Here is a 47767-nt window from a genome sequence, read left to right as displayed (position 1 = left end):
AAGCGCGTCATCCACCCCGGCGAGGAACTCGGCCGTGGGAAAGGCATTCATTATCTCGCCGATTGACGATGAGAGCGCGCCGGAGGCCGGCGCGGTGGATTTCGACTCGCTTGGCGAGTGCGCCGATAGGAAATCCGCAGCGGCTGCCGCATTCATCTACAGCACGGCCGGGGCGCGTGAATCCGCCGAAGCCCTGGTCCAAGTTCTGGTGTCCGTCATTTCTGTGGACACAGCGCCGTACCCCGAGGCCGGGTAGTCAGCGCAAGGTGCGCACGCTCGAAGATGGCCAGCCCGCTGCGCGCCGCCATGATGAGACGGTGAACCCGCAGGAAGGTAAAGCGCCGTTCGTGGACCTCCACGCGTCCTACGTGGAGCTGAAGGCCGAGATCGACGCGGCCTGGGAGCGGGTGATGCGCTCCGGGCGCTATCTGCTCGGTCCCGAAGTCGAGTCCTTTGAGGCGGAGTTCGCGGCGTACTGCGGCGGCGCCCACTGCGTGGCGGTCGGCAGCGGCTGCGATGCGCTGGAGCTCATCCTGCGCGCCCACGGAATCGGCCCCGGTGACGAGGTCATCGTGCCCGCGCACACCTTCATCGCGACCTGGCTGGCCGTCACCGCGGTGGGGGCCCGGCCGGTGCCGGTGGAGCCGGAGTCGGGCACGTACACCCTGGGCCCCGCGCCGATCGAAGCCGCCGTCACGTCCCGCACCAGGGCGGTCCTGCCGGTCCACCTCTACGGGCACCCGGCCGACCTGGCGGCCGTCACGGCCGTCGCGGTCCGGCACAACCTGCTGGTGGTGGAGGACGCCGCGCAGGCGACCGGCGCCCGGTGCCGCGGTCTGCGCGTAGGTGCCGGCAGCGCCCCCGTCGCCTTCAGCTTCCACCCGAGCAAGAACCTTGGGGCGATGGGCGACGGCGGCGCCGTGGTCACCTCGGACGCGGACCTCGCCCGGCGGATCCGGATGCTCCGGAACTACGGCTCGCGGACGCAGTACCACCACGAGGTCCAGGGCACGAACTCCCGCCTCGACGAGCTGCAGGCGGCAATTCTGCGGGTCAAGCTGACGCGACTGGACGAATGGAACGCCCGGCGGGCGGCCGTGGCCGCCCGCTACCACCGGGAGATGGCCCGCCCCGTCGGCCCGTGGGAGCTGGTGCTGCCGCAGACCGCACCCTGGGCGGAGCCCGTGTGGCATCAGTTCGTGATCCGCTCCGTGCACCGGGAGGAACTGCGGTGGCGGCTGGCGGAGAAGGGGATCGACACGATGATCCATTATCCGGTGCCCGTGCACCGCTCCCCGGCGTATTCGGGGACGGTGACCGGGCCGCTTCCCCTCACCGAGCGCCTCGCCGGGGAAGTGCTGAGCCTGCCCATCGGGCCGCACATGCCCGCCGATCAGATAGAAGCCGTTGTTTCGACACTTATTCGCATTCTCGAAGATGCTCCCGAGCCCGCGCATCGCCACCCTGAATGAGGGATTCATTTGCGCGGCACGCAATAAGAGGGAGTAGCAGCCGTGGGACATGATGAGAAGATCTCGGTCTATCTTGTGCAACAAGGCATTTGGGACATGCCCATGGAATCGATGCCGCTGGCGGCCGGCTATTTAAAGGCCACCGCGCTGGCGGACGACCGGCTCCGCGACGCATTCGACATCAAGATCATCAACTACCGCGGTGGCATCACCCTCACGAAGATGGCCAACGAAATATTCGCGGACGGCCCGCCCGACATCCTGGCCTGCTCGGTGACGGGCTGGAATTTCCGCACCTTCGGGTCGCTGGTCGAGACGTTCAAGCAGCTCAACCCGTACGGCTGGGCGGTCTTCGGCGGTACGCACGTCGCCGACCAGGCGACCAGAACGTTCGGGATGTATCCCGAGGTCGACGTGATCGTCAATGGCGAGGGCGAACTGGTCTTCCGTGACCTGCTCGTCCGGTACTTGGACGATTGCTCCCCCCGCGCTCTCGGCGGCGTCCAGGGCATCTCCTACCGCGAGGGCGGCGACACCATCGTCACCACCGATCCGCGCGACCGCATCCAAGACCTGGACATCATCCCCTCGCCGGCCCTGTCCGGCGCGCTGGAGCTGACCCATTCCGACGGCGGTTTCCGCTATGACGTGGCCCTGATGGAGACCAACCGGGGTTGCCCGTACAAGTGCGCCTTCTGCTACTGGGGCGGCGCGATAGGGCAGCGGGTCCGTGCCTTCTCCAGGGAGCGGCTCCGGGAAGAGCTGGAGCTTTACGCAAGCCTGAAGGTGCACACCATCTGTCTGTGCGACGCGAACTTCGGCCTGATGCCGATCGATGAGGAGTTCATCGACGACGTCATCGAGGTCCGCAAGCGCACAGGCTATCCGCGGGCGCTGGAAAGTTCCTGGGCAAAGAACAAGTCCAAGGTCTTCTACAACATCGTCCGGAAGATGAAGGACGCGGGGCTGCGCAGTTCCTTCACGCTGGCGCTCCAGACGCTCAACCCTGAGGCGCTGGCGCTCATGAACCGCAAGAATATGAAGGTCAACCAGTGGGAGGACCTCGTCAACTGGCTGAACGCCGAGGACCTGGAGTGCTACGCCGAACTCATCTGGGGTGCCCCCGGAGAGACCGTCGAATCGTTCCTCGAGGGATACGACCGGCTGGCGCACTACGTTTCCCGGATCGCGGTCTACCCGATCCTCCTGCTGCCCAACACGGACTACTCGGAGAAGAAGGACCAGTACGGGATCGTCTCGGTGCGCGGCGACCACGACGACTTCGAGTACGTACTCGCGCACAACACGATGACCATGGCCGACAACCAGCGCATGCAGCGCTTCCTCTTCTGGAGCCGGGTACTGGCCGACGCGGCCGTCTTCCGGCACACCTTCACGGGCCTGCGGACGCTTGGTGGGATACGGCAGTCCCAGGTGCTGCGGACGATGGACGAATGGATCCAGCGCACCGGCGACGAAGCCGCGATCCCGCTCCGCGAGGCCGTGACGATCGGAACCGAGGCGCCCGGCTCGGCGATCGACTACCTCTATCGTGAGCCGGAGGCGAAGCGGTTGCTGCGACGCTGGTGGAGCGAGGCAATCCGGCCGCAGCTGCCGGCAGAGCACGTGCACGTACTCGACGACATCTTCGAATACGACCTCCTCACCCAGCCGGTGTACCGCCAGGACGGCAGCGAACTGCCGGACGACTGCACCGTGTTCCGGATCGGTGAGGACGACCACGTCGTGCGGTCGGAAGTGACGTTCGCCCACGACGTGTTGAGCATCCTGTCCCGGCTACGGGCGGGGGAGGAGCCGGATCTGCGGCCGCTGGAAGTCAGCTTCGATCTGTACTACCGGCTCGGGGTCGAGCAGTTCACGACGACCACCAACAGCGAGGAGATCGTGCATTTCATGGGCTACACAAAGAGCGAGTTCTTCAGCGGCACCGAACTCGCCGGCGAGCCCACCGAAGATCCGTACGCGACGCTGAAGCGGGAAAGCAACTGCGGCTGAGCGCTGCACCGCATAGCGGATGACCGTCGGGCCGAACTCGATAAGGGGCTCGGCGGTCGTGCTGGTGTGTTTGCGTGCAATTTGAAGGCGAGTGATTCTTCAGGAGTGCATTGCCGATGAACGTCAATCCACCCCTTGTGGGCGGGCGTTCGGCTTGCTAGCCTTTTGGAATGGGCGTCAATTCTACTGGACATTGGAACCCGTTCGAGTCGATTACGGCCAATGAGCCGGAATCCGAGATCAAGGCGGGGCGCGTCGCCTTCATAGAGCAGCCGCGCAATGTCAATACCGAAGTACGCGAGTCGGTGAGCAGTGCCATTCAAAGGACCTTCCCGCGTCCAGCGGCGACGTTGCTCGAGGCCGTGGTCACCTGGATCAGCGGCTGCCCGCACCTCGGCCAGAAGCCGCTGGTGCACCGGAGTCGGCTCGGCTATACGGTCGAGGCGTTCGGCGGCTTCATACTCACCGTCGCAGCCGGCGTTCTGGCGGTCTCCGCGCACTTATGGTGGCTGCTGCCCTTCCAGTGGCTGATTCTGTCCGGGCGCGGCTGGGCACTGTTCAATATCTTCCACCACGCGACGCACGACACGCTGTTCAGATCGCGTCGGGTCAACGAGGTGCTGGCATTCAGCGTGTCGCTGATGTCCTTCTCGTCTTCGCTGGAGTCGTACCGCGAGCAGCACATCCGCAGCCATCACACGCGTGCGATGTGCACCTACCAGGACGTGGAAGCCCCTCTCCTCGACCTGGGGTTCCCGACCGGTATGCCGAAGTCCTTCTACTACCGGCGCCTGGCCTACCTCATCCTTTCGCCCTGGACCTACGTGCTCTATGTGCGTTATCGGCTGTTCGACTGGCAGCGCGGGGAGCCGTGGTACCGCAAGGCCGCGCTGTGGACGTTCGCGGCGTCCCTGGTCGCCGGCGCGTACTGGTTCGGCTTCGTCCCGGAGCTGCTGCTCGCGTATGTCGTGCCGATGTTCGTGGTGTTCAACGTGACCGGGCTGCTAGGGATGTTCAGCGAACACCACTGGGGCACGCTGCTCGACGCGCCGGCGCGGCTGCGCATGGTGCTGCTGGTGCACAGCCGTTTCCTGTTGGACGAGGCGCCTGCGCCGACGCTGCCGACTGGCCGGCGGATCGGGGCTTGGGGCCTGTGGTGGCTGCGGCTGGTGGGTTATCACCTGGTCGTGCGTGTCGCGGTGCTGCCCAGCGACTCGAGCCCGCACGACCATCATCACCGGCATCCGCGCACCGAGGACTGGACGAGGAGTACGTACGAGCGTTTCGAGCACGTCGTGGACGGATGCCCGGGCTTCGCGCAATACCCGCACACGCACGCCTGGTCCCTCGGCGAGGCCATGAACCGCGTCTTCACCAGGATGTCTGCGGCCCCGCTGCCGGATCCCGCGCTGGACGACCAGCAGACGCGGGCGGTGCGGCGCCTCCTCGCGCGGGTACGTTCCGTGCCGACCGGCCCGGATCGTAGCTCGCCCGCCGACCTGCTTTCAGAGTCGCCGCGGCTTGCCGAAGACCAGAAGGCGCCTCTGACCTGATCCCCGGTATCGGGGCGGGATTGGCAGACTGGTGGCACGACGAAGCTCCGTTGAGCGGGGTTGACTTGGGAAGGTCACCCGCCCAACGGAGCTTCGTTGCGTAACGGCTGCCCGCCGTCCGGCGCGCAGGCTGAGCTGCCTAGGCGTCGTCGGTCGTCTCGGCCGGCTGCTGCAGGCCCCGGATGAGATCGGCGCCCTTTTCGGCGATGGCGATGACGGGGGCGTTGGTGTTGCCGCGCACCACCGTCGGCATGACCGAGGCATCGACGACCCGCAGTCCGTCGACGCCCGTCACCCTAAGCTGCTCGTCCACCACGGATCCCATGGCGCAGGTGGACGTCGGGTGGAAGATGGAGTGAGCGTAGCGGAGGGTGTACGCGCGCAGGTCGGCGTCGGACGTGGAGGCCGGCGGGCGGAAGGGGTCGCTCGTGTACGGCTTCAGTGCCACCTGGTTGGCTATATCGAGGCCGATCCGCAGCGAGGTCACCGCCGTCCGCAGGTCGTCGTTCTCCGCGAAGTAGTTGTGGACGATCCTCGGCTTCGCGGTCGGGTCCTCGGAAGCGAGCGAGACGGAGCCGCGGCTGCGCGGGGTCAGCAGGGACGGGCCGAAGGTGAGCGCGTGCCGGTCGGGAACGCCCAGCCCGTTGTCGACGAACATGACCGGAGCGGCGAGGTACTCGAGATCGGGCGCGGGCAGGCCGGGGTCGCTGCGGACGAAGCCGCCGACCTCGGGCCCGTTGGAGGTCAGCGGGCCCCGTCCCTCCGTCTGGAACTGCTCAATGTGCTCGGGCTGTCCGGCAGCCAGCATGCTGATGGGGTGTTCATGCGGGTAGATCAGCGGGATCAGGACGTGGTCCTGGAGGTTCTGGCCCACCTGGGGCTGGTCGAGTACGACGGGCAGCCCGAGAGCCCTCAGCATGCCGGCCGGGCCGATGCCGGAGAGCATCAGCAGCTGCGGCGAGTTGTAGGTGCCGGCTGAGAGTACGACCTCGCGCTCGGCGCGGAAGGTGACCTCCTCGTCCAGCCGGTGACCGGTGATGCCGACGGCCCGGCTTCCTTCAAAGAGAACTCGGTGGACCTGCACGTTCGTTTCGACGGTAAGGTTCGGCCGGCTGAGCGCCGGGTGCAGGAAGGCGGTGGCCGTACTGACCCGCATTCCGTTCTGCTGGGTCAGCTGGAAGGCGCCGAAGCCGTCCTGCTCCGAGCCGTTGAAGTCGTCGTTGGCCGGGTAACCGGCCGCTGTGGCAGCCTCCAGAAACGCCGTCGACATCGGATTGCCGGCCCGTCCTTCGGAGACTGCCATCGGGCCGTCGGCGCCGTGGAAGCGGGACGGGCCGCGTTCGTTCCCTTCGGAGCGCTTGAAGTAGGGGAGCAGTTCGTCGAAACTCCAGCCCGGCTGCTGCCACGCGTCGTAGTCCGCCTGGTTGCCCCGGATGTAGATCTGGGTGTTGATCGAGCTCGTCCCGCCCACCACCTTGCCGCGCGGAAGGTAGACACGACGGCGGTTCATGTACGGCTCGTCGTGGGAGTCGTAGTCCCAGTCGAGCCGGGTGCGGAAGAGCTTGGCGAAGGCGGCCGGAATGTGTATCTGCTCGGCGCTGTCCATGGGACCGGCTTCCACCAGGCAGACCCTGATATCCGGGTCCTCGCTCAGCCGGGCCGCGAGTACACAGCCCGCAGAGCCGCCGCCAACGATGACGTAGTCGTACATGAACTCCTCCTTGGGTGATTACCCCAAGCGTGACGCGTGGCAAGGGAATGCCCTTCTCCTGGGATGCGCAATTCAGAAGACGTAAGCCGGCGCCGCACTTGTGACGATGGGGTACTCAATCAGCCGTACAGCAGACAGAAGGAGAACCAACATGCCCGCTACGGCGACGCGGTGGGGAAATGCGACACGGATACTGAAGGCTGCCGGGGTGGAGGAGGATACGTCGTACTACCGGACCTTCGACTCCGAGAACGAGAAGGCAGTGCTCTCTGTGGCGCTCCGGATACAGGCCGCCTGGGCCGGCAACGACGCCAACGCGTTCGCCGACTGTTTCGCCGCGAATGGCAGCCTGCTGATGAGAAATGACCAGCTGAAGAGCCGTGAAGAGATCCGCGCCTATATGGCCGAGGGGTTCCGGGGCATCTTTCAGGGGGCGCATGTACAGGGAGGGCCGCTGTCCCTCAGGTTCCTCAGCGACGACGTCGCGACCGTGGTCACCGAGGGCGGCATCGTCCTCGCCGGAGCGAGTGGCGTCGCCCCCGACCGGCGCATCCGCGCCACCTGGGTCATCGTCAGAGGAGAAGGAGGGGACGGCGGTGACGGGCCGCAGCTCCTCTCCCACCAGAGCAGTCCGATCAGTTGAGCGGCAGGCGGAGGGCCCGGAGACGCGCATCGCGTCTCCGGGCCCTCCGCCTGGTGTGCTCAGGTACGGGCGGCGCGGTGCCGGCGAGTCAGCTTCTCCAGCAGCGGGATGACCTCGTTGGGACCGGGGGTGCCCAGCCGTTCGTTGCGCACCCGGTCCGCGTTCTGGCTGAACGACGGGTCGTCCAGCACGCGGATGACTTCCTTGCGCAGGAGCTCGGCGGTCACCTGATCGGAGTCCGCCACATAGACGCCGGCGCCGCGGCTCTCCAGCCCGTTGGCGTGGGCGACCGGGCCCCACCACTTCTCGTGCCAGTAGGTGCCGGGCACGATGAGCTGCGGCACGCCGTGCTCGATGGCGGAGACGAAGGTGCCGGGCCCGCCGTGGTGCACGATGGCCGAGCAGTTCGGGAGCAGGGTGTTCAGCGGGACGAAGTCCACCACGCGGACGTTGTCGGGCACGGTGATGTCCGGGGATATCTGGTCCCGGCTGAAGGTCGCTATGACCTCGGCGTCGATATCCGCCACAGCTTCGAGCAGCTCTCCGGCCGGGGCCTCGATGCCGTGCGACTCCCGGTGGGAAAAGCCGAGGGTGAGGCAGACCCGCCGACGAGCCGGCAGCTCGTCCACCCAAGCCGGGGACGTGACCGGGCCGTTGAACGACACCGGGCGCACCGGGACGTAGGACACCTCCTGGGGGTGGTGGATCCATGACGGAGCAGGGTCGATGGTCCACTGGCCCACCACCATCTCCTCGTCAAAGGTGCAGTCGTACCGGCGGAGCACCGGCTCCAGCCAGTCGCGCATCGGGTCGCGCAGGCTCTGTCCGCTCGCCCGCTGCGCCGCGGCCACTCCGTTGCGGAGCTGCACCAGCGCGTCCACCCCGAACATCAGACGGGCATGGGCGGCGCCGCAGGCACGGGCGGCCACCGGCCCGGCGAAGCTGATCGAATTCCACACGACCAGGTCCGGTTGCCAGTGGCGCGCATACGTCACCAGCCCGTCGAAGGTGGCATCGGGGGTGAGCAGCGGAAAGAAGTCCTCTGCCATCGACACGAGTTCGGCGTGCGGGTCGTCCCAGCCGTAGTCGGACTGCACCGGTTTCGCGCCGAGCTGCCGCCGGCCCAGAGCCGTGCCGGCGGCCTCCTCCGGCTCCTTCTCGGGCTCGGCATCGGCCAGTTCCTCCTTCAGATGCGCCGACGACTTCCCGATCGGTACGGGAAGCAGTCCCAGCCCTGCGATGTCCTGCGCCAGCTCAGGATGGCTCGCCAGTCGCACCTGGTGTCCGGCGGTCTGCATCGCCCACGCCAACGGGGCCATGAGGTACAGCTGTGATCGGTTGAGAGAGGTGACGAACAGGACACGCATAGGGCTCCTCGCTATGACGCTTGGGACTCGGAGGCGTACTGCACCAGCCGCTCGGCCAGCTCCTTCGGACGGCTGAGGGCAACGCAGTGGCTGCCGTCGATCTCGTCGGGAGTGATACCGAGCCGCTCCTGGGCCACGCCGCGGCTGAACTCCGGGGGGAAGAAGCGGTCGTCGCGGCCGATCAGAAGCTTCGTGGGAACGGACGGCCACTTCTCCAGGGGCCACGGCACACCCATCGGGGTCTGGGACTGCGCCCGCTCCCGCTTCATCGCCTCGGCAGCCAGCTCCGGCGGAACATCGTGCAAGAACTGGGCCGTGCCGTCGTCGTCCGCGTACTGCGCCTGGTCGAGTGCGGTGAAGCCGCTGTTCTCCCACCAGTCCTGCGGAGCCTCGCCGGGCTTGGGGATCATGCCGGCCACCAGCACCAGCAGGTCGGCCGAGGTACGGTCGGCGACCAGCGGCGCGGTGAAGCCACCGAAGGAATGGCCCACGACCACCACGGAGTCGCGGTCGCCGATGGCCTCGACCACCGTGTCCGCGTACTGCGTGAGCCCGGCCGCGTCGTCGTCGCTGGGCAGGTCGACCGCTACCACTTCATGGCCGCGGTCTAGGAGTTCGGCCTCCACTAGGTGCCAGCTCCAGGCTCCGTCGCCGGCGCCGTGGATCAGGGCAAAGGTCGTCATAGTTGCTGTCCTTCCATGGAAGTGCGGTTCTTCCGTCGCAGCCAAAGGTAGGTAACGCCGAGGGTGAGTATCCAGTTCAACCAGAACCCGGCCAGTTGGGACACGAGCGGCAGCTGGCTCTCGCTGAATCCTGGCAGTTGCGGGGCGCCGTACCAGGCGACGTTGAACAGAACACGCCCGGTCATCACGCTCATGGTCAGCGCGAAGCTGTAGAGCATGTGACGCCGGTGGTCAGCGAATCGGCCCTGGCGCGCGGCGCGGAACCCGGCGATGGTCGTGGCGAGAGAGAGCCCCGCCCATAGGGTGGTGCCCACCGCACCGGCGCCCTGGAGCGTGCCGAACGGCATGATGACCAGCGACAGCAGTGCCGCGGGCAGGATCCCGGCGAAGACGTAGGCACGGCCGCTGACGCGGTGGACGGCCGGGTGCCTGCGCCGCAGCCACGGCCAGACCTGCAGCACCGCGGTGACGATTGCCACGGTCCCGAAGGCTACGTGCAGCCAAAGCACCGTGTAATGGGCGGCGAAGTCGGGGTTGATCGGGATCAGTGACTGTTCCGGAGCGATTCCCAGGTACCGCGGCCAGCTGATGAGGAGGAAGAAGGCGACGAGCAAGGCGAGTGGCAGCATCCACGGACGGGTCAGCCACGAACGCGCCGTCGTCGGCTCCTCGATCCACGGCTGAGGAGCCGCTTGCCGGGGAGGCGTGTCTGCACCGGTGAACTCGCCGATTTCAGCGTTCTGGGCCATAAGTGACTCTCCTGCTGGGGCAGGATCGCCGGGCTGCACGGGCAGCCCGACGACCGTAGCCAGGTGAAATTCCCTGTCTGTCAGCCACCAAGCCCTGCTAGGCGGCAATTTCGATGCGCGTGTGATCGCCGATCACCAGCCGATGGTGGGAGCTGGCCGGTCCGACCACCGCGGCCCGCCCGATGATCGAGTCCTGCAGCAGAGGAACCGAGGAGACCGTCGCATCGTCGAGCACGACCGACCCGCCTATGCGGGTGCCGTTCAGCAGACAGCCACGGCCGATCGAGGTGTACGCATCGATGACGCAGTTCTCGATGCAGGTGCCGGCACCGATGATCGCCGGCCCCGTGATCCGGGAGGCGACCACGTGGGCGCCCGGCTCCACCACCACCCGGCCGCTCAGGCGGCTGCGGACATCGACGTCACCTCGTACGGACCGGCTGAGGGAGCTGAGAAGGTGGCGGTTGCAGTCCAGGACCGCGACCGCGTCCCCGGTGTCCCGCCAGTACCCGTCGTATTCCTCAGCTGTCACGGCGGCGCCGTGGTCCACCAGCCACTGGATCGCGTCGGTGATCTCCAACTCACCGCGGGCGCTGGGCCCGATGGCGTCGACCGCGCGGTGGATGGCAGGGGTGAAGAAGTACACGCCGGTCAGCGCGAGGTCGCTTTGCGGCTGCTGCGGCTTCTCCACCAGCCGCCGCACCGCCCTGCCGGCCAGCTCCACCACGCCGAAGGCTCGCGGATCGGCCACCCGGCGGACGAGGAGATGGGCTTCGGGGCGGGTGGAACGGAACTCGTCGGCCGAGCCGGCAATTCCGCCGGGCATGACGATGTCCCCGAGGAACATCGCGAAATTGCTGTCACCGAGGAACGGCTTGGCCAACCGCACGCAGTGAGCCAGGCCGAGCGGCTGCTCCTGGCGGATATAGGTGATCCGGACACCGAGGCGGGAGCCGTCTCCCAGCGCCTCCTTGATGGCCGAGGCCCAGCCGCCGACGACGACACCGATGTCCCGGATGCCTGCGTTTCGCAGGCTCTCCAGGCCGTACTCCAGGACGGGCCGGCCGGCGACCGGCACGAGCTGTTTCGGCATGGAGTGACTGAGAGGGCGCAGCCGGGTGCCTGAGCCGCCGGCGAGGACCAGTGCTTTCATCGCCGTGGTCAGCCTGTGATGGGACTGCTCTGGTACGCAAGGAGCTGCCACTCGCCGTCCCGTTGCACAATCACCCAGGTGGTGCGGACCTCGCGCTCCGGTGCCGGGATCGTCTCGCCCGGCTGCGTGAAACCACCCCGGGTGATCGCCACGGCGACGCCCTCGGCGATGAAGCGGACACTCGCCGGTTCGTCGACGACGCTGGTCCCGCGGTACGGGCCGGCGAACTGGTCCGTCAGGTACGTGCGGATCTCTTCGCGGCCCTTGAGCTGCTCGTCCCCCAGCAGCAGGCTCCCGTTCTCGGTGAAAATCCCGGCCAGGTCGTCGGCGTCACCACGCTCCCAGCAGCCCCGGAAGCGCAGCGGAACACTGAGGACGGCACCCTCGGTGCCGTTGGCGAACGAGCCGTAGTGGCCTGCCCACTCCTTGGCCTGGTCGACCAGCGACGCTGCGTTGGACATGGGTGTTCTCCTGTTCTCTTACGTTCCGTTGGAATGGGCTGGTGCGGCGTGTCACCAGCGCAGGGTCGCGCCGGCGCCACGGGGGCTGTTCTGGTAGGAGGTGAGCTTCCAGGTGCCGTCCTGCCTGACGACCACCCATGTCGAGCGGACCGCGAGTTCAGGGGCGATCTCGGTCTCTCCCGGGGCGAGAATCCCGCCGTGCGTACGAATCAGCGCCACGTCGTCCGAGGCGAAACGCACATCGACCGGCTGCCCGGTGACGCCACTTCCCTTGAACGGACCCGCGTAGGCCGCGGCCATGAAGGAGCGGATCTCCTCGCGATTCGTCTTGTAGACGTCACCGGGGAGAATCATTTCCCCGTCCTCGGTAAAGGCGTCGGCCACGCCGTCGGCGTCGTTCTCCGCCCAGGCGGCCACCAGTTTCAGCGGCACGCCGAGCACCTCCTTCTCCTTGTCGCTGGTGAACTCTCCGTAATAGGCGTCCAGTGCACTCACATTTCCTCCTGGCCGTCCTGGCGATATTCAGTCGGGGGCAACCTTGCTGCGGGGCGGTGCGGGGCGCATCTTCCGGGTTGCTCAGGACCGGAGCGCCACCGGCAGGGCCTCGAGGCCGCGGGTGATGCTGGGGCCGCCGATCCGCCACCGCAGCTCGTCCTGCGGACAGGCCAGGCGGATGACCGGGAAACGGGCCAGCAGCGAACCGATCGCGACCTGCCCTTCCATCCGGGCCAGCGCCGCGCCCAGACAGAAGTGGATGCCGTGGCCGAATGCCAGATGCTCGCTGCCGGTGCGCTGGATATCGAGCCGGTCGGGATCGGGGAAAAGGCTGGGGTCCCGGTCGGCGGCGCCCAGTACGACGGCGACCGCGGAACCCTTGGGGATGGTGACGCCGGCCAACTCGATGTCCTCGGTCGCAAACCGCGGCGTGGCCCGCTCGACCGGTCCGTCGAACCGCAGCAGCTCCTCGATCGCGGAGGGCAGGAACTCGGGATGCTCGCGCAGTTGTGCCAGCTGGTCGGGGTTGCGGAGGAGGGCGAGCATGCCATTGCCGATGAGGTTGGCCGTGTTGTTGTGGCCTGCGACGATCAGCAGCTTGGCCATGCCGATCAACTCGCGCTCCGAGAGCCGGTCGTGACCGTCACAGGCGGCGATCAGGGCACTCAGCAGGTTGGGCTGGCGGTCGCCTGCGAGGGTGAAGTCGACGGTGGCGCGCATGGAGCCGATCAGCCTGGTGAGATACCGCTCCATCTCCGCGTTGCCCTGCTTCCGCCGCAGCACGGCCTCTTCCGACTGCGGCGGGGACAGCGCCATGTGGGTCCAGGCGCCAAAGTTCTCGCGGTCCGCCACCGGGATACCCAGCAGCTCGCAGATCACCGTGATCGGCAGGGGGAACGCCAGGCCGGCGACGAGGTCGGGCCGGCCGGAACCGGCCAGGCCGTCGAGCAGCTGGTCACAGATCTGCTGGACGCGCGGTCGCAGACTCTCGATCCGCCGCTGGGTGAACGCCTGGCTCACCAGTCGCCGTTGGCGGGTGTGGTCCGGAGGGTCGCTGTTGAGCATGTTCGCACCCAGCAGCCCTTCGTCGCCGGAGCCGGCGCCCATGTTCCGCAGCCACAGCCGGGCCTGGGACGGGTCCTTGGACAGCCGCGGGTCGAGGAGTGCCGCCTGGGCCAGGTCGTAGCGGGTGATCAGCCAGGAGTCCAGCCCCATGGGGCCCGACACCTTCTGGACGGGCGCCGCCTGCCGCAGACGGGCGTATGAGGGGTAAGGGTTCGCTTGGAATTCTTCGCCGCGCAGGTCGGTTTCGCTCATCCCCGGATAGTCGGAAGGCGCGAGCGTGCACGCATCTTCCGAATTGCGGAGCGGGCAACGGGCGTCGTAGCAACCGAAGAGATGCAGCGTCGGCGGACGGAGTGAAACGGTCTGGGCGAAACTGACCCGTTTTACCGGGAGGAACCGATGGCAGACGCTGCACCCCCGTCGCGGCAGGAACTGGTCGCGCGAGCCAAGGACCTGGCGCCCTTGCTGAGCAAGCACGCGCTGTGGGCGGAGGAGAACCGCCGGCTGCACGACGAAGTCGTGGAGGCCATGACGGATGCGGGCATCTTCCGCATGCGGGTCCCGGTCAGGTACGGCGGCTACGAGTCCGACACCCGCACGGTCTCCGAGGTGCTCGCCGAACTCGCCCGCGGAGACGGGTCGGCCGGGTGGACCGCGGCAGTCTGGTCGATCAGCACCTGGATTGCGGGATTCTTCCCGGACCCGGTGCAGGACGAAATATTCGCCGCGCCGGGCACCCGCGTGTGCGGAATTCTCAGCCCGACGGCCCTGGCCGTGCCGGTCGAGGGCGGAGTGCTCGTCAACGGCACATGGTCGTTCAATTCCGGTGCCCTGCACAGCAAGTGGAACATGAATGCGGCTCTGCTCGAGCGCCCGGACGGCGGCAAGGAGCCGGTCATGCTGGCGCTGCCGATGTCCGATCTAGAGATCGTGGACGACTGGCATGTCGCGGGGCTGTGCGGATCCGGAAGCGTATCGACCACGGCACGTGACGTCTTCGTGCCACAGCAGCGGGTGCTGTCGATGGGGCCGGTCCTGCAGGAGCGGTATTCCTCCGAAAGCAACGCCGGCTCGGCCATTTTCCGCGGGCCGCTGCTGCCGACTGCCTGTGCCACGGTGACCGGTATGGCCCTGGGGCTTGCCTGGGCCGGCCGGGACGCGTTCTTCGAACGGCTGCCGGGACGGGGCATCGCCTACACCGATTACAGCAGCAGGCGGGAAGCCCCCCTGACGCACCTGCAGACGGCTGACGCCGCCATGCGCGTGGACGAGGCGGAGTTTCATGCATTCCGTGCGGCCGACCTCATCGACGAGAAGAACACGAGCGGACGCGAGTGGACTGTGGAGGAGCGGGCCAGGGTCCGGGTGGACATGGGCCGGGTCTGCCAGCTGGTCAAGGAGGCCGTGGACATCTACACCACCGCCGGTGGCGCCTCCGCGATGTATTCCGACGTCCCGGTGCAGCGCATCGAGCGGGATGTCCAGGCCGTCAACCTCCACGCCATCATGCATCCGCACACCAACCTCGAGCTCTACGGGCGGATTCTCTGCGATCTGGCGCCCAATACCCACTACCTCTGAACAGACTTCTGGACTGGGAGTGAATTCATGGGCGTTCCTCCGGACAGACCACTGCGGCGGGTGGCCGTCATCGGTTTTGGATATGTCGGATCGTGCCTTGCGGCGCAGTTGGCCGACCGCGGCCTGGATGTGCTCGGCGTGGACGCCGATGCCGAACTCGTCGCCGGACTCAATGACGGTCACTGCCCGATCAGCGAACCGGGTCTGCCGGAGCTCATCCAGCGCGGGATGGCGTCCGGCCGACTGCGGGTGACCGGTGACTACGCCGGCACCGCCGAGGCCGACGTCGTGGTGATCTCCGTCGGCACCCCGGTCCGTGACGACGGCTCCCTGGCCGACGACCAGCTGCGCGATGTGTGCGCCGAGCTGAGCCGGTATCTGCGGCGAGGGCAGCTGGTGGTACTCAAGAGCACGGTGGGGCCGGGTACGACCCGGAACACGGTGCTTCCGCTGCTGGAGAAGAGCGGCCTGACGGGGGGTGAGGACTTCACCCTGGCCTTCACGCCGGAGCGGCTGGCGGAGGGGACCGCGCTGCGGGAACTGCGGTCGCTCCCTATCGTCGTGGGTGGGCTGGACGAGAAGAGCACCCGGGAAGCGGCGGACTTCTGGCGCGGGGCGCTGGGGGTGGACACGATCCCGCAGCCGTCGATGGAGTCCGCCGAGATCGTCAAGCTGGCCGACAACTGGTGGATCGACCACAACATCGCTCTCGCCGGCGAGCTCGCCCTTTTCTGTGATCTGTACGACGTGGATGTGCTGGACGTGATCAAGGCGGCGAACACGATCCCCAAAGGCGACGGCAGGGTGAACATTCTGCAGCCGGGCGTCGGGGTGGGCGGCTCCTGCCTGACCAAGGATCCCTGGATGGTCTGGCACGCGGCCCGGCAGCGCGGCGTGGATCTGCTCACCGCACCCACCGCCCGCAGAGTCAATGACGCCATGCCGGTGCACACCGCCCAGCTGATCCTGGCGGAGCTGCGGAACCTGGGCCGGGACCCGGACACCGCCACCGTCGCCGTGCTGGGGCTGGCCTTCAAGAACAACTCCGGCGATCTGCGGGCCACGCCCGTCCTGCCCGTCGTCCGCGCCCTCCGGGGAGCGGGTGTCACGGTGCGCACGTACGACCCGCTGGTGGACGCCGACGCCGCCGCCCGCCTCTTCGGCGCCCGCCCCGAACGCACAGTGCAGGACGCGGTGCGGGACGCGGACTGCATCGCGGTGCTGGCCCTCCACAGAGAGCTGGAGGACCTCGACTACGCGGCGCTGCCGGTGCGTCGGACGTGCCTGATCGTGGACGGCCGCGCCCACTACTCCAAGGACCAGATCGCCGGACTGCGCGCACTGGGGCACGTCTACCGCGGGTTGGGGAGGTCCTGATGGGACGCGCCCTGGTCACCGGAGGCCACGGATTCATAGGCGGCCACCTGGTCGAGCGGCTGCTGGAGCAGGGCGATGAGGTGACCGTCCTCGACGGCGCCCCGCCGCCGGGCCGCCCGGCCCCCGGCCAGAAGCACGTCCGCTTCGTCGAGGGCGACATCCGTGACCCGGATCGGCTGCGCGCGGCGCTCGCCGGCGTGGACTCGGTCTACCACATGGCCGCGGTCGTCGGGGTGGACCAGTATCTGGCCCGCCCGCTGGACGTCATCGACATCAATTTCTCGGGCACCCGGAACGTGCTGGACCAGGCCTGCCGGGCGGACGTCCGGGTGGTCATGGCGAGCACGAGCGAGATCTTCGGGAAGAATCCCGCCGTCCCCTGGACGGAGGACGCCGACCGCGTGCTCGGCCCCACCTCGGCGAGCCGGTGGACATATTCCTCGAGCAAGGCACTGGCCGAGCACTTGGTGCACGCCTTCGCCGCCCAGCACGGGCTCGCTGCCACGATCGTGCGCTACTTCAACGTCTACGGGCCGCGCCAGCGACCCGCGTACGTCGTCAGCCGGTCCATCCACCGCGCTCTCAACGGCCTTTCTCCCGTGATCTACGACAGGGGCCGGCAGACGCGCTGCTTCACCCATATCGACGATGCGGTGGACGGGACCCTGCTGGCCGCCGGCAAGCCCGGTGCCGTGGGCGAATGCTTCAACCTGGGCAGCGATGCGGAGGCAACGGTCGGCGAAGTGGTGGCGGCGATCGCGGAGCTGACGGGCTCGGCCGTGCCGGAGGGTACGGACACCCGGAGCGCTCTGGGCCGCACCTATGAGGACCTCCCGCGGCGGGTCCCGAGCACCGGCAGAGCGCAGTCGGTGCTCGGCTGGGAATGCCGGACCCCGCTGGCCGAAGGGCTGGCCCGCACGGTCGCCTGGGCCCGCGGCGCCGACTGGTGGCTCGCCCTGCCGGACAGCGGCGCCTGCTGAGCCCCATGCAGGCTGAGCCTCGTTCAGGAGGACAACACCTGCTCCGCTGCCCGGCGCACGGCCTTCAGCGCCGCATCGACATGGGTCCGGTGCGTGCGGTGGTTGAGCACACACAGCCGCAGGGTGTGGTGGCCCTGGACACGGGTGCTGGTCAGCCGGGCCCGTCCGGCGGCATGGACGGCCTCCAGCAGGCGTTGGTTCACCGCGTCGCCGCCGGAGGCACGGAAGGCCAGCACCGTCAGGTCCGGGGGGAGTGTCTCGATGCCGGGCAAGGTGCGCAGCTCACGATGGACCACGTCGGCGAGGTCCAGCTTTTCGTCGAGGGCCGTACGGAACGCGCCGACTCCGTGCAGCTGGAGGGGCAGCCACAGCCGCAGGCCGCGATACCCCCGGCTGAGCTCGGTGCCCAAGTCGGCGTAGTCCGGCAGCAGCCGGCCGGTGCGGTCGAGGTCCTGCAGATAGTCCGCATCGGCCCGGTGGGCGGCCCGCAGCGGGCGTGCATCGCGCACCAGGAGCACGCCCGATCCGTACGGGAGGAACAGCGATTTGTGCGGGTCGAGTACGACGGAGTCCGCCAGCTCGATTCCGGCCAGCCGGTCCCGGCCCCGCTCGGTGAGCTGGAAGCCGCCGCCATAGGCGGCATCGATGTGAAACCAGAGCTGGTGCGCACGGGTCGTGGCCGCCAGCCGCCGCAGTGGATCGACCGCGCCCGTGCTGGTCGTGCCGGCGGTGCCGACCAGCAGGAAGGGGGTGCGCCCGGCCGCGCGATCGGCCACGATCAGGCGTTCGGCGGCCTCGGGGTCCATGCGCTGGCGGCCGTCGACCGGGACGGTGCGCAGCGATTCGAGGGGAAAGCCCGCGATGCGGGCGGCCTTTGCCACGCACAGGTGGGTGTGCTCGGTGACGTAGATGACGCCGGTGTGCGGCGGGCCGCCGAGCAGGCTCTCCCGCGCTGCGAGGAGCGCTGAGAGGGTGCCCGTGGAGGCGCCGGTGGTGATCACGCCGCCTGCCGTGGCTTCCGGCAGCCCGAACTCGCCGCAGAGCCACCTGATCACGCTCTGCTCCATGGCCACCAGGGCAGGAGCCATGGAACTCAGCCCGGTGTAGCGGTTGACGGTGCAGGACAGCAGCTCGGCCACGGCGCCGGTGATCAGACCGCCTCCGGGGAAGTAGGCGAAGGTGTCGGGGCCTGTGGTTTCCGTCGCCCGCGCGGCGGCCGCGCCGAAGGTCTCCAACAGCGGGCCGAACTCGCCGGGCGCTTCCGCGGGGGGCGCGAGCAGCTCCGTCAGCTCTTCTGAGCCGAGCGGGGTGGGTTCGGGGACGGGAGCCTCTTCCATCGAGGTGACAAAGCCGGCGACGAAGGAGGAGGCCGCCTCCAGCAGTGCGGCCAGCTCCTCCGGCCGCGGCTCCAGCCCCGGGCGCAGCGCCGGCCCGGGCGCTATGCCGTCGGAGCACATGCCACGAACCAGCCACGCCCGTGCGGCCCGCCCGTGATGTAGTCGGCCGGGCAGCCGGCGGCGCGGAAGGCCTCCTCGTAGTCGGCCTGCTCGAAGAGCGAGACGGGATATTCCTCGGTGACGTGGTGGAGTCCGGCTTCCGGGTCGGTCACGGCGAAATGCACGGTGACCCGCGAGCTGCCCTTCCCCTCCCGGCGGGAGTGGGACAGCCGGGCCACGGTCCGGCGGTTCCCATTGATCACATCGCCCGTCACATAGCCGTCGAGGAAGGTGTCGGGGAACCACCAGGGCTCGACGACGATGACGCCGCCGGGCTCGAGATGACGGGCGAAGCGGCTCAGCGCGGCCCGCAACTCGGCCGTCGTACGCGTATGTCCGATGGAGCTGAACATGCAGGTCACCACGGAGAAGCGGCGGTCCAGCGAGAAGTCGCGCATGTCTCCCTGGTGCACCGGCACCCCGGGCAGCCCGCTCCGGGCCACGCCCAGCATGCCTGCGGACAGCTCCACGCCTTCGACATGCTTGAAGATATCGGCGAAGGACCGCAGATGCGCTCCGGTGCCGCAGGCCACGTCGAGCAGTGAGGAGGCCTGGGGACAGCGCTCCGTGACCAGCCGGTGCACCTCCTCGGCCTCGGACGCGAAATCCCGGCCACGGCCGCGGTAGACCTCGTCGTAGACCTCGGCGACTTCATGATCGTACATGCGAAGCTCCAGGTTTCTTCTCGACGGGAAGGTGAAGGAAAACAGCTTCCTTCAAGCGGCACGGCCCGCTTGAAGGAAGCGCGGGGAGGCAGGCGGGAGAGATCAGCGCTTGCGCCAGACGGAGACGTCCGCGCTGAAGACCTCGAAGTGCCGCTTGTGGTTGCGCAGCACCCCGGGCTCCTCGGTCTCCTCAACGGCGTCGAAGGCCTGGCTGAGCAGATTCCTGAACTCGGTCTCGCTGGTGGCGGTCTGCTGCCGGCCGCCGAGCCAGTTCTCCGGCTCCGTGTACGCGGTCTGCCAGCTCCACGGGGTGGCCACCAGGAGCAGCCCGCCGGAGGAGAGGAACGCGTCCGATTCGGTGAACTGCTGTAGCAGAGCCCGGGGGTCGGCGACGCGGTCGAGGAGGTTGCCGAGGACCACGGCATCGAAGTGCCCCAGCGAGCACGGCAGGGTGCAGGCGTCGGCGACCAGGAACGCCGCGTTGCAGCCCTCGGCTGGCCTGGGCGCCGAGGCGATGAGCCCGGTGCCGTTCTCGCCCTGGTCGGTCCGCCGGTAGGGCACGGACTCGCCGCGGGCGAGCCGCTGTGCGGTGTCGACGAACTGCGGACTCAGGTCGACGCCCGTCACGTTGCGTACCCCGCCCTCCGCGAGGGCGAAAGAGGTGCCCCCGACGGCACAGCCGAGTTCCAGCACGCGGCCGAGATCCGCCTGCTTGCGCTCGGCCGTGCGGAGCAGCAGGCGTGCGAGGCGCTGCGGGTAGCCGTGCGCCTTCATGAGCAGATGGTCCGTGCCGTCGAAGGTGTCCTCGGCGCCGGCGAAGTGCATCAGGAGATAGCGGTCGAGCACCTCCTGGCTGTCGTACGGACCTTGTGAGCCGGCGTCGGGGGAGGAGGTGACCAGCCGGATGCCGGACTGCTGGAGAAAGTGCGGCCGGAAGTGGAAGCGGGCCCAGATGCTGGCCTCGTCGCCGGTGCTGATGAAGGCGCCGCCGAGGATCATGTGGTGCTTGCCGTCGAAGCAGGGGGTGCTGAAGTCCTCGTAGTAGGGGTGCACGCTGAAGGACTCCAGCGGGTTGAAGGTGTCCTCCGACCATTCCCAGAGGTTGCCCGCGGTGTCGTGCACCCCCTGAGAAGTCGCGGGGGAGTGGTCGACCGGGCCCTCGGACCCCCAGGCGAGGTTGAGGTTGACGCCTCGGCTGCGCAGGTCGGCGCCGTCCGACTGCATCACCGGGTCGTCGGCGGTACCGGGGACCAAGGGCAATTCACGGATGCACTGCTGTTCGGCCTCGGTCGGCAGCCGGTAGCCGCGGGAGTCGATGCTGCCGAGCCAGGAGCAGTAGGCCTTGGCCTCGTGGTAGTTGACGCATACGGGCCAGTCCCACGGCATGTCCAGCTCATCGAAGGTGGTGCGCAGCCGGTAGGCGTGCAGACCGCTGGGGCCGTCCGGCACCCAGAACTGCGGCCACTTGGCGTTGCGGAACGAGCGCCACTCCCATCCCTCCTTCGACCACAGCTCGGGGCGGCGGTAGCCGCCGTCGGCGACGAAGCGGTGGTACTCGCCGTTGCTCACGAGGAAGCGGGAGGTCTCGAAGTCGGCCACGTCGAGGGTCCGGCTGCCGTACTCGTTGTCCCACCCGTAGGAGGGGAAGGAGTCGGACTTGCCCAACTGCACCTCGCCGCCGGCGATGGCGACCATCCGGTTCACCGGAACGGCCTGGGCGTCGGGCCGCCCGCGGGAGGAGGTGCGGCGGATCGGGGCGGGAGCCGGCCAGACGGGGTGGCGGGAGACCAGCTGGAGGGGCAGCTCGCGGATGAGTACGGAGCTGGTCTCCAGGTGGATGCGGTCGTGCTCGAAGGCCATGAACAGAGCCCACGCCTGGTCCTTCATGGTCACGGGCCGGCCCAGCTCAGCGGCGAAGTCGGTCTTCTCGATGATGCCGCGTACCAGGCCGTGGACCAACGCCCGGTACGCGTGCACCTCGGACACCGAAGGCCAGAGCATCTCGTTCTTCGACAGGTCGTCCCAGGACATCTCATCGACGCCCGTCTCCAGGACTTGCTCCAGATACGGGTTCACGGGCTCGTCGACCAAGCCGGAGACCCGCAGTTTGTTGACATACAGAGCGGCAGGGTGCCCGTAGTAGAAAATCATCGGGTGCCGCAGATTGTGTATCGGTGGCCGGTAAAACGCCTCCGCCGTCTGCAGCCCTGCGAAAAGGACCTCCTGGAGGGCCCACGTATTGTCGAAGTAATCCAATACCGACTGCTGATCACAGGTGGACAGATCCGGTAGCGCCAGCGAGGTGATCTGACCATTCGCCTCGACTCCTGGGATGTTTTCGAGGCCTGGAACCTTTCCAGTGAACCACCAGTTGCCCCGCGGACCGCTCAGTCGGCTGTCCGCGTGCGCAGTCACATTCATTTCCCACGTCTCCGCTGCCACGCTCTGTCCCCTCTCACTGAGTGTCAGGCATCACGACCCTCCGACTGTTTCGCCCCGTCAGCGGTGCGGCATCTTCAGGATTGCGGCGAACCGGCGTTGACCAGAACGCGCCACTCACCCGCGTCGCGGGTGAAGGTGAGTACGGACGTAAAACGCTCCTGGTAGTCGCCGAGTTCGGGGAATGTCAGCGTGGAGTTGACGACCTGCATGGCCGTCCGCCAGCCGACGACGGTGCGCTTGACATCCTGGAAGTCGCTCGTGAACTCCATCTGGAAGAGTTCGCCGAAGAGTTCCCCTATCGCCTGTCTGCCGTCGTGATAGTCACCGCTCGGGTCGATCTTCACCGCGGATGGGTGGTAGAAGTCCGTGACCCCTTCGAGGTCACGGGCATCGAAGGGGGCGTTGTACCGCTGCCAGGTGCTGCCAGGTGCTGCCGAGGTCCTTGGTGCAGTCCTCCTCCTCGGAGCCGGCGGCCACCTGCGGCACTGCTCCGAGCAGGCAGAGCGCGGCCGCACCGAGCGCGAGCGACTTGATGCTGATCATGCAGTCCCTCTTCGTCAGGCACCGCAGGATCGCAATCCTGGAGATGCCGGTTTCAATACGGGGATGCCACTGTCAGGTGCTGCCAGGAACCACAGGAATGGCCGAGTACGCGCAAACGGTCAGCGAGGTGTACACGTGTACGACGATAAATTCGCTGAAATCTATGCCGCATTCTACGAACGCACCGGAAAGGACTATGGGGCTGAGGCCGAAGAGCTCTCCAAATTGATCAGTGAGAGATTTCCGGAGGCTTCCTCCCTGCTCGATGTGGCATGCGGCTCCGGCAGGCACCTGGAATCGCTCCGGAATCTGTACGGGCACGTGGAGGGCGTGGAGCTTTCCGCCGGCATGCTGGGAGTCGCCCGGCGCCAGCTCCCCGGAGTTCCCCTGCACGAGGGGGACATGCGGGACTTCTCCCTGGAGCGCTCCTTTTCCGTGGCGACCTGTCTGGGCAGTTCCATCGGCCACGTCGGGACGGTGGAGGGACTGCAGTCCGCACTGAAGTGCTTCGCCCGTCATGTCGAGCCCGGCGGCGTCATCGTCGTCGAGCCCTGGTGGTTCCCGGAAACCTTCCTGGAGGGGTATGTGGGAGGCGCGGTCGTCACCGAGGAAGGCCGGTCCGTCGCCCGCCTCTCCCGTACGACCAGGGAGGGCAACGAGACGCGGGTGACCGTCCACTTCGCCGTGTCGGACCGTGATGAGGGCCTGTGGCACATCACTGACGACTATCCGCTGACGCTCTTCGAGCGCGACGAGTACGAGGGAGCCTTCCGCGCCGCAGGCTGCCAGGTCGAGTACCTCGACGACGGCGGCTCGCTCGGCCGCGGGCTGTTCGTGGGCACCCGGTCATGAAGCGGACCCCGGGCGATCTCGCGCTCTTCGGCGGTCCGCCCGCCTTCTTGCAGCCTGTCGCCGTGGGGCGTCCCACTCCCGTGGACCGCACTCGTCTCTTCGAGCGACTGAACTGGGCGCTGGACAACCAATGGCTCTCGAACGGCGGGCCGCTCACCTGCGAGTTCGAGGCGCGGATCGCGGAGCTGGCCGGTACCCGGCACTGTGTGGCCACCAGCAGCGGCACGAGTGCGCTGCAGCTGCTGGTACGGGCGGCGGAGCTCTCCGGCGAAGTGATCATGCCCTCGCTGACCTTCGTCGCGACGGCGCATGCGGTGCGCTGGCTCGGCCTCACCCCCGTGTTCTGCGACGTCGACGAGCGCACGGGGCAGCTCGACCCGGCCCGGGTCAGCGATGCCATCACCGCCAGAACCGCCGCGATCATCGGCGTGCATCTCTGGGGAAACCCGTGCGCCGCGGCCGAACTCGAGAAGATCGCGGCGGATCACGGCCTGTGGCTGTTCTTCGACGCGGCCCATGCCCTGGGCTGTTCGGCGGACGGCAGACCAGTTGGCGGCTTCGGTGCGGCCACGGCATTCAGCTTCCACACCACCAAGGTGGTCGGCGCCTTCGAGGGCGGCGCTCTCGTCACCGACGACGGTGAACTTGCCGCCCGCGCGCGAGCACTCGGCAACTTCGGCAAGGGCCTCGAGGGCGGCAGCCCGGCGGGTGGCACCAACGCCAAGATGAGTGAGGCCGCCGCCGCGATGGGGCTGACCTCCCTCGATGCGTACGAAGCCGTAGCGGCGGGCAACCGTTCGCGCTATGAGCGCTACCGCGCCGAGCTCGCCGGCGTGCCGGGCGTCACCATCCGGCCCTGCGGCGAGCAGGAGCGGAGCAACCACCAGTATGTGATCGCGGAAGTGGACAAGACCAAGGCGGGCATCGGACGCGACCTGCTGCTCGAGCTGCTCCGGGCCGAGAACGCCCTGGTGGCCCCGCCCATCGGCGTCCCGCCCTGCCACCAGCTCGAGCCGTATCGCTCGCAGGCGTCCTACGAGTTGCCGCGCACCGAGGCCCTGGCGTCGCGCACGCTCTCCCTGCCCACCGGGTCCACCGTCTCCGCGGAGAGCATTCGCCGGCTGTGCGCCCTCGTACGGTTCGCGGTGGCACACGGCCCGGGGCTGACGGACCGCCGTCGCGAACAGGCGCTAGCGGAGGGGCAGTAGTCATGACCATCGGCGTGACCACTTCGGACGCCTTGGCCACCGCACCTGCGGCCGGGGCCGTCGAGCGCTGTGCGATGCCCGGAGCCGGCGTTGCCGCCGCAGCCGCCGAGCTCATCCGCACCGCGCCGGACGCGGTCGGCGGCTCCGTCCGGCAGGCGGAACAGCTCATCCGGCTGGCCCGCCGCTTCGGGAATGCCCCGTTCACACCTCTCGAGGATGCCCGTCGGGAACTGGGCGCCGGACGGGCGGAGTTCCGCACGCTCCTGAAGAGCTTTGCCAGTGTGCCCGCACTCCGCTCAGCCGTACTGAACGGGCCAGCGGGAAAGTACTGGGGAAACACCATCCTGCCGCTGGAGTCGCACGGCGTATTTGACGCCGTGCTGGAGAAGCGGCCGGTGCTTCCCCGGATCGTCGCGCTCTATCCGGGCCCGACGTGCATGTTCCGCTGCCACTTCTGCGTCCGTGTCACCGGTGCCCGCTACCGGAGCTCGGAGCTGGAGACGGGCAACGCCATGTTCGCCTCGGTCATCGACGAGATGCCCACCGACAACCCGTATGCGATGTACATCTCCGGAGGGCTCGAGCCGCTCACCAACCCGGAGCTGGGCGGGCTTGTGGCCCGGGCCGCCGCTCGCGGCTTCCGGCTCACCCTGTACACCAACGCCTTCGCGCTAACCGAACAGACCTGGCAACGCCAACCCGGCCTGCGGGAACTGGACGCGATCCGCACCTCGCTCTACGGGCTCGACGACGATGAGTACTGCGCGACCACCGGCAAGCCCGGATTCAGCCGGGTGCGCGAGAACCTTCTGCAGTTCCAGAGGCTGCGCGCCGCCAGTGGAGCCCCGATACGACTCGGCCTGAGCTACCTCGTGCTGCCGGGACGGGCGGACCGGCTGCTCCGGCTCGTCGACTTCATCGCCGAACTCGACCGTGCCGCCCCCGGGTGCCCGGTGGACTTCCTGAACCTGCGCGAGGACTACAGCGGCCGACCCGACGGCAAAGTCTCCGCCGCGGAACGCGCTGGGCTGCGGGACGCCCTGGCCGCTTTCGCGGAGAAGGCGGCGGCCCGCACCCCGTTCCTCGACATCGACTACGGGTACGCGCTGCAGACCCTGCGCACCGGCGCTGAAGCCGAGCTGATCCGGGTCACGCCCCAGGAGATGCGGCCGACCGCGCACCCGCAGGCATCGGTGCAGATCGATCTTCGCGGTGACGTCTATCTCTACCGGGAGGCCGGGTTCCCCGGCCTGGCGGGTGCGCATCGATACATCGCCGGCCGGGTCGGTCCGGGCAGCACGCTGGCCCAGGTGGTCGACGAGTACGTGACCAGTGGTGCGCGGGTGGAGCCGGCGCCCGATGATCACTTCTTCCTGGACGGCTTCGACCAGGTGGTCACAGCCCGGCTGAACCAGGCCGAATCCGACCTGGCCGCCGGATGGGCGGACGCCCGGGGCTTCCTCCGGTGAAGCATGTTCAGCTGCGGAACACCGGCAGCTGAACGCTGACGGCGTTCGGCCACGGAGATGAGTTGAACAGCCGGCGCCTTGACCGAATTCAACTGACCCTGCCACTTTGCGTATTAGGGCCAGTCGCCTCTTGGCGGCCCGCGTGCGACAAGAAATGAGGGGAGCGTGCCATGCCGGCTGCGTCATCTGCTGATGAGGCACTTGTCCGGGCCCGGGGACTGACAAAGAAATACGGCGACTTCACTTCGGTCGCCGGCACCAGCTTCGAGGTTGACCCCGGCGAAACCGTCGGATTTCTCGGGCCGAATGGTGCCGGAAAGTCCTCCACCATGCGGATGATCAGCTGCGTATCGCCACCTACAGAAGGCTCCTTGAGTATCTTCGGGATGTCCGCCCAGAAGCATGGGTCGGCCATCAGGGCCCGCCTCGGCGTGGTGCCCCAGGAGGACGCTCTGGACACCGAGCTGACCGTCGGTGAGAACCTCTATGTCTACGGCCGCTACTTCGGGATTTCCCGTGCGGACATACGCGAACGCAGAAGTAAGCTACTGGACTTCATTCAGCTCGCCGACCGGGCCTCGGCCAAGGTGGAGGCCCTTTCCGGCGGCATGCGGCGGCGGCTGACCATCGCCCGCGCACTCATCAACGAGCCGGAGATTCTCCTGCTGGACGAACCCACCACCGGGCTCGACCCCGCGGCGCGGCACCTGGTGTGGGAGCGGCTGTTCCAGCTGAAGCAGCGGGATGTGACCCAGGTTCTCACCACCCACTACATGGACGAAGCCGAGCAGCTCTGCGACCGGCTGATGGTGATGGACCGGGGCCGGATCGTGGCCGAAGGGACCCCGGCCGAGCTGATCGCCCGGCATGCGACCCGTGAGGTGCTCGAGGTCCGGTGCGCAGACGCGGACCGCGACCAGCTGGTGGAGAAGGCCTCCCGGCTCACCACGCGGCTGGAGGCCCTGCCCGACCGGCTGCTGCTGTACGTCGACGACGGCGACGCGGCTCTTGGAGCCGTGCACGGCATAGGCATACGGCTGACGGGCGCTCTGGTACGGCGCGGATCGCTGGAGGACGTCTATCTGACCCTCACCGGACGGGCATTGGTGGACTGATGGCCGGTGCGAATGTGCTGCGCTCCTGCGAGCACTGGGTGGTGCAATACCAGCGGACCTGGCGCGGCACTCTAGTCAGTTCGTTCCTGATGCCGCTGCTCTATCTCTCGGCCATGGGTGTGGGCGTCGGGTCCCGGCTCGACGATGGCGCCGTTGCCGCGCTGGGCGGCGGTTCTCCCGACTACCTGAGCTTCGTGGGGCCCGGACTGCTCGCGGCGGTGTCCATGCAGACCGCCGCGATCATGGCTACCTATCCGGTCCATGGGGCGATCAGCGGCCGACAGGGGAACATCTATCAGTCGATGCTCCACTCGCCTCTCGGCACTGCCGAAGTATGCGCCGGACACCTGCTCTTCATCGGTCTGCAGGTCTTCCTCACCGCCACCGTCTTCTTCGGCTACCTGGTGGCCTTCGGCGTCGCCACCTCGCTGTGGGCGCCGTTCGCGATACTCATCGCCCTGCTGACCGGGCTGGCCTGCGCCGCCCCCGTCGCCGCATTCTCCGCCTGGACCGGCAAGGACGCCTCGCTCACCGTGGTGCTGCGGTTCGCGATCCTGCCCGCGTTTCTGTTCTCGGGCACCTTCTACCCCGTCCACCTGATGCCGGAGCCCCTGCAGTGGCTCGTCATGGCCGGACCGCTCGCGCACAGCACCGAGCTCTGCCGCGCGCTGGTCACCGGAACCATCACCGGCTCGGCGCTGCTCCACCTGATCGTGCCGGCCGCCTGGCTGGTGATCGGCTTCGCGATGGCCTGCAGGGTCTACCGCAGGAGGCTGGCAGTATGATCGCGATCCACTCGGTCCGTGCCACCCTGGAGCGCAACGCTCTCGTGGCCCGGCGCATCTGGCTGGTCATGCTCTCCGGCTTCCTCGAGCCGGTGCTCTATCTGCTCGCCGTCGGGCTGGGCGTGGGTGCACTGCTGGCGCCGGTGTCCCTCGGCGACGGGACGGTCGTGGACTTCCCCGTCTTCCTGGCTCCGGCGCTGCTCGCCGTGAGCGCCATGAACGGGGCCCTGTACGACGCCACGGTGAATGTGTTCTGGAAGCTGCGCTACCGCCGGCTGTACGACTCCATGCTGACCACCCCCCTGACCATCCGCGGCGTCATCACCGGAGAGATCGTCTGGGCCCAGCTGCGCGGCTTCCTGTATTCCCTGAGCTTCGTCGGCGTGCTGCTAGCCGCCGACCTCATCCGCTCGCCCGGCGCCGCACTCGCCGCACTGCCGGTCACGATGCTCACCGGCTTCGCGTTCGCTGCTCTCGGCGTGGCCGTGACCACCTTCATGCGCAGCTGGCAGGACATGGAGCTGGTCACGCTGGGGCAGACCGCGATGTTCTTCTTCTCGGGCACCTTCTTCCCCGTCTCGTCCTACCCCCAGCCCCTGCGGCTGCTCGCCGAGCTGACCCCGCTCCACCACGCCAACGAACTGATCCGCTCCGTCTGCCTCGGTGACGTCTCAGCAGGCGACGCCGGGCACGCCTGCTACCTGGTCGCCGTCATCGCGCTGGCCATGACGGTGGCGGCCCGCCGGATCGACCGACTGCTCATCAAGTGAGCGCTGCTTTGGAGAACACCATGAAGATCCTGATCCTGGAGGCCATGCAAGCCCTGCATCTGAATGCGGAGGCGATCGACAGCTATACCCGCGTCGCTCGGGAGCATGGCAACGCCGAACTGTGGATTCTGACCAGGGAGGGGGTACGCGCCGGGCTGCCGGACGAGCTCCCGCCGTCGATACGCATGCTCGAAGAGGTGCCCGACTTCTACGCCAGGGGCGGGCTGGAGCGACGCGCCATGGAACTGCTGGAGCAGGAGGACTTCGACCTTCTCTTCGCTCCGCGCGAGGGGGACATCATCCGCGCCGCGCGGCTGCGCGAGGCGTACGACGTGCCAGGACAGGACACCGTCAGCGCCCTCGCGTACCGCGACAAGCTGCAGATGAAGGCCGTTCTGGCGGCCAAGGGGGTGGCGGCCTGGTCCGCGCGCGGGGTCGACGATGCCGTGGACTACTGGTCGGAGCTGTCCCGCACCGGCATGCCCGCGGTGCTCAAGCCCCGGTATGACCGGGGTGCGGAGAACATCGACTTCATCAAAGACGACGCCACCGCCCTGGAAGCCGCGCAGCGCTGCTTCGCACGGCTGCCGATCGACGCCCCGGCGCACTACGTGCTGGAGCCGTTCACCGGCTACCAGATGTGCCATGTGGACGGCATCTGGCACCAGGGCCGCCCCTACTACATGCTGACCTCCGAGTACTACGGCTTCGGTACCGGCCGGCCCCTCGACGAGTCTTTGAGCTCGGTCTTCGGGAGCCGGATGATCGATCCGGATTCCGAACGGGGCTCCGTACTCCGCGGTTTCGTCCGGGATGTGATCGAGGCGCTGCCCTCCCCGGAGACCTTTTCCTTCCATGCCGAGGTCTGGGTGAGCCCGAAGGGCGAGCTGTACGTCAATGAGATCGCCTCGCGGACCGGCGGATTCGCCGTCCTGTCCAACGCGGTCGCCTCCACCGGCGCACACCCCGACGGCGTCTGGCTGGCGCTGCTCACCGGCGTCGACCCCGCCCGTATCGGCTACCGGGGCGCCTCCGGATTCTGGCCTTGCGCCGGGGTGAATCTGCCTTACCGCTCGGGGCGGATCCGCAGCGTGGACAGCAGCTGCACGCTCCCCTCCGTGGTCGATCTGAAGCTGCGACCGGATGTTGTGCCCGGCACCGTCCTGCCCACCCAGGCCCACTGGACGGACGCCCTTGGCGAGGCCACCGTCACCGCGGACAGCTATACGGCGCTACCGGAGGAGATAGACCGGCTGGTGGACTGGGCGAGCCGGGCCATCGTCCTGGAACAGCCCTCGGGCCGGCAGGCCGTGGCCGGCTGATGGCACCGGCAGCGCCCACCGCGTTCCCTCCGGCCTGGACCGGCCGGCAGGTGTCGGCAGCCGAGGAGTTGGACGCCCGCCTCGAGGAAACGGATCTCGTCCGCCTGGCCTTCTGTGATCCGCACGGTCTCGTCCGGTCCAAGACGCTGAGCCGGCACGCGTTCGGGCAGGCCCTCCGGCAGGGCATGACCTTCAGCCCCGGCCCGTTCACCATGGACTCCGGGCACGCTCCGGCCATCTGCGACCTCTCCGAGCTCGGCCTGGCCGATGCCGCCGCGGGCAACATCCTGGTGATGCCCGATCCGCTCAGCTTCCGGTGGATCCCGGGATCCAGTCCCAGGACCGCGTTGTGCCTCGGCGACGAGGTCTTCGCCGACGGCGCCCCGTACCCGCTCTCGGCCCGGGCTCTGCTCCGCCGGGTCTGCGCGCAGTACGCGGACCGCGGGCTCGTACCGCTCGTGGGCGTGGAGATCGAGTGGTACCTGACCCGCCTCCTCGGAGGCAGTCCCGGGAATGAGGGAAATGGCTTCGGAACGCAGGGCCCCGCCCCCGCAGTTGAGGCGGTGAACTCCGGTTACCAGTTCAACCTCGACTCCTGCTACGAGTCGGTCGCCCCTGTCACGGACGCGCTGGCCCTGCAGCTGCTCGAACTCGGCCTTCCGCTACGCACGATGGAACACGAGTCCGGGCCAGGCCAGATCGAGACCACGCTTGCCCCGCTGCACGCCCTGGACGCGGCCGATGCCGTGCTGGTCCTGCGCAACCACGCGAAACGGCTGTGCGCGCGACGCGGCTTCCACGCCTCGTTCATGTCGCTTCCTCGCCTCGAGGGCTTCGACCCCAGCGGCTGGCACATCCATCAGTCGGTGCTGGAGGAGTCGACGGGGCGCAGCGTGTTCGCCTCCGAAGACCGCGCCGATGTGCTGTCCGAAGCGGGCCGGTCCTACGCCGATGGCCTGCTGGCCCGGGCCCGGGAGACCTGCCTGCTCTCCGTCCCGACCATCAATGGCTACCGGCGGTTCGGTCCGGACTTCCCGCTCGCTCCGGCAATCACCGACCAGAGCTTCGGGGGCCGCGGAGCGCTGCTGCGGACCGTCGGCACGGGAGACGCGGTGCGAGTGGAGCACCGGATGGCGGAGCCCTGCGCGAATCCGTATCTGGCGATCGCCTCGCAACTGGCGGCCGGGCTGGAGGGGATGAGCGAGCCTGGCCGTGGCGGCAGGGGCGGGCCGGAGCAGTTGCCCGGTGATCTCGCGGAGTCGTTGGCGGCATTCCGGGCCGGCCGTGCCGCGGAGCTGCTCGGCAAGCCGCTGGCGGAGTGCCTGATCCGGCTCAAGGAGAGCGAACTGGCGCGCTACCGGGCTTGGCAGGAACTGCCCTGCCCTTCCGGGAATCCGTACCCGGGCGGGGTCACTGTCTGGGAGCAGCAGGAGTACTTCGCGGTCTTCTGAACGGCGGGCCTTGCCGGAAGTCCTCCCGGCAAGGCCCGCACCCTGGCTCTTCAAGCGGTCCGGTCGGCAGGCCGGGGCGCGGTCCCCGCCTTTTGGACCGCGCTCACCACGGCATCGAAGTCGGGGGCCTGCCCGATATCCGCGACGTACTCCGCGTGGACCACCGTGTCCGAAGCGTCCACTACAAATACCGCGCGGGTAAGGAGACGGAACTCCTTGATGGCCACGCCGTAGGCCATGCCGAACGAGAGGTCGCGGTGATCGGACAGGGTCCGCATGTCCTTCGCGCCCGCCGCGCCGCACCAACGGGCCTGTGTGAACGGCAGGTCCACGGACACCGTCAGCACCGACAACCCGGGGAATTCGGCCACGGTCTCGTTGAAGCGGCGCGATTGCAGGTCACAGACGGGTGTCTCCAGCGAAGGGACGGCTGAGATCACGCGCGTCGTACCGCTGAGGGAGGAGAACCGGAACGGAGTCAGGGCGCTGTCCACCACGGTGAAGTCCGGCGCCCGGTCGCCGGCGGCGATTTCCGGGCCGAGGAGGGTCACAGGGCTGCCGCGGAATGTGGTGACTCCGGTGCGTTCGATGACTGTCATGTTCTCACCTTCTGAGATGTCGGTGCGGTGAACTATTTCGCTGAAAAATTGCAGGGCACTTTACTGGCGGGCATCTCCGTACTTGCGCACTGCGGGCGCGGGCCGTCAATGCACAGTGCAGGAGTTTGCTGGAATGGGACGGCTCGTTAGAGTCGCTATTAACGAATGCTGCAGCACCATGTCACGAGTTAGGGGTAGGAGATGAGTGCGCCCGCCACAGGAGGGCATGTTGTGCATGTGGGACTATTGGCCCAGCACGCCGATGCAATCGGCGTCACCCAGGAGCCGATGGCGCTCATACTGAACCGCCATGCTGCCGAACGCCTGCCGCAGGGGGTCGGGTGCAGATTCGCCCGTATCGGAATCCTGGACCTGCCCCATTCGCTGGACTTCGAGGTCTATGACGAGTCCCTGGATCAGATGACCGAACTCGTCAAGGAATTCTCCGGCGACCTGGGCCCGCCGACTGCCGTGGTCGGCATGTACGAACAGGTGACCCTTCCGGCCGCGCGGCTCCGGGATCGGTTCGGTGTGCCGGGCGTGGATACGGAAACCGCGCTGCTCTGCCGGGACAAGGTCCTGATGAAAGAGGCCCTTCGGGGGAGCGGCCTGCGCCTGCCGCGCTTCCGGGAGGTGGGGCCGGAGACCCCGTTCAGCGAGCTCGAGGACTTTGTTGCCGGGTTGCCCGGGAAGATTGTCCTCAAGCCGCAGCGTCAGGCGGGGAGTTTCGGAATCAGGATATTCAACGATGCCGGGGCGTTCTTGACTCACGCGCGTTCTTCAGGAATTCCTGGGGGGTACGAGATCGAGGAGTTCATTGAGGGCTCCGTGTGCCATGTCGACGGTGTGGTGCGGGCAGGCGAGATCCGCTTCTTGAGCGCCTCCCGCTACATCGGTGACTGCTTCAGCTTCCAGCACGGGGGACAGCCACTGGCCTCCGTTACGTTCGACAGTCAGGCGATGCTGGCGAGATTCACCGATTTCACGGAACTCGTCCTGAAGCATATGGGGTTGCGCGACAGCACCTTCCATCTTGAGGCATTTCTGACCCCGGACGACGATCTGGTCTTCCTCGAGCTCGCGAACCGCTTCGGCGGCGCTTACGTCGCCAATCACCTCAAGGCCGTCTGCGGCATCGACCTTGCCCGTGAGTCCGTGCTCGCCTGTACGGGACAGCCCTCCGAGATCCGGATGCCGGCCAACGCCCTGGACTTGGCGGGCCCAGGCGCCTCCGGATGGCTCTATCCCGCCCTGCCCGAGAAGGAGCGCTGTGTGGTCAAGCGCATCCAGGGCCTCGACACCTGCCCTGGCTCGGTGGTCCTCTCCGAGATTCCGGACATCGGCCAGGAACTCAACGACGACATCACCCCGTTTGCATCCTCGGGGAAGTTCGTCCTCGCCGCAGGGAGTTCCGCTGCCGTCGAGCAGGACATGCGGCGACTTATCAAATCCTATGCCGTGGAGGTCGAGATGAAGCGCGCGGCATAGGGACCAGGAGTTCTCCGGAGGTTGCTGCGGCCGCATCAAGGAGACGGCCGTTCAGTTCGCTCTCGTACCAGCCGAGCAGAGCCTCGTGGCCTCCCGGGCCCTGCTCCGGTCCTGTCTCGATCACCAGGCAGGCGGGCCGCGTCGCCATCAGAGTGGAGCGGTGCTGCTCTGCGGCGGCGCTTGGGTCCAGCCAGACTGATCGCACGCCCGCCCTCTCCATTCCGAGCTGCACCGCTATCCGCAGCACGCCTGGACGCAGCAGGGCTGCCACGGGCCTGTCGAGCTCCACGCCGACCATCGCGAGGTTCTTGCCGAAACACGCGGCCATCTCGTCGAGCGCGTCGTATCGAATGCGCTGCGCACAAGTCATATACATGCCGGTATTTTTGGCCGGGGCAGCTGGGTGCGCTTCTCTGGGAGTGCGGAATTCTGGTTGCGGCCGGCGGGCTCGGTGGCACGGTGCAGCTGTGCAGCGCAATACGGGAGTGGTGTCAGAGCACACGCATGCCGAAAATGCATTATGCGCGTGGGATACGTGCGGTGCTCTCCGCCAGCGATCTTGCCGTGCCCTCAAGGGACTGCCGACAGGTGATGATACGCCTCTCGCGGAATCGTCTGAGCGTCACCCAGGCACACCGATACGGTGTCGAAGCCTGGACCTCCGGCAGCCATCTCATTCTGATCTTCCGCAGCTCCGTCGCCAACGCATTGAGTCACCTCCGGCCGAACACCCTTCCTTTCCTGGTCGAACTGCGCAAGGAACTCGCTGCGGGAGATATGCGGGCCCTCTGCCTGGCTTGGCTGGCAACCCTCGGCACCCCCGAGGACTACCGCGCCACCGATGCCGCACTACTCGAGGACGAGGTCGAACCCCCGGTGCCCGCTAGGCCTCGCTCAACTGACTCCTGCCTTGGACGCCTTCGCAGACGTCCTGGGCGTCGATGCCCGCCTCCTCGCCGTCGCCACCGCCGGCGGAGGCCCGCAGCGACGAGCGCCTGAGCAGCAACTGAGGCACTGGATCAACACGCTTACCGATATCGAGAAGGATCATTTGCTGTCGCAGGCCATTGGAGGCGACGAAGCCGGGCGCCTCATCTCACTACGGCGGGAGTTTCGCCGTCACTGCGCCGAGAATGCCGGCCGGACGCGTCGCCGCAGTGCCGTGGACTTGCTGCGCGCGGCCGGCGAGACGGGCTGTGGCGACCCGCCCCGCTCCGGCGGTGGGTCCCCGTCCCGTGGCCACCCGAAGGTCGAACCGTTTGGCCGCGTCCAGCGCGGGCGGCTGAGTTCGACCTCGTGGGTTCGCCAGGGCCGTCGTCGCTGACCGGTCAGCCTCAAGCGGCCCACGGCGCGACCGGATACCAGGGGATGATCTCTCGACGGGCAAGCAGGCGGATGTCCCAGTAGAGGATCGTGAACGCGCCCGCAACGATCAGGGTGACGGCGATGAGGGTGGCGGCGCGCCCCGGCCTTGCCAGCCAGGCCTGCATACGACCGCCGGCGACGACGGTCAGCGCCACGAAGACTACCGACATCAGTGCAATGTTGCCCACCGATTGGAGCGTGAAGGCCGCGGCGCCATACAGCACGTTTCCGCTCTCCGCTGCGTCCCGAAACAACTGTCGGAACAGTGGATACGGTCGCCCGATCAGGAACCCGCCGATCAATGCGCCCATAAAGATGGATTGCACGTTGGGGAATCTGCGGCGAAGGCGCTCGAAAGGATCGCGAACGAACCCGAGCGCACTCAACCCCATGTAGAGCATCGCCATGCCGACCGCGCCGAACGCGACCATGCTCTGCACGGAGCGGCCGGAGAGGACTCCGGGGGCGGACTCGGCCTCGGAGAACTGCGGCATCGACGTACCCACCACCCCGACCAGCGCTCCGTACAGCGCGGAGACCGTGATCATCCCGAGCGACATCCAGCCCAGTGGCTTGAGGGCCTGCACCATCCGGCCCCACCGGCTTCCCGCCGCACCGAGAATGGGCGCAACCGTACCGAAGACGGCGATATTGCAGGCGGTGAACGTGCCGGCGAGCCCTGACGTGAAGGCGAAGACGATACCCGCCACGGCGCCGGAGATGGGCGCCTCGGGGTCATGGCCGAGTGCGGTTCTCGCAATGTTGCCGCCGATGGTGCGGTCTACGAACTCGGCGGACCACACAACCGTGAGCAGAAATCCAGCACCGACGCTGAGAAGGAGTATGAGCCATCGTCGGCGAACCGGTCCGGTTGCGGATGCTTCCGTTTTTCCCGCACTGCTCTGTGCCGAGACATGTGTCTTCTCCGCATGCGCCATTGCCAGCTCTCCACTCGGCTAGTTCGGGGGCAGCGGCTACACGGATTGCGCCGCAGTTGGAGAATAGGAGTAGCCCGGATCGGAGGCTTCTTTGAGTTTGCTGACTGCAGCCCGAGCGGCCGGCCTGACCTGTGTTCGGCGCATGCCTGCTGAGCGCTAAGCGGTGCCCGTATTCGGTGACTCCACCTGCCGAGGGACCGTCAGTCGGCTTCCCACGCACGCCGCTGCCGTCATTGCGGCCCAGGACGTCAGCTCGATCAGCGCGCGGTCAGCGGAGTGGTGCGCGCGGAAGGCGGTGATGTCGCTGTCGGTGACCTGATAGGCGGCGAACGCGGTCAGCAATGCGAGCCGGGCGACGGCGGTTTCGGACTCGGGGAGGCCGGTGAGTGCGTCACTGAGCCACGCCCGGCTCGGGCCGACGGGACCGCCATCCCATGACTGAAGGCGCGCACTGACGCGGGCCCGGATCTGCTCGGGCACCCAGCCTGCCGCATCGTTCACGGCCGTCGCCGCCCGGCCGAGCGCCTCGCCCACGGCGGGATTGTCCCGTGCCCAGTCGAGACCAGGCGGCAGAGACCCCTCGGGCAGCAGGCTGAGTGAGGCGCCGGCAGGCACCCGCGATGCGGACGGGCGCATGGCGCGTGCGACGGTCCGCATGATCGGTTCCTTCAGCCGCCGCGGAGTCCGGCGAGGCACGGGTGAATCGGCCAGAAAGATGCTGACCATGCGGTTGAGGTAATGGAATGTGACGGCGACCCCGAAGAGTTCCGGCGCTTGCCATGGCGCGAGTGGAGCTGCGTCATCTCCCGGCCCGCGACTGGTGCGCCCAGTGTCGCGGGCCCATGCAGCGAGCGCGGCAGTGGGGGTCGGCGGCGGTGACAGCGTCTCTCGCGCGGCCTGGTGGACCTCGATGCAGTACGGGCACGAGTTGGCCCGGGACACCTCCGCGGCAACGAGTTCCTTGAGGGGTCGGTCCACCCGTCCGTCCGCGAGCAGCGTCTCCCGCAACATCAGCCAACTGGCCGCGAGCGGCGCGGGGGAGGAGGAGTGGAGGACAACCGGCGGTGCCAGGAAGCCGAAATCGTGCTCGGCCTGCGCATATACCTGGCGGACCTGGCCTTTGGCCGCGGCGGGAGCTACCACTCCCACATGCCGGACCTGTCGGTGAGTGTGCCGCAGCATCGTCCGGACGGCCGACCCCATCGTGTCCCTCCCGAAGCTCGCGCAGACGTGCGCCGTGATGCGCATCCAGCCTCACAGTCAATGTGCCCGCGGGCCACCTCGAGAAATGCCGACCTGGCGTTCGTGCGTACCGGAGCAGGCAAGCCGGAAGATGCAACCCTCGCCCGTACCGGGAAAACCTGGTTGAGGTCCGTCTGACGGGCAGCCTGCCTCGCGACTGCCGGGGATTTCGTGTGGAGGTGCCGTGACGTCTATACCGATCGAAAGCCGGCGGCCGGCCATGATCTCAGCGGAACTCCGGGCAAGGCTGCGGGAGTCCGCCGAGCAGACGTCGCGCAGCGGGCGACCCGACCCCAGCGCGCTTGCCCGGCTGGGAGGTCTGCTCGCCGCCGCCGTTCCCCGTGCCTACGGCGGTGCCGGAGGTGACGCGGCCGACCTCAACCGGATCGTCGAACAGCTCGCCACGGTCAATCCGTCGGTGGCCATCCTCACGTACCAGCACTTCGCCGTGGCATCCCGGATTGCCGAATGGGGCACCTCCGCCCAGAAGGCGCACTATCTCCCCGCGCTCGCCGACGGCACGTGCCTTGCCGCCTCGGCCTGGAACGACCGCGGTGCCAGTGCGGCGAGCCGAACGACCGACAGTCGTGGAGCCGAGCACGCTGACGGCACCTGGGTGCTCGACGGAGGCAAGACGTTCACCACCGGGGCCTGTGTCGCGGATCTGTACATGGTGCAGGTCAACGCCGAGCCGCTGGGCTCTGGCGTACGGGACGGCGTCCAGAGGACGGGGAGGACGTTCTTCCTGGTGACCAAGAGCACTCCCGGCCTGCATCCGGAGCTGAGCCTGGACCTGGTCGGCATGCGTGGGTCCGCCACCGGTGTCGTCTCTCTGCGGCACTGCGCCGTCCCCGAGTCGTGCCGGCTGGGCCCGGTGGGAAGCGCCACGAAGATCATCACGAGCGCGAGGGAGTCCGGGGCCACACTGGGGGCAGTGTCGGTCGGCATCGCGCAGGCCGCGCTCGATCACGCAGCCGACCATGCCGCACGGCAGGGCGTGCTGAGCAGGCCTGCCGTAAGGCAACGTCTGACTGGCCTCGCCACCCGGCTGGAAGCGGCCCGCGGACTCGTCGAATGGGCAGGCGCGCGGATGTCGGCGTCTCCGGACCTTGCCACGCTGCACAGCAAGCTGTTTGCCTCGACCGTCGCCGAGGAGGCCTGCCTCGAGGCCACGCAGATACTTGGCTCGTCCGGATACCTGTCGGGGGCCACGTTGTCCCGCCTGCTGGCCGATGCACGCGGCATCGCCCTGATGGGACCGTCGAACGAGCTCTGCCGCCAGTTGCTCGCGGTGTCGTGGCTCGGCCGCACGCCAGGGTGGGGATAGAACCCACTGGTTACGTCACCCAGGAGGCAGACACCATGCGCACACCCGGCAACGCCGAGCCACCCGCGGCCCCGGACTTCGCCGCCGGGCTGCGCAGTCTGGATGCGGAGACAGCGGAGCTGGAGCTGCCCGTGACAGGTGCTCTGCCCGACTGGCTCGCCGGCAGCCTGTTACGCAACGGCCCGGCCCGGTTCGAGGCCGGCGCGCGCACCTTCCGGCACTGGTTCGACGGACAGGCCATGCTGCATCGCTTTTCCCTCTCGCCCGGCGGCCGCGTCGGTTACGTCAATCGCTACGTCGATACGCCGTCCTCGCGGGCGGCTCGCGACGAGGGCCGCATCGCCTACATGGAGTTCGCCACCGATCCGTGCCGCTCGCTGTTCTCCCGCTTCTTCACCCTCTTCTCCACACCCGCCATCCGGCGCGCAGCCGGCACTGCGAGCAACCCCAACGTCAATATTGCCCGCTTCGGTGAGCGCTTCGTCGCACTGACGGAGACCCCGGTCCCGGTCGAATTCGATCCACAGACCCTTACCACGGCAGGAGTTGTGGACTACGGGGATGGACTGCGCGGCCAGATCACCTCGGCGCACCCACATCGGGATCCGGCCACCGGTGACCTGATCAACTACCTCACGCATTTCTCACGGCGCAGTGAATACCGCGTGTACCGGCAGCCCGCGGGACGTACGGAACGGGAGCTGATCGGCAGCCATAGGGCAGCGGCCCCGGCCTACATGCACAGCTTCGGCATCACCGGCCGGCATCTGGTGCTCACGGAATTTTCCCTCGTGGTCAACCCGCTGCGGCTGCTGCTCAGTGGCCGGCCGTTCATCGACAACTTCCGCTGGCAGCCGGAGCGCGGCACCCGGTTCATCGTCTTTGACCTGCAAGCCGGCGGCGTGCGTGGCGTGTTCGAAGGGCCGACCTTCTTCGCTTTTCACCACATCAATGCGTGGGAGGAAGGCGAGGACATTGTGCTTGACCTGGCCGCATACCCGGACTCCGCGGTCGTCGATGCCTTCCGCCTGGACCGGTTGCGCGGCGGCGGCGACGTACCGCAGGCGCATCCCACCCGCTGCCGGATCAGCCTGCCGACAGGGGAGGTCACCGCCAAGCGGCTGTCCGACGAGCCCATGGAGCTCCCGAGCATCGCGTACGCATCCCACAACGGCCGCCCGTACCGCTACGCCTACGGCATCGGTGCTCGGGGCGGCCGAACCGACGACTTCGCCAACCAGCTGGTCAAGCTGGATACCGCTTCCCGCAGCACCCACCTGTGGCACACACCGGGCCACTACCCGGGCGAACCGGTTTTCGTCCCCGCCCCCGAGGCAGTGGCGGAGGACGACGGCGTCGTGCTGTCGATCGTTCTCGATGCGACGCAACCCCGAGAGCCGTCCTCCTTCCTGCTAGTCCTGGACGCACGCGACTTCACCGAGTTGGCGCGTGCCCGCGCACCCCATGCCATCCCCTTCGGCTTCCACGGGCTGTTCACCCACTAGTAGGGCTTGGTCAGGTTCATCCGCACGATGGAAGACGTCTCCGCCCGACCGCGAACCCTAGGGTTAACCGCGGCTATGACGACCTGCACATGACGTCAGGATTCGCGAGGGAGCCCATGCCGAAGCAGAACAGCCCGTACCATCACGGCGATCTGCGCGGCATGCCTGCGGGCCGCACGAGAACCACTCGAGGAAAGCGGTGGCGGTGGGCTCACGATGCGGGCAATGGCGCGCCGCGCCGCGCCGGTGTTTCGCCTGCCGCGCCGTATCGCCACTTTGCGCACCACGACGCGCTCGTCCCTGCCGTGGCCGATGAGGGGCATCGCGAGCTCGCCGAGCACCTGGCCACCGCACACTCCGCGGCCACCCCGCCCGAGCAGGTGGCCACCGCCGTAACCTATGTCCGCTTCGCTCTCGATCATCCGGCTCTCTTCCGGCTGATGTTCGCAAAGCACCGGGGAGCCGAACGGCGATGTGCGGATCGACAGTGGGGCATGGGTCGCGGCGCATGTCACCACACTCGTACAACGCGTCTTTCCCAGTGCCGACACAGACGCTCCGTCGGTCGCGGTGTGGTCCTTGATCCATGGCCTGGCTTTCCCGCACCTCGACCACAGACTTGCCGGCACCGCCCCGGACGAGGTTGCCGCCCAGGTCCATTCCGCCGTCCGCGCCGTGCTCGCCATACCCATTCCACTTCCACACACGTCGCTCCCGGGCCGGACCTTCAGTCAGGCCTCGACGAATGGAGAATTGCTGTGCCACACATCGCCCTGAACAATGACCTCCCGGGCATCGTCGGACTGATGTCGCACCGTCCGGACACCGCTGCTCCGCTGAACGAACTTGCGGACGCCCTGCTGCGCGCACCGTCCCCGCTCACCCGCGGCGAGAGGGAACTGATCGCGGCCTATGTCTCCGAACGCAACGAGACGCGCTTTTGTGCCGACTCGCACGGTGCCTTCGCCGCTGCCCAACTCGATGGCGGCCGCGGGCTCGTACAGGAGGTTCTGGGCACCCCGGCCGATCGCCTGCACGAGGCACCTGTCGCCCCGCGCCTCCAGGCGCTGCTGCGCATCGCCGCGGAGGTGCGGCAGCAGGCCAAGCCGGTGTCGGGCGAAGCCATGACCGCGGCCCGCGCGGTCGGCGTGGGGGACACGGAGATCCACGACACGGTGCTCATTGCCGCGGCCTTCTCCATGTACAACCGCTACGTGAACTGCCTGGACACCAGCCTTCCGGACCAAGGCGATTACTACACCGAATCCGCGCAGCATTTCGTCCGTCACGGGTACAGCCTGACGGCCGCCGCGACCGTGGAATGCACGCCCTGCGGCTGCGGGTCCTAGGGGCAATGCCGTTCGGTTAGGCGTCTGGTGGTCTTGGCGATGTGTTGATGTTGATGTGGACGGTGGTTTTGTGGGTTACGTCCAGAGACTCATTGAATCCGACGGTGAGGACACCGCTGCCGGCGACCGCGGCAGCGCCCGTCCCGACCCGAACATCCTCGCCTGAGTGTCGAGTAAGCGCACTGACCGGACTCTTGACCTGTCGCTCAACGACCTCAGAGCGATCCAGCACAGCTGAGACAGCTGGTGTCCGGTGATCTGCACCGGCATCCGACCCGGTACACAGTCTCTTGACACGACCAGCCCTTGCCGATTTGGGCATGGTGCTGGCCGGTCGGCGTCATAGGGGGCCGGTCACGGTGCGCGGCGGCGGGAGGCCGACCCGGCTGGTCCCCCGCCGGCGGGGGACCAGCCGGGTCGGCCTTGCTGTGGACCTGGCTGAGGGACCCGGGCTGTACGGAGTGGTCGCCGAAGCGGGCGCGGGCCTGGTCGGGGCGTATGCGGGTGAGGCGCGGGCGGGGGTAACGGATTCGGGGTAGGTAACCGGCCACAAGGGTCGCTGAAATGTTTCCCACACGGCCTAACTGCCGGTTGATCGCGACGAGTTGGTTGAGCCGGTGGTGCCACCGTTCGGTGAGGTGCTGTTGCCGGCCGCTTCCGCGGGCAACTGGTCCACTACGAGGCTCCCGAGATCCGTCCTGGAGACCGGAACCGCCACCCCAACCCAAGCCGCCGACGCGAACGCACTTGGAGCATCACTACTCATGGCCGCCCGGGGCCGCCGGTACGTCGTCTACCCGGACGACGCCGCACACCCCGGCCAGCGCAAGGAGGTCGTCCACGGCGTAGGCCGTGGACGTGAACGTCGGGGGCCCCGTTGCGTCCCCCCGCTGGTGGCGATGCTCGCCTACATGCCCGCCGCAGCCGACGATCACTGAGGTGGTCGCCGAACTGGCTGAGGCCTCACCCCGCTCACTCCGGGGCCGTGCCTGACCGTCGAAGGGACCGCCGATGCTGCCCGCCGATTCCGCGTGGAACGCCGCGACCTGGGACCAGATCGCCCCCACCCCACCCCACCCCACCACCGAAGTCGACGCCATCTCCCGGCTGCTTGGCACTGCACCCGGACCGGGCGGGTTCGAACTGTTGAGGCCCGCCCGGGGGAGTCGGTCGTTTTCGGCCGTCGGTGCGTGAAGTCGGTTTTGCATCACGCAGAGACGGGATGGCGGCGGACATGTCGTCCGGGTGAGTGGGCGCGTGGTGGCGGATGTTGAGCTCCTGGGCCGGTCCGGTGGCGTCGGCCGCCGTCCGGATGGGGCTATGCGGAGAATGGCCGGGTCCGTTCCTCGCCCCGCCTGCTTGGTCTTCGAACTGTGTGCGGGAGATGGGGGAGCGAAGAGCGGCCCTTGATCGCGGAGATGTAGTTTCTGGCCATGACTGATGGCTGGCGAATGGATCGGATCGGGGCTGCGCTGAGGGGCGAGAACCCGACTGTGCTGCGGCGGATGACGTCGGGGTTTGCTGTGATCGGGGACGTTCAGTTCCTGCCGGGCTACTCGGTTCTTCTCGTGGACGAGCCGGATGTGCAGCGGCTGTCGGACCTGCCGAGGGCGAAGCGACTGTCGTTCCTGTCTGACATGGATCAACTCGGTGAAGCGGTCGAGCGTGCCTGTCGGCGGCTGGACCCGGCTTTCCGACGGGTCAACCTGGAGATCCTGGGGAACACGGACCCGTTCTTGCATGCGCATGTCTGGCCGCGGTTCGAGTGGGAGCCGGCCCATGTCGTGGGTTCTCCAGTGTGGCTCTATCCGCGTGAACGGTGGAGCGACGAGCGGTATCGGCTCGGTCCGCAGCACGACCTGCTGCGGACTGCGATCGGCAGCGAACTGGACCAACTGCGCCCGGTCACCTGACCGTTGTGGGCCGCCGACCCGCCTAACGGGCCGCGCTTGTACGGCATTTGCGCCCCAGACCGCCCGCCGTTCCTTCGGGTTCCTGAAACGGCGGTGATGTGGTTTCCGGATCTGATGTGGGCAGTTCTGTCATGTGGTTTCAGGAAGACTGCCGGACGCTGTCAGGCCTCTCGGTGTCTGTGTTCCATGGGGGACGTGACCGGTCGCTTTCGTCGTGTTCAGCGGTGTCCGGGCCCCGGAAGGGGCGTAGACCACGCTGGCCTGGCGCGCTGGCCTGGATGGTGAACAGGTAGCGGCCCAGGATCTCCGTACGGTGCGTTCGAATTGGACATGAACAGCTGCCGGGATCTGGACTTGGGCGCCGCGGCGATGGTGCCCGGCCCACGCAGTCCGAGAGGGGAGACCGCCTCGGCTCGGGGACCTGATGCGCTGCCAGGCGCGTGGGCCCCCGGGGGCGTGGATCGGGAAAGCCGGCGAGGTCTGAGCTACGAGGCTCGAGCGAACTTGTGTACAGGCAGAGTTGTCTCTCGTCGCAAGTGCCAGCCATCGCCGGCCCGTTCCGCGTCCTACGTTCTGTGCTGCGCAGTGCCTCGTGTCATCAGCAGTTCGAACACGCTCGAGAAGCTGTCCTGCCCGTGACCGTCGGCCGCCCGCCTGTCGAGCAGGGCCTTCAGCGGCTCGTGGATGTCGGTGGCGATGCCACTGGCTCTGCTGAACTGGATTGAGGCTGTCGACCCCGGCCCGATTGAGGCCGACCGTGCAGACCCCGCCCGCGTACACCGATCCGATGCCCTTGTTCGGGGCGGCGGATTCGAGTGTCGTCCGTTGTTTCGCGTTCGACTTTCCGCGAGTCGACCTGTCGAGGGATCAGGTGAAGATCGAGTCAGCGGAGGATGAGGGGGCCTGCCTCGACTTCTCCGGGAATGTTCGAGAGCTCCCTCGATGCGTCAGAGCAACCCGTCGGTGAGGGCTGTGTGTCTCGCCTCGGTAGTACTGGGGCGGGGCAAGGCGTCTGATCACTGTTCGCGGGGTCCGGGCAGGCGGGTCGGCAGGTTCCTTGTCGGCGGCGGGGGAGGTGTCACGGTGGACCTGGCTGGGCGATCCGGGCTGTAGTGCGTCGTCGACGTAGCGGGCGCGGGCCTGGCCGGATGCCGTCTCGGTGCGGCGGCGTTTGCCGTCGGCGTAGTCGATGAGGAGTTGATGGGTGGCAGGTTGAGTTTCGGTGAGGTGTTCGGCGCGCAGCGTCATGGAACGGACGCGGGCGTGTTCGAGGCCGCGGCGGATGGGCTTGCCGATCGCTGAGCCGTTCCGGCCGATCCCGCCGACTCCCGACTCCCGACTCCGGTGATGAGTTTCCGTGACCGTGTCCGTCACATGTATGACCGAACAGTGTGAGACGGAAGGACGACGTGATGGGCGCGGACACCATGGGGGAGCTGGATATGAGCGGACTGGGGACGAATGGTCCGGCCGAGGCCGACGAGTCGGAGTTCACGGGGCTGGCCGAGCGGCATCGGCGGGAGCTGCACGTGCACTGCTACCGGATGCTCGGGTCGTTCGAGGACGCCGAGGACACCGTGCAGGAGACGTTCCTCCGCGCATGGCGGCGGCGGGAGACTTTCCAGGGGCGGTCGACGTTGCGGGCCTGGCTGTACCGGATCGCCACCAACGCCTGTCTGGACCTGCTCGCCAAACGCCGCCCCGAACCCGCGACCGGCGGCGAAGCGCGGTGGCTGCAGCCCTACCCGGACTGGCTCCTCGACGAACTGCCCGCGGGTGATGCGGACGAGCCGGAGGCCACCGCCGTCGCACGGGAGACGATCGAGCTGGCGTATCTGGTCGCGGTCCAGCACCTCGCGCCGCGCCCGCGAGCCGTGCTGATCCTGCGGGAGGTACTCGGCTGGCCGGCGAAGGACGTCGCGGAACTCCTCGGGGACTCCGTCAACTCCGTCAACAGCGCGCTACAGCGCGCCCGGGCCGGGATGAGGGAGCACCTGCCCGCACAACGGCAGGACTGGACCGGCGGGGACCAGGACGCCACCATGCGCGAGCTGGTGCACCGCTACACCGAGGCCAGCATGGCCACAGACGTCAAGGCCCTCGCCTCGATGCTGCGAGACGACGTCCGCTTCTCGATGCCTCCCACGCCGGGCCTGTACGTCGGCCGTGACGCAGTGGTGAACTTCTTGACCGAGAGCGGCTTCGAGGGCATGACCGGCCTGCGTGCCGTTGCCACCTCGGTGAACCGGCAGCCCGCCCTGGCCTTCTACCTCTGGCGGCAGTCCGAGAACGCGTACCTGCCGCTGACCATCGACGTCCTGCGCATCACCGACGGGACGATCACCGAGATCACCACGTTCCACGACAACCAGTTCCCGCGACTCGCACTGCCGCCGCGCCTGCCGGCCGACGGCACCGAGTAACCCCGTGCGAACGCTCGCGCTGCGCCCCGGCGCACGCACCGCCGTGATCACAGAGGAATGGCACGACGCGTTCGGCGTCGTCACCCGTGGCCGGGTGCAGCTGGAACTACGTGACGGCGAGCCGGGGCCCGTCCTCGGACACGGCGCCGCGTTCTGGCTCCGCGGCACCGGCGTCCGCGCCCTGCACAACCCCCGCCGTCACACGGCCACGGTGTGCATCATCACTCCGCCCGCAAGCCAGGCCCCAGGCCCGTGCCGGATGACGAGAGGTACGACATGAGCAGCATGAAGGAAACCCCCCTGGCAACCGCCCCGGCCGCCCACCGCACCAGCCGCCCCCGCCGATTCCACCGCCTCGCCGGCACCGGCCTCATCGCCACGCTCGCCGCGACGGCGGCCACCACTCTTGTCGCCGCGCTCGCCCGGACCGCCGGCGCCGACTTCAAGGTCCAGGGTGGCCAGACCATCCCACTGTCCGGCATCGCCATCGTGACCGGCTTCTTCTCGGCCGCAGGCATCGTCATAGCCGCCGCCCTGCTGCGCCTGACCGCTCGCCCCGCCGAGCGGTTCGTATGGACGGCCACGTCACTGACCGTCATCTCGCTGATTCCACCGCTTGTCTCCGAGGCAACCACGCCCACCACCATCGCCCTCCTCGGGCTGCACCTCGTCCCCGCAGCGGTGATGATCCCGGCCCTGACGCGGAGTCTGGACACCCGAGCGGGATGACGCTCGCTCCCAGACCGACATCTCCATCGCCAGTGCCCTCGGCCCGGTCTTCCACCACCCCCGCCAGGTGTGATGGAGCTGCCGGTCCGCGGTGGTCGGGCCGCTGCGGCCTCCCTCACGCACGTCCTGCGCGATGCCTTGCGCCCGCGAGACGGCACCGTCCCACTCGCCACCTTGACGACGAGTAGTTCCATCAACTCCCCGCGTGCTCCCGCGAGCTCCTCCACGCCCACCAGCCCCACCGCGGCGGCCCGCTGCGCAAGATCCGTGCGCCATGCGGCTCCGGCCCCTCACCGGCTCCGCCGAGCGCCCAGCCGATGCACGGAACCTCCTCATCGAGGGCTGGTCCGTACTCGAGCGCGTCGGAGGTGACGTCCGCATTCACCTCCCGAATCGCGTGATGCAGCGTTCCAACATCACGTGGGCCGCGCCCTTCCGCCGACGCCACGACGGGTACCGGCGCACCACCTGATACAGCGCCGACACCACGACCGCAGACGCTGCGCGCAGACGTCGCCGCCCGCATGCTCGCCGCCGCGACGGGAACCCAGTTGCAGCAGATCACCACACGCACCGTGCCGGTGGCGGTGTCGACATCCGGACCGGCAAGAAGTGGCGTAACGGGGCCCGCTTGCGCGGTCAGGGCCGTCCGTCGCTGCCTCCGGTGCGAAAAGGGCTGGACCTACGCCGCCGTCGGCGGCCCCGACTGGCACCGCAAATACCACCTGCTGCGCCGCCACATCGAAGCCGGCCACGACCCCACCACCTGGCACCGGGACCTAACGATCAACGGAGTGAAAGCCGGCGGCTGGCTCCACCGCCAGTTCACCGCCTGGACCCGACTCGACGACGGACAACGCACCCTCCTCACCCACCTCGGCCTGACCCCCGATCAAGTCCCGCTTCCCGTACGGAAAACGAGCGTCACGCCCGGTACACGAACCCGCCGCTCCTTCCACCAGACGGCCGAGCTCCTGCGCTTGTTCGTACAGCGCTGGGGCCGCCCGCCCAGCGCCCGGGAGTCGATGGAGGTTGACGGCGAGCACATCATGATCGGGCCGTGGCTCTGCAAGGTGCGCACCAAGCAGAATCTGCGCCAACTCACCGAAGAACAAATCCAGTTGATGATGGAAATCCTCAAGGACGAGCGGGAATCGCCCGGCCGTGAACCCTCCGCAGAGGAGCCCCGTATAATCTCAGAAATCCCATAGTTTTTTGCTTCCATAAGGCATGAAGCCACTAGAGCGAAAGCAGTAGGACCCCCACCGGACCCAAGGGCGCCGGAGACAGCGAGCACCGGACCAGATGTCCGAGCCAACCACCGGCCCCGGACGGCGTAAGCATCTGGAACAGCTCCGACCCACCACCAACCCCCACTCGTAGCTGCGCAGTTGAGGAAGCCGCGGAGCGGATTCCTCTAGGCCGGATCGCGGAGCGATCCGAGCCGCGGACAACGGAGTTGGCC

General features: G+C 68.0%; 43 protein-coding genes and 2 pseudogenes. 27 read left to right on the top strand and 18 right to left on the bottom strand.

All coding sequences use genetic code 11. The annotated features are described in order from the left end of the window. From DSC45_RS36710 to DSC45_RS34700, 4 genes are all read left to right on the top strand, one after another. On the top strand, positions 1-256 hold a 256-nt coding region (locus DSC45_RS36710), incomplete at its 5' end, for a hypothetical protein (protein WP_240435017.1). Between the two features lie 10 nt (positions 257-266). After that, complete coding sequence (locus DSC45_RS34710) at positions 267-1472, top strand: DegT/DnrJ/EryC1/StrS family aminotransferase (RefSeq protein WP_276145488.1); 1206 nt, start codon at positions 267-269, stop codon at positions 1470-1472. Between the two features lie 42 nt (positions 1473-1514). Beyond that, the gene (locus DSC45_RS34705; protein WP_346426701.1) at positions 1515-3488 is read left to right on the top strand and encodes a KedN5 family methylcobalamin-dependent radical SAM C-methyltransferase; all 1974 of its coding nucleotides are present in this window, start codon (positions 1515-1517) and stop codon (positions 3486-3488) included. Between the two features lie 170 nt (positions 3489-3658). Next, positions 3659-5041, top strand: a complete 1383-nt coding sequence (locus DSC45_RS34700) for a fatty acid desaturase (RefSeq protein WP_119296032.1) — start codon at positions 3659-3661, stop codon at positions 5039-5041. A 139-nt stretch (positions 5042-5180) separates the two neighbouring features. Here the strand turns inward: DSC45_RS34700 and DSC45_RS34695 are convergent, their stop codons facing one another. Next, positions 5181-6752 (bottom strand): GMC family oxidoreductase, encoded by a 1572-nt coding sequence (locus DSC45_RS34695; protein WP_119296031.1) that lies wholly within the window; start codon positions 6750-6752, stop codon positions 5181-5183. A 151-nt stretch (positions 6753-6903) separates the two neighbouring features. Here DSC45_RS34695 and DSC45_RS34690 point away from each other — a divergent pair, with 151 nt between their 5' ends. Beyond that, entirely contained in the window at positions 6904-7395 is a 492-nt protein-coding gene (locus DSC45_RS34690) for an SgcJ/EcaC family oxidoreductase (RefSeq protein ID WP_119296030.1), read from the top strand. A gap of 59 nt (positions 7396-7454) precedes the next feature. Here DSC45_RS34690 and DSC45_RS34685 read toward each other — a convergent pair whose 3' ends face one another. From DSC45_RS34685 to DSC45_RS34655, 7 genes are all read right to left on the bottom strand, one after another. Next, positions 7455-8762, bottom strand: a complete 1308-nt coding sequence (locus tag DSC45_RS34685) for an activator-dependent family glycosyltransferase (protein WP_119296029.1) — start codon at positions 8760-8762, stop codon at positions 7455-7457. Between the two features lie 11 nt (positions 8763-8773). Then, complete coding sequence (locus DSC45_RS34680) at positions 8774-9445, bottom strand: alpha/beta hydrolase (RefSeq protein WP_119296028.1); 672 nt, start codon at positions 9443-9445, stop codon at positions 8774-8776. Then, positions 9442-10194 carry a DUF2306 domain-containing protein gene (locus tag DSC45_RS34675; RefSeq protein ID WP_119296027.1) on the bottom strand — a complete coding sequence of 251 codons (753 nt, stop codon included), beginning with the start codon at positions 10192-10194 and terminating at the stop codon, positions 9442-9444. Before DSC45_RS34675 ends, DSC45_RS34680 begins: the two co-directional genes overlap by 4 nt. A 97-nt stretch (positions 10195-10291) precedes the next feature. Beyond that, on the bottom strand, positions 10292-11347 hold the full coding sequence (locus tag DSC45_RS34670) for a glucose-1-phosphate thymidylyltransferase (RefSeq protein WP_119296026.1): 1056 nt from the start codon (positions 11345-11347) through the stop codon (positions 10292-10294). A gap of 8 nt (positions 11348-11355) precedes the next feature. Next, positions 11356-11808: an SgcJ/EcaC family oxidoreductase gene (locus tag DSC45_RS34665; protein WP_119296025.1), complete on the bottom strand. Its 453-nt coding sequence runs from the start codon at positions 11806-11808 to the stop codon at positions 11356-11358. Between the two features lie 51 nt (positions 11809-11859). Beyond that, positions 11860-12303 carry an SgcJ/EcaC family oxidoreductase gene (locus DSC45_RS34660; protein ID WP_240435016.1) on the bottom strand — a complete coding sequence of 148 codons (444 nt, stop codon included), beginning with the start codon at positions 12301-12303 and terminating at the stop codon, positions 11860-11862. An 81-nt stretch (positions 12304-12384) separates the two neighbouring features. Further along, positions 12385-13620, bottom strand: a complete 1236-nt coding sequence (locus DSC45_RS34655) for a cytochrome P450 family protein (RefSeq protein WP_119296023.1) — start codon at positions 13618-13620, stop codon at positions 12385-12387. Positions 13621-13767: 147 nt separating this feature from the next. Here DSC45_RS34655 and DSC45_RS34650 point away from each other — a divergent pair, with 147 nt between their 5' ends. From DSC45_RS34650 to DSC45_RS34640, 3 genes are read left to right on the top strand one after another with little or no spacing between them, the layout of a single operon-like run. Next, a complete protein-coding gene (locus DSC45_RS34650) occupies positions 13768-14949 on the top strand; it encodes an acyl-CoA dehydrogenase family protein (RefSeq protein ID WP_119296022.1) in 1182 nt (393 codons plus the stop codon). Positions 14950-14976: 27 nt separating this feature from the next. Next, positions 14977-16326, top strand: a complete 1350-nt coding sequence (locus DSC45_RS34645; RefSeq protein WP_119296021.1) for a nucleotide sugar dehydrogenase — start codon at positions 14977-14979, stop codon at positions 16324-16326. Further along, complete coding sequence (locus tag DSC45_RS34640; protein ID WP_119296020.1) at positions 16326-17306, top strand: NAD-dependent epimerase/dehydratase family protein; 981 nt, start codon at positions 16326-16328, stop codon at positions 17304-17306. Before DSC45_RS34645 ends, DSC45_RS34640 begins: the two co-directional genes overlap by 1 nt. Positions 17307-17329: 23 nt before the next feature. Here the strand turns inward: DSC45_RS34640 and DSC45_RS34635 are convergent, their stop codons facing one another. The 5 genes and pseudogenes from DSC45_RS34635 to DSC45_RS36700 all read right to left on the bottom strand — a co-directional run bounded on the left by DSC45_RS34635 (position 17330) and on the right by DSC45_RS36700 (position 22452). Then, entirely contained in the window at positions 17330-18763 is a 1434-nt protein-coding gene (locus DSC45_RS34635; protein ID WP_119296019.1) for a pyridoxal phosphate-dependent decarboxylase family protein, read from the bottom strand. Then, a complete protein-coding gene (locus DSC45_RS34630; protein WP_119296018.1) occupies positions 18745-19467 on the bottom strand; it encodes a class I SAM-dependent methyltransferase in 723 nt (240 codons plus the stop codon). The genes DSC45_RS34635 and DSC45_RS34630 overlap by 19 nt, the downstream gene beginning before the upstream one ends. A gap of 102 nt (positions 19468-19569) precedes the next feature. After that, the gene (gene ovoA, locus DSC45_RS34625; RefSeq protein ID WP_119296017.1) at positions 19570-21888 is read right to left on the bottom strand and encodes a 5-histidylcysteine sulfoxide synthase; all 2319 of its coding nucleotides are present in this window, start codon (positions 21886-21888) and stop codon (positions 19570-19572) included. A gap of 95 nt (positions 21889-21983) precedes the next feature. Beyond that, a pseudogene (locus DSC45_RS36705) lies at positions 21984-22265 on the bottom strand (hypothetical protein); the annotation flags it as partial. 25 nt (positions 22266-22290) lie between these two features. Next, the gene (locus tag DSC45_RS36700) at positions 22291-22452 is read right to left on the bottom strand and encodes a hypothetical protein (RefSeq protein WP_240435019.1); all 162 of its coding nucleotides are present in this window, start codon (positions 22450-22452) and stop codon (positions 22291-22293) included. Positions 22453-22515: 63 nt separating this feature from the next. Between DSC45_RS36700 and DSC45_RS34615 the strand changes: the two genes are divergently transcribed. From DSC45_RS34615 to DSC45_RS34580, 8 genes are all read left to right on the top strand, one after another. Next, positions 22516-23304: a methyltransferase domain-containing protein gene (locus DSC45_RS34615; protein ID WP_205571496.1), complete on the top strand. Its 789-nt coding sequence runs from the start codon at positions 22516-22518 to the stop codon at positions 23302-23304. Further along, positions 23301-24512: an aminotransferase class I/II-fold pyridoxal phosphate-dependent enzyme gene (locus tag DSC45_RS34610; protein ID WP_119296014.1), complete on the top strand. Its 1212-nt coding sequence runs from the start codon at positions 23301-23303 to the stop codon at positions 24510-24512. Before DSC45_RS34615 ends, DSC45_RS34610 begins: the two co-directional genes overlap by 4 nt. 2 nt (positions 24513-24514) lie before the next feature. Next, positions 24515-25981 (top strand): dTDP-4-amino-4,6-dideoxy-D-glucose ammonia-lyase, encoded by a 1467-nt coding sequence (gene desII / locus DSC45_RS34605; RefSeq protein WP_240435015.1) that lies wholly within the window; start codon positions 24515-24517, stop codon positions 25979-25981. A 170-nt stretch (positions 25982-26151) separates the two neighbouring features. Then, positions 26152-27096, top strand: coding sequence for an ABC transporter ATP-binding protein (locus DSC45_RS34600; protein ID WP_119296013.1), 945 nt, complete (start codon positions 26152-26154; stop codon positions 27094-27096). Further along, positions 27096-27881: an ABC transporter permease gene (locus DSC45_RS34595; RefSeq protein ID WP_119296012.1), complete on the top strand. Its 786-nt coding sequence runs from the start codon at positions 27096-27098 to the stop codon at positions 27879-27881. Before DSC45_RS34600 ends, DSC45_RS34595 begins: the two co-directional genes overlap by 1 nt. Next, complete coding sequence (locus tag DSC45_RS34590) at positions 27878-28651, top strand: ABC transporter permease (protein WP_119296011.1); 774 nt, start codon at positions 27878-27880, stop codon at positions 28649-28651. The genes DSC45_RS34595 and DSC45_RS34590 overlap by 4 nt, the downstream gene beginning before the upstream one ends. A 20-nt stretch (positions 28652-28671) precedes the next feature. Further along, positions 28672-29973, top strand: a complete 1302-nt coding sequence (locus tag DSC45_RS34585; protein ID WP_119296010.1) for an ATP-grasp domain-containing protein — start codon at positions 28672-28674, stop codon at positions 29971-29973. Further along, on the top strand, positions 29973-31424 hold the full coding sequence (locus DSC45_RS34580) for a type I glutamate--ammonia ligase (protein WP_119296009.1): 1452 nt from the start codon (positions 29973-29975) through the stop codon (positions 31422-31424). The genes DSC45_RS34585 and DSC45_RS34580 overlap by 1 nt, the downstream gene beginning before the upstream one ends. Positions 31425-31474: 50 nt before the next feature. Here the strand turns inward: DSC45_RS34580 and tpx are convergent, their stop codons facing one another. Continuing rightward, positions 31475-32023, bottom strand: a complete 549-nt coding sequence (gene tpx, locus DSC45_RS34575; protein WP_119296008.1) for a thiol peroxidase — start codon at positions 32021-32023, stop codon at positions 31475-31477. A gap of 201 nt (positions 32024-32224) precedes the next feature. On the opposite strand from tpx, the gene DSC45_RS34570 reads away from it, so the two are divergent. Further along, on the top strand, positions 32225-33511 hold the full coding sequence (locus tag DSC45_RS34570) for an ATP-grasp domain-containing protein (protein ID WP_162929433.1): 1287 nt from the start codon (positions 32225-32227) through the stop codon (positions 33509-33511). Here DSC45_RS34570 and DSC45_RS34565 read toward each other — a convergent pair. From DSC45_RS34565 to DSC45_RS34555, 4 genes are all read right to left on the bottom strand, one after another. Beyond that, on the bottom strand, positions 33468-33887 hold the full coding sequence (locus DSC45_RS34565; protein ID WP_119296006.1) for an AMP-binding protein: 420 nt from the start codon (positions 33885-33887) through the stop codon (positions 33468-33470). The genes DSC45_RS34570 and DSC45_RS34565 overlap by 44 nt on opposite strands. 507 nt (positions 33888-34394) lie before the next feature. Next, complete coding sequence (locus DSC45_RS36860; RefSeq protein ID WP_276145487.1) at positions 34395-34517, bottom strand: hypothetical protein; 123 nt, start codon at positions 34515-34517, stop codon at positions 34395-34397. A 328-nt stretch (positions 34518-34845) separates the two neighbouring features. Next, entirely contained in the window at positions 34846-35814 is a 969-nt protein-coding gene (locus tag DSC45_RS34560) for a hypothetical protein (RefSeq protein WP_119296005.1), read from the bottom strand. A gap of 156 nt (positions 35815-35970) precedes the next feature. Further along, positions 35971-37062: a carboxymuconolactone decarboxylase family protein gene (locus DSC45_RS34555; protein ID WP_240435014.1), complete on the bottom strand. Its 1092-nt coding sequence runs from the start codon at positions 37060-37062 to the stop codon at positions 35971-35973. A gap of 214 nt (positions 37063-37276) precedes the next feature. On the opposite strand from DSC45_RS34555, the gene DSC45_RS34550 reads away from it, so the two are divergent. The 10 genes and pseudogenes from DSC45_RS34550 to DSC45_RS34500 all read left to right on the top strand — a co-directional run bounded on the left by DSC45_RS34550 (position 37277) and on the right by DSC45_RS34500 (position 47513). Further along, entirely contained in the window at positions 37277-38383 is a 1107-nt protein-coding gene (locus DSC45_RS34550) for an acyl-CoA dehydrogenase family protein (protein WP_119296004.1), read from the top strand. A gap of 35 nt (positions 38384-38418) precedes the next feature. Further along, positions 38419-39888, top strand: a complete 1470-nt coding sequence (locus DSC45_RS34545; RefSeq protein ID WP_119296003.1) for a carotenoid oxygenase family protein — start codon at positions 38419-38421, stop codon at positions 39886-39888. Between the two features lie 116 nt (positions 39889-40004). Beyond that, positions 40005-40665: pseudogene (locus DSC45_RS36695) on the top strand (TetR/AcrR family transcriptional regulator). After that, a complete protein-coding gene (locus tag DSC45_RS34535) occupies positions 40647-41237 on the top strand; it encodes a carboxymuconolactone decarboxylase family protein (RefSeq protein WP_119296002.1) in 591 nt (196 codons plus the stop codon). The pseudogene DSC45_RS36695 and the gene DSC45_RS34535 overlap by 19 nt, the downstream one beginning before the upstream one ends. 764 nt (positions 41238-42001) lie before the next feature. Continuing rightward, positions 42002-42175, top strand: a complete 174-nt coding sequence (locus DSC45_RS35975; RefSeq protein ID WP_162929431.1) for a hypothetical protein — start codon at positions 42002-42004, stop codon at positions 42173-42175. Between the two features lie 495 nt (positions 42176-42670). Beyond that, on the top strand, positions 42671-43150 hold the full coding sequence (locus DSC45_RS34525) for an HIT family protein (RefSeq protein WP_119296000.1): 480 nt from the start codon (positions 42671-42673) through the stop codon (positions 43148-43150). Positions 43151-44562: 1412 nt separating this feature from the next. Further along, positions 44563-45573 carry an RNA polymerase subunit sigma-70 gene (locus tag DSC45_RS34515; protein ID WP_119295999.1) on the top strand — a complete coding sequence of 337 codons (1011 nt, stop codon included), beginning with the start codon at positions 44563-44565 and terminating at the stop codon, positions 45571-45573. 276 nt (positions 45574-45849) lie between these two features. Beyond that, positions 45850-46302: a DUF6069 family protein gene (locus tag DSC45_RS36175; RefSeq protein WP_205571495.1), complete on the top strand. Its 453-nt coding sequence runs from the start codon at positions 45850-45852 to the stop codon at positions 46300-46302. A 274-nt stretch (positions 46303-46576) separates the two neighbouring features. Then, complete coding sequence (locus DSC45_RS34505) at positions 46577-46774, top strand: hypothetical protein (RefSeq protein WP_119295998.1); 198 nt, start codon at positions 46577-46579, stop codon at positions 46772-46774. Between the two features lie 52 nt (positions 46775-46826). Further along, positions 46827-47513, top strand: a complete 687-nt coding sequence (locus DSC45_RS34500; RefSeq protein WP_119295997.1) for a hypothetical protein — start codon at positions 46827-46829, stop codon at positions 47511-47513. The last annotated feature ends 254 nt before the right edge of the window (positions 47514-47767 follow it).

This window comes from Streptomyces sp. YIM 130001 (assembly GCF_003574445.1).
In the GTDB taxonomy this organism is placed as follows: Bacteria; Actinomycetota; Actinomycetes; order Streptomycetales; family Streptomycetaceae; genus Streptomyces.
The sequence above is the reverse complement of the archived record's forward strand: the minus strand, read 5'-3'. Positions and strand labels throughout refer to the sequence as shown.

What these genes read in the sequence shown, in the direction of transcription:
- DSC45_RS34505 (WP_119295998.1), top strand. Translation starts at nt 46,577, where the DNA reads ATGCGGCTCCGGCCCCTCACCGGCTCCGCCGAGCGCCCAGCCGATGCA.
- DSC45_RS34685 (WP_119296029.1), bottom strand. Translation starts at nt 8,762, where the DNA reads ATGCGTGTCCTGTTCGTCACCTCTCTCAACCGATCACAGCTGTACCTC.
- DSC45_RS34515 (WP_119295999.1), top strand. Translation starts at nt 44,563, where the DNA reads ATGGGCGCGGACACCATGGGGGAGCTGGATATGAGCGGACTGGGGACG.
- DSC45_RS34640 (WP_119296020.1), top strand. Translation starts at nt 16,326, where the DNA reads ATGGGACGCGCCCTGGTCACCGGAGGCCACGGATTCATAGGCGGCCAC.
- DSC45_RS34525 (WP_119296000.1), top strand. Translation starts at nt 42,671, where the DNA reads ATGACTGATGGCTGGCGAATGGATCGGATCGGGGCTGCGCTGAGGGGC.
- DSC45_RS34580 (WP_119296009.1), top strand. Translation starts at nt 29,973, where the DNA reads ATGGCACCGGCAGCGCCCACCGCGTTCCCTCCGGCCTGGACCGGCCGG.
- DSC45_RS34615 (WP_205571496.1), top strand. Translation starts at nt 22,516, where the DNA reads ATGCCACTGTCAGGTGCTGCCAGGAACCACAGGAATGGCCGAGTACGC.
- DSC45_RS34695 (WP_119296031.1), bottom strand. Translation starts at nt 6,752, where the DNA reads ATGTACGACTACGTCATCGTTGGCGGCGGCTCTGCGGGCTGTGTACTC.
- DSC45_RS34635 (WP_119296019.1), bottom strand. Translation starts at nt 18,763, where the DNA reads ATGTGCTCCGACGGCATAGCGCCCGGGCCGGCGCTGCGCCCGGGGCTG.
- DSC45_RS34690 (WP_119296030.1), top strand. Translation starts at nt 6,904, where the DNA reads ATGCCCGCTACGGCGACGCGGTGGGGAAATGCGACACGGATACTGAAG.
- DSC45_RS34585 (WP_119296010.1), top strand. Translation starts at nt 28,672, where the DNA reads ATGAAGATCCTGATCCTGGAGGCCATGCAAGCCCTGCATCTGAATGCG.
- DSC45_RS34610 (WP_119296014.1), top strand. Translation starts at nt 23,301, where the DNA reads ATGAAGCGGACCCCGGGCGATCTCGCGCTCTTCGGCGGTCCGCCCGCC.
- DSC45_RS34600 (WP_119296013.1), top strand. Translation starts at nt 26,152, where the DNA reads ATGCCGGCTGCGTCATCTGCTGATGAGGCACTTGTCCGGGCCCGGGGA.
- DSC45_RS34595 (WP_119296012.1), top strand. Translation starts at nt 27,096, where the DNA reads ATGGCCGGTGCGAATGTGCTGCGCTCCTGCGAGCACTGGGTGGTGCAA.
- DSC45_RS34670 (WP_119296026.1), bottom strand. Translation starts at nt 11,347, where the DNA reads ATGAAAGCACTGGTCCTCGCCGGCGGCTCAGGCACCCGGCTGCGCCCT.
- DSC45_RS34550 (WP_119296004.1), top strand. Translation starts at nt 37,277, where the DNA reads ATGATCTCAGCGGAACTCCGGGCAAGGCTGCGGGAGTCCGCCGAGCAG.
- DSC45_RS34500 (WP_119295997.1), top strand. Translation starts at nt 46,827, where the DNA reads ATGCTCGCCGCCGCGACGGGAACCCAGTTGCAGCAGATCACCACACGC.
- DSC45_RS34645 (WP_119296021.1), top strand. Translation starts at nt 14,977, where the DNA reads ATGGGCGTTCCTCCGGACAGACCACTGCGGCGGGTGGCCGTCATCGGT.
- DSC45_RS34545 (WP_119296003.1), top strand. Translation starts at nt 38,419, where the DNA reads ATGCGCACACCCGGCAACGCCGAGCCACCCGCGGCCCCGGACTTCGCC.
- DSC45_RS34630 (WP_119296018.1), bottom strand. Translation starts at nt 19,467, where the DNA reads ATGTACGATCATGAAGTCGCCGAGGTCTACGACGAGGTCTACCGCGGC.
- DSC45_RS34655 (WP_119296023.1), bottom strand. Translation starts at nt 13,620, where the DNA reads ATGAGCGAAACCGACCTGCGCGGCGAAGAATTCCAAGCGAACCCTTAC.
- DSC45_RS34560 (WP_119296005.1), bottom strand. Translation starts at nt 35,814, where the DNA reads ATGGCGCATGCGGAGAAGACACATGTCTCGGCACAGAGCAGTGCGGGA.
- DSC45_RS35975 (WP_162929431.1), top strand. Translation starts at nt 42,002, where the DNA reads ATGGCCGCCCGGGGCCGCCGGTACGTCGTCTACCCGGACGACGCCGCA.
- DSC45_RS34665 (WP_119296025.1), bottom strand. Translation starts at nt 11,808, where the DNA reads ATGTCCAACGCAGCGTCGCTGGTCGACCAGGCCAAGGAGTGGGCAGGC.
- desII (WP_240435015.1), top strand. Translation starts at nt 24,515, where the DNA reads ATGACCATCGGCGTGACCACTTCGGACGCCTTGGCCACCGCACCTGCG.
- DSC45_RS34590 (WP_119296011.1), top strand. Translation starts at nt 27,878, where the DNA reads ATGATCGCGATCCACTCGGTCCGTGCCACCCTGGAGCGCAACGCTCTC.
- DSC45_RS34570 (WP_162929433.1), top strand. Translation starts at nt 32,225, where the DNA reads ATGAGTGCGCCCGCCACAGGAGGGCATGTTGTGCATGTGGGACTATTG.
- DSC45_RS36175 (WP_205571495.1), top strand. Translation starts at nt 45,850, where the DNA reads ATGAGCAGCATGAAGGAAACCCCCCTGGCAACCGCCCCGGCCGCCCAC.
- DSC45_RS34555 (WP_240435014.1), bottom strand. Translation starts at nt 37,062, where the DNA reads ATGCGCATCACGGCGCACGTCTGCGCGAGCTTCGGGAGGGACACGATG.
- DSC45_RS34565 (WP_119296006.1), bottom strand. Translation starts at nt 33,887, where the DNA reads ATGTATATGACTTGTGCGCAGCGCATTCGATACGACGCGCTCGACGAG.
- ovoA (WP_119296017.1), bottom strand. Translation starts at nt 21,888, where the DNA reads ATGAATGTGACTGCGCACGCGGACAGCCGACTGAGCGGTCCGCGGGGC.
- DSC45_RS34680 (WP_119296028.1), bottom strand. Translation starts at nt 9,445, where the DNA reads ATGACGACCTTTGCCCTGATCCACGGCGCCGGCGACGGAGCCTGGAGC.
- DSC45_RS34650 (WP_119296022.1), top strand. Translation starts at nt 13,768, where the DNA reads ATGGCAGACGCTGCACCCCCGTCGCGGCAGGAACTGGTCGCGCGAGCC.
- DSC45_RS34700 (WP_119296032.1), top strand. Translation starts at nt 3,659, where the DNA reads ATGGGCGTCAATTCTACTGGACATTGGAACCCGTTCGAGTCGATTACG.
- DSC45_RS36700 (WP_240435019.1), bottom strand. Translation starts at nt 22,452, where the DNA reads ATGATCAGCATCAAGTCGCTCGCGCTCGGTGCGGCCGCGCTCTGCCTG.
- tpx (WP_119296008.1), bottom strand. Translation starts at nt 32,023, where the DNA reads ATGACAGTCATCGAACGCACCGGAGTCACCACATTCCGCGGCAGCCCT.
- DSC45_RS34675 (WP_119296027.1), bottom strand. Translation starts at nt 10,194, where the DNA reads ATGGCCCAGAACGCTGAAATCGGCGAGTTCACCGGTGCAGACACGCCT.